This window comes from Variovorax sp. GW821-FHT10C12 (assembly GCF_059415405.1).
On record NZ_JBWKNE010000011.1, the window covers coordinates 110,515 to 152,011 of the forward strand.

Consider the following 41,497-nt stretch of genomic DNA (forward strand, 5'->3'; position numbering starts at 1 on the left):
GTGCTTTGCTCGCTGACGACCACGATGTCGCCGATGCGGTCGGGCGGCAGCTCGAAGCGCTGCGCGGCCTCCTTGCGCGAGAGCACGAGCTGCATGCCGGGGATGCGCTGGATGCGGTCGATCCAGCCGGGCACCTCGTCCTCGCTGGGCACGTACACGGTGGCGAACGAGCCGAGCGCGCCGTGGTGCACCACGTACGGATCGGTGATCGGCAGGATCACGCGCGCGCGGTCCGGGCCGTACCAGCCGTCGAGCACGTCCTGCAGGTAGATCACGTTGGGCGAACCGTCCGCGCCGTGCTTGTCGTTCATGCCGTGGTCGGCCGTGAGCACGATGGTGGCGCCCAGCGCATCGAGCTGCGCGAGGTAGCCGTCCATCATCTGGTAGAAGGCATTCGCTGCGGGGCTGCCCGGCGCGGCCTTGTGCTGCACGTAGTCGGTGGTCGACAGGTACATCAGGTCGGGGCGCTGCGACTCCATCAGCTTCACACCGGCCGCGAACACGAACTCCGAGAGTTCGGCGCTGTACACCGAAGGCACCGGCATGCCGACCATGTCGAGCACGTTGTCGATGCCGTTCTCTTCCATCGTCACCTGGTCCGACTTTTCGGACGAGAAGCAGATGCCCTTCATCTTGTGGCCCAGCAGCTTGCGCAGCTTGTCCTTGGCCGTGACCACCGCGAGCTTGGCGCCCGCGTCGGCAAAGGCCGCGAGCACGGTGCCGGCGCGCAGGTACTTGGGGTCGTTCATCATCACTTCCTGGCCCAGCTCGCGGTCGAAGAAGTAGTTGCCGCAGATACCGTGCACCGCGGGCGGCGCGCCGGTCACGATCGACAGGTTGTTGGGGTTGGTGAACGAGGGCACGACGCAATCGGCGAGCAGGTCGGCGCCGCCCTTGCGCATGGTGTCGAGGTAGGGCGCGACGCCGGCTTCGATGGCCGCGTCGAGGTACGCAGGCTCGCAGCCGTCGACGCAGACGACGACGACCGGGCGGACCATCCAGCGGTAGCTGCGGCCGTTCACTTCGAGTCGATCGGATTTCATGAAGAGGTGCTCCTTGGAAAGTTGGGGCTTCAGCGGCGGATGAACACCGCGATGCAGGCGCTGATGAGGCAGCTGGCCGCGACGATGGGGAACACCATCGAGGTGTTGCCCGAGTGGTCCAGCATCCGGCCGATCAGCGGTTCACCGAGGCCGGCCAGCAGGTACGAGAAGAAGTTCATGACACCGGTGGCGGTGCCGGCGCGTTTGGCGCCCACGAGGTCGGGGCACAGGGCCCAGAACGACGAGGCCGGGCCGTAGACGAAGAAGCCCGCGAGGAACAGCAGCCCCAGGCCGAGGATGCTGGTGGGCAGCAGGTACATGCCCATCGAGGCGACGCAGCCCAGCAGCATGTACAGCACGATGGCCTTGTAGCGCTTGGAGCCGAACACCTTGTCGGAGATCCAGCCGTTGGTGAGCGCGCCGAAGGCCATGCCCACGGGCAGCGCCACCGAGATCCAGGCCGGGTCGATCATGCCGTCGGCGGCCTTGGCCCAGTCCTTGCCCAGGAAGTGCACCGGCACCCAGACGATGAGGCCATAGCGTGCCGCGTTCTGGAAGCCGATGGCCAGCGCGGCGATCATCAGCTTGGGGTTGCTGAGCACGGCCTTGTAGCGCGACCACGAGCTTTCTTGCGGTTCGCCATCGGCCACGCCGGCCTGCGCCTCTTGCGGGTTGTTGTTGGCCACGCCGGTGTCGGGCGACTTGAAGCCCATGTCTTCGGGCCGTTCACGGGCGATCAGGTAGAAGGCGATGCCGCCCACCAGCATCAGCAGCACGGGGAGCCGGAAGATCCAGCGCCAATCGAGGTGCAGCACGTTAACGACGATGATCGACGTGACGAACGACAGCACCGAGGCGCAGCCGGCGGCGAACACGTAGAAGCCGTAGACCTTGCCGCGCTCGCCCGCGCCCCACCAGTTCGACAGCAGCCGGCTGCCCGGTGCCCAGCCCAGGGCTTGGAAGTAGCCGTTGATGCCCCAGGGAATCGCCAGGCTCTTGAAGCCGACCGCGAAGCTCACGACCCAGTTGGCGGCGCACGAGAGGATGGCGCCGGCGGTCATCACGCGGCGTCCGCCGAACTTGTCGCCCAGGTTGCCGTTGATCGCCTGCCCGACGGCATAGCACCACAGCAGCGAAGTCGAGGCCCAGCCGAGCACTTCTTTGGAAAGACCGAACTCCTTCTGGATGCCGGGGATGGCGAAGCCGAAGGTCTGGCGCCCCGTGTAGAAGAAGAAGTAGCAGAACATGGCCGCCAGCAGCATCCGCCACTGCGCCTTGCGGAACGAATTGTCGAGGGGGCGTGCGTAGGTGCCCGCCTGCAGGATGGGATTGGCCGCTTGCATGGTATGTCTCCTTGTCTTGACGGGCGTGGGGCCCGTGGGGCCGGCTCGATGGCCGGCATGCTGTCTGTCTGGTTGTCTTGTCTCGCTGCGCAGTCCCTGCCTGTCAGGCCAACGCCGCCGCGCCGATGAAGTTCTTGCCGCGCGCCCCGTCCATGGCACGCGCGATCATGGCCGCCGCTTCGCTGTCCGCCACGCCATAGTCGGCAAACTCGGTCTTCACGCCAAGCCCCTGCAGGAAAGCCCTGAGGCGCTGCGTGGCGGTCGCCAGGTCGGAGCCGAACAGCAGCTGCAGCGTCTGGTCGCGGTCGGGCGAGCGGGCCCAGGCTTTCTCCAGCACCAGGGGCAGCGTGAACGAGCAGGCGATGCCGTGGGCCAGGCCGTGGCGCAGCGTCATCTCGTAGGAAATGGAGTGCGCCAGCGCCGTCTTGGTGTTGGAAAACGCCATGCCGGCCTTCAGCGCGGCCAGCGCCATGCGCTCGCGCAGGTCGAGGTTGCCCAGGTCTTTGAGCAGCGCCGGCAGGCAGTCGAAGATGTCGCGCACGGCCGAGACGGCGAAGGTGTCGGAGACCGGGTTGGCGTTGACGTTCCAGATCGCTTCGAGTGCGTGCGAGAGCGCATCGAGCCCCGTCGACACCGTGGTGCCCGCCGGCACCGAGAGCATGAGCTCGGGGTCGACGATGGCGGCCTCGGGCCAGGTGGCGTCCAGGTGCAGCGAGTATTTCTTCTGGTTGCCGGCGTCCCAGATGGTGGCCCACGGCGTCACCTCGCTGCCGGTGCCGGCGGTGGTCGGCACGGCGATCAGCGGCTTGACGCTGGCGGGCACGAAGGGCTTGCCGGTGGCCAGCAGCGCAACGAGCTCGTCGAACTGGCCGTTGGCCGTGCCCACCATCAGGGCCTTGGCCGTGTCGATGGCGCTGCCGCCGCCGACCGCCACGATGGCGTCGCACGGCGCGTCCGATTGCCAGAAGGTGTTGTACAGCTCGCGCAGGTGGGCGACGTCGGGGTTGGGGCGCACGTCGTCGATGACGGTGACAAGCGCGTCGCCCAGCAGCGCCTGCAGGCGATCGGCCAGGCCCAGGCCGCGGGCCTCGGGGAAGGTGACGAGCGCGACGCGGCGCCCCGCCAGGAGCGAGGGCAGCCGTGCGAGGCTGCCTCGCCCGGAATGAATGGACACGGGATTGCGGTAGGCGTGGGGCATGTTTTTTGTCTCTGGTTTCTGTCTGGGCCGCAGTGTCGAAGCGGCGCACCGGGGCGTCCAATCGCATTTCGCGCGTGCGACCCGTCCAAAACCGATGGATGCCTTCGGGAAAGCCTGCATAGGCGCAGGCGCTGCATCTGAGGGAGGCTCGGCGCACGCCCCTCACGATCGCCCCATGTTTCACCAGTACTACAAGTGGATCCGCTGCTTCCACGCCGTCGCCAAGACCGGCGGCTTCACCACGGCCGCGCGCTACCTGCACATCGGCCAGCCCACCGTGACCGACCAGGTCAAGGCGCTCGAGGAGCGCTTCAACGTCGAGCTGTTCCTGCGCAGCGGACGTGCCGTGCGGCTCACGGCCGCAGGCGAGCAGCTGTATGCGATCACGCAGGGCCTGTTCGGGCAGGAGGAAGAGGCGATGCAGTTCCTGCAGCGCGCCCACACGCTGCGCACGGGGCTGGTGCGCGTGGGCGCGGTGTCGCCGCCCATCGCGCTGGAGCTGGCACGCAGTTTCAAGCGCCGCCACGCCGGGCTCGACCTGACGGTGTCGATCGGCTCCGAGGCCTCCACGCTCAGCGGGCTGCAAGACTTCGACATCGACGTCGGCATCCTCGTCGAGCCGCCCGAGATCGAAGGCCTGTACCAGGTGCCGTACCGCGTGGAGCGCATCGTGGCCGTGGTGCCAGCGAAGCATCCGTGGGCCAAGAAACGCACCATCGCCACGCGCGACATCGCGGGCGAGCCCGTGATCCTGCGCGAGCCCGGCTCCAAGACGCGCCACCGCGTCGAGCGCGCCTGCGCGCAGCAGGGCGTGCAGATGCACTGCGTGATGGAGATCAACAGCCGCGAGGCCATCCTGCATGCCGTGGCCAACGGCATGGGCGTGGGCTTCGTGACGCAGATCGAGTGCATTCCGCTGCCCGGCCTGAAGATGGTGGAGATCGACGACGACGAGCTCTCGATCAGCTACTCGCTGTGCTGCCTGGCGGTGCGCAAGGACCGGCCGCTGATCCGCGCGCTGTTCGAGGTGGCGCAGCAGGGCGACGACACGGCCGGCTGATCGGGTTTCGTCGCGGGCGGCACACCCTGCGGCGGGCTTCTTCGCTATCCTGCCGTCTGGCCTCAGACGAAGGATCGACCTTGAACTTGCACCCCGCCCTCCAGGACGCCGCCGCGCGCGACTTCGGCACCCTTGCCGACCTGGTCCGCCTCCACGCCCAGCACACCCCCGAGCGCCCCGCGCTGGCCGATGCCCAGCAGACGCTGGACTACCGCGCGCTCGACGCGCTCATGGACCGCATCGCCGCCGCCCTGCAGCGCGACGGCCTGCGCGCGGGCGACGCCATCGCCGTCTGCGCCGCCTCGTCGGTGCCCTACGCCGCCGTGTTCCTGGGCGCGCTGCGCGCCGGCGTGGCGGTGGCCCCGCTGGCCCCCGGCTCGGCGCCCGCCAGCCTGGCGCGCATGATCACCGACGCCGACGCGCGCCTGCTGTTCACCGACGCTTCGGCCGCCGAGGTGGTGGGCGCCGCGCAGGCCACGGGCCTGCCGCACATCGCGCTCGACGGCTCCAATGTCGGCCGCGCGCTCGACGACTGGCTCGCGGCGCCCGGCGCGAAGCCGGAGCCGGTCGACGTGCAGCCCGACTGGGCCTTCAACATCATCTATTCGTCGGGCACCACCGGCGAGCCCAAGGGCATCGTGCAGGGCCACGGCATGCGCTGGTCGCACATCCAGCGCGGCGCCAAGTACGAGTACGGGCCCGAGACGGTCACGCTGCTGTCGACGCCGCTGTACTCCAACACCACGCTGGTGGTGTTCTTCCCCACCCTCGCCTTCGGCGGCTGCGTGGTGCTGATGCCCAAGTTCGACGCGCTGGGCTACCTCCAGCTGGCCGTGCAGCACCGCGTGACGCACACCATGCTCGTGCCGGTGCAGTACCAGCGCCTGATGGCGCACCCGCGCTTCGACGCGCACGACCTGTCGACCTTCCGCCACAAGTTCAGCACCAGCGCGCCCTTCAACGCGGCGCTCAAGGCCGACGTGCTCCAGCGCTGGCCCGGCGGGCTGGTCGAGTTCTACGGCATGACCGAAGGCGGTGGCACCTGCATCCTGGAGGCGCACCTGAACCCGACCAAGCTGCACACCGTGGGCCAGCCCGCGCCGGGCAGCGACATCCGCCTGATCGACGAGGAAGGCAACGAGCTGCCGCGCGGCGACACCGAGGTGGCCGGCGAGGTGGTGGGCCATTCGGCCGGCATGATGACCGGCTACCACCGCCAGCCCGCGAAGACGCGCGAGGCCGAGTGGTTCGACGCCACCGGCAAGCGCTTCATCCGCACCGGCGACGTGGGCCGCTTCGACGCCGACGGCTTCCTCACGCTGTTCGACCGCAAGAAGGACATGATCATCAGCGGCGGCTTCAACATCTACCCGAGCGACCTCGAAGGCGTGCTGCGCGGCCATGCGGCGGTGGCCGACGTGGCGGTGGTCGGCGTGCCGTCCGAGCAGTGGGGCGAGACGCCCGTGGCCTTCGTGGTGCGCCGCGAGGGCGATGCCACCACCGAAGACACGCTGCTCCAGTGGGCCAACGCCCAGGTCGGCAAGACCCAGCGGCTGGCGCGCCTGCGCTTCATCGACGAGCTGCCGCGCAGCGCGATCGGCAAGGTGCTCAAGCGCGAGCTGCGCGACCTGAGCGCCTGAGTGAGCGCCGCAAGCACCGACACCGCCCCGCCCGAACACGGCGGCGGCAACGGCCTGCTGTGGGTGCTCGTGGCCGTCGCGGTCGTGTTCGCCTTCGTGCGCCCGCGCGCGCCGATGGACTGGCTGCGGCTGGTCGATTGGCAGACCGTGGGCGCGCTGGCGGGCCTGCTCGCCATCACCCAGGGCGTAGAGAAGAGCGGCATGCTGCAGGCCGCCGCGCGGCGCCTGCTGGCGCACACGCACAGCCAGCGCGGCCTGGCGATGGCGCTCACGGCCACGGCCGCGCTGCTGTCGGCGCTGGTGACCAACGACGTGAGCCTGTTCCTGCTGGTGCCGCTCACGCGCGTGCTGGCCGTGCAGGCGCACCTGCCGCTGGCGCGGCTGGTGGTGCTGCAGGCGCTGGCCGTGAACGCGGGCTCGGCGCTCACGCCCATCGGCAACCCGCAGAACCTGTACCTGTGGCACCGCTCGGGCGAGAGCTTCTTCGGCTTCATGGCCATGATGGGCCCGACCGTGGCGGTCATGCTGTTCTGGCTCTTCGTCGCTGTGTGGTGGCTGGTGCCGCGCACGCCGATCGCGCTGCGCGAGGAGGCCGAGGCCGCGCCCGTGCAACCGCGCCTGCTGGCGCTGGCCGGCGTGCTGTTCGTCGGCTTCGTGGTCGCGCTCGACCGCCACTGGTTATTGCCCGGCCTGGGCGCGGTGTTCGGCGTGCTGCTGCTCACCTACCCGCGCGTGCTGCGCGGCATCGACTGGGCCTTGCTGGCCATCATCGCACTGATGTTCGTCGACCTGCGCCAGGCCGCCGAGCTGCCCGCCGTGGCAGCGCTGCTGGGCCACTGGCCCATCGGCGAAGGCTGGCGCGCCTACCTGGCGGCCATTGCCGCCTCGCAGGTCATCAGCAACGTGCCGGCGGCGATCCTGCTCGACCGCTACGTGCACGACCTGCCCGCGCTCGCGGCCGGCGTGAGCGTGGGCGGCTTCGGCTGCGTGCTGGGCTCGCTGGCCAACCTGATCGCGCTGCGGCTGGCCAAGCTGCCGCACGGGCTGCGCGAGTTCCACCGCATCAGCATTCCGTTCCTGCTGGTGTGCGCGGCCTCGGCGCTGCTGCTGCGGCTGGGGTGATGACAGGCGGCGGGGCGGCGCGGACAATCGCTCCCGCCATGCACACGCCCGCCCCCGTCCTCTCGCTGCGCGACTACACGCAATCTCGCGGCAGCCATGCGCACGACCACTTCCAGGTGCTGCTCGGGCTCGACGGCGTGCTCGAGATCGAAGTCGAAGGCCGCGGCTCGGGCATCGGTACGGGCCAGGCCCAGGTGGTCGCGCCCGGCGACCGCCACGATTTCGAGGCCCGGCGCGGCGGCAGCGTCTGCCTCGTGCTCGACACGCCGCATGCCCCGTGGGCACGCTGCGTCGAACAGCCGCCGGCCGATGCGCCCCGGCTGCACGCGCTGGCCCGCTACCTCGCGCACTGCCTGCAGCAGCCGCAGCACGCGGCGCTCGCCCTGCAGCACGGCCCGGCGCTGCTGCTCGAGGCCTGGGGCGCCGCCCCGTCGGTCGCAGACACGCGCCGCCGCCGCATCGACTGGCCGGCCCTCGCAGCCTGGGCGCAGGCGAACTGGCACCGGCCGCTGGGCGTGGCCGACCTGGCCGAGGTCGCCTGCCTGAGCCCCAGCCAGTTCGCGCAGCGCTGCCGCGAGGAACAGGGCCGCAGCGCCATGCTCTGGCTGCGCACGCTGCGGCTGGCCCATGCGCGCGAACTGCGGCTCGAAGGCCTGAGCGTGGCCGAGACGGCGCGCCGCACGGGCTACCGGTCGCCGTCGGCGCTCACGGCCGCGCTGCGCCGCTGACACCGTCGTTGCGCGACGACACACCGTCGGGCCGCGACGAACGCCGCGCGTAGCCTCGGCATCCATGCCCGCCACCGTCTACGCCCTGCTCGCCATCGCGCTGTGGGCCACCCTCGCCACCTTCGGCACCGCGCTGTCGCACCTGCCGCCCTTCCTCCTGACCGGGCTGGCGCTGATCGTCGGCAGCGTGCCGAGCTGGCCGCTGGTGCTGCGCGACCGCCGCGCCTGGCGCGTGCCGCCGCGCACGCTGGCGCTCGGGGTGTACGGGCTCTTCGGCTTTCACTTTTTGCTGTTCATCGCGCTGCGGCATGCACCGCCGGTGGAGGCCAACCTCGTGAACTACCTCTGGCCGCTGCTGATGGTGGTGCTGGCGCCGGTGCTGCTGCCGGGCGTGTCGCTGCGCCCGCTGCATGTGGTGGCGGCGCTGCTGGGCTTTGCGGGCGCGGCCATCGCGATCCTCGGCGCGCGCGGCGGCAGCGCGGCGCTTCCCGGCGCGCCCGCCACCTACTGGGGCTTCCTGCCCGCGGCCGGCTCGGCCTTCATCTGGGCCAGCTACTCGCTGTGGACCCAGCGCGTCACGCCCTTCCCGACCTCGGCCATTGGTCTCTTCGGGCTGGTGTCGGGCGCGCTCTCGCTGGCCTGCCATGCGCTGCTGGAGCCTGCCGTTGCGCTGTCGGCGAAAGACGGGCTGCTGGTCGCGCTGTGCGGCCTGGGCCCGCTGGGCGCGGCCTTCTTCGTGTGGGACATGGCGCTCAAGCGCGGCGACGCGCGGCAGATCGGCATCCTGAGCTACCTCACGCCGCTGGCCTCCACCGCGCTGCTGCTGGCCGTGACCGGCCGGGCGCTCACGGCCAGCATCGCGCTGGCGGCGGCGCTGGTCATCTCGGCCGCCGTGATGGGCACGCGTGCGAAATGAGACAAATCAGGGCGATGCCCGACAGAGCTTGTCGTTTTTTGTGGCTAGAGTGGAGGCTCAGGAAAAAGGAGTCACCCCAATGGATCAGAAGAACAACAAGACCGAGGATTTCGAGATCACGCCCAAGCTGGTGTTCGACATGAACCTGGCGCTGTACCTCGACCTGGTGGCCGCGCTGGAGGGCGCGGGCGCCGTCACCTACCGGCAGATGGCGGCGCGGGTCCTGAACATCAGCATGGACGCCCGCACCGACGGCGACACCAACCTGTCGACCGTGCTCGAAGGCATCGCCCAGGGCTTCGCAGGCCACGGCGACGGCCTCTCGATCGAACTGCTGAAAGCCGCGCGCGGCCTGCGGGAGGACGATGCGATGGGCGACATTCCGATGCGGCCCAACCTGGACGATTGAGGTCCGGGGCGCCGAGGCGCCCCTTCTCTTGTTACTCCTCGGCGACCTGGAGCACCAGCTTGCCGAAGTTCTCCCCCGCGAACAGCTTGTTCAGCGACTCGGGGAAGGTGTCGAGGCCCTTCACGACGTCTTCCTTGCTCTTCATGCGGCCGTCTTTCAGGTAACCGGCCATCTCGGCGATCGCGATCGGGTAACGGTCGGCGTAGTCGAACACCACGATGCCTTCCATGCGCGCGCGGTTCACGAGCAGGCTCAGGTAGTTCTTCGGGCCTGCCGCCGGCATGCTGTTGGCGTTGTTGTACTGGCTGATGGCGCCGCAGATGATCACGCGGGCCTTGCGTGCCAGGCGTGCCAGCACGGCGTCCAGAATCTCTCCGCCGACGTTGTCGAAGTAGATGTCCACGCCCTTGGGGCAGTGGGTTTTCAGGCCTTCGCGCACGGCGCCCGCGCCGGCCTTGTAGTCGATGCAGGCGTCGAAGCCCAGCTCCTTGACCACCCAGTCGCACTTGGCGGCGCCGCCGGCGATGCCGACCACGCGGCAGCCCTTGATCTTGGCCAGCTGGCCCACGGTCTGGCCCACGGCGCCGGCCGCGCCCGAGACGACGACGGTTTCGCCGGCCTGGGGCATGCCCACGTCCATCAGGCCGAAGTAGCCGGTCATGCCGGGCATGCCCAGCACGTTGAGCCACTGGGTGATGGTGCCCACGCGCAGGTCGACCTTCACGAGGCCGTTGCGCTTGATCTGGTCCTGCGGGATCAGCATGTATTCCTGCACGCCGAGCGTGCCGTACACGGTGTCGCCCACGGCGAACTGCGGGTTCTTGGAGGCCACCACGCGGCCGATGCCGCCGGCGCGCATCACCTCGTCGATGGCCACGGGCGGGATGTAGCTCTTGGCGTCGTTGAGCCAGCCGCGCATGGCGGGGTCGAGCGACAGCGACAGCGTCTTGACCAGCACGCCGCCCTCGTCGGGCTGGGCCACGGGCTCGGTGCTGAAGCGCCAGTGCTCGCGCGTGGCCGTGCCCTCGGGGCGCTTGGCAAGACGGACCTGGTGGTTGGTGAGGGCGCTGCTCATGGTGTCTCCTTGATGGGTGAATGTGCCGGGCATCGGCGACGCAGCCGCATCGTAGTCGCGGGCCAAGACCCCGCGCGTAGCGCAGGCGACAGCCCGCGCGCGCCCTCCGGGCACCCTGCTATGGAAGCAGGAGCAGCCCGTACGCCGCCGCCGTGGCGACGCCCAGCACCGAGGCCACGGCGCCGACGCGCCGCGCCCAGCCGGGCCGGTAGCTCACGAGGCCGACCACCACGAGCGCGGCGGCCGTGAGCGCGCCCAGCCACAGCACCCAGCCCATGGCCGGCCCGCGCAGCCGGAGTGCCGCGACCAGCGACAGCCCCAGCAGCGCCGCGCCGCCCAGCTGCTGCCAGGGCCGCGACGGGCCCGGCGTGCGGCCGCGCCCGTGGGCGTCTTCGTAATGCCGGTCCATCGCCAGGCTCAGCGTGACGAAGCCGCCGAGCGCCGACGCGAACAGGGCGCACACCAGCGCGAAGGTGCTCATCAAAAGCACCCCCGCGCCGGAAGCCCCGCCCTCACCGGACGACGAAGCTCAGCGTGGCGACGTGGCGCGTCTGCGTGTAGGGCTTGCCATCCCAGCTGCCCTTGCCGTCCTTGTCGGTGTGGTTCACCTCGACCACGTACTGGCCGGGCCAGGGCGTCTGCAGCGTGACCTGGCCGGCGTCGTCGGTGGTGAACTTCTTCTCCCACTTGGGCGGGCCGAACACGACCACCTCGGCCTTGGGCAGCGGCTTGCCCGCGAGCAGCAGCGTGAAGCTGTTGCTGTGGGCGGCCTGCGGCACGAGCTCGAGCGTGTGGCGCGCGACGGTCTCGGTGCGGCCGGTGCGCGCCTGGTAGAGGCTCGCCACGCCCTTGTCGCTGACGTAGGCGCCCACGAGGCGCGCGTCGCCGCTGGCGTCGGCCTTGACCACGAAGTGGTCGGCATGGCGCGTGGCGGGCGTCTGCTTGCCGTCGGCGGCGATGCCGCGCGGCGCGCTGACCAGCTTCAGGTGGCCGGACTCGGTCTCGCGCAGGTCGTCGGCCCATTCGCCGAAGTAGGCCTTGGCCTCGCCGCCCGCGGCGGGTTCGAGCCAGACGAAGTGGGCGTGCGCGGCGCCCGAGAAAACGAACGCGGCCGCCGCGAGGGTGGCAAGGGAGAACAGGGGTTTCTTCATGGTCGATGCTCCAGGTTGATTGATGGTTGAGACGGAATGGAAGGCTGCTTGTTCAGAACTTGGCGCGCAGGGTCAGGCTCACGTTGCGCGGCTCGCCCCAGAACACGCTGTCGTAGAAGCCCACGTTGCGGTAGTACTTCTTGTCGAAGACGTTGCGGATGTTCAGTTGCGCCGTGACGTTCTTGTTGATCTCGTAGCTGGCCATGAGGCTGAAGACCGCGTACGCCTTCTGCGAGATGCGCGGCAGCGGGTCCTTCATGCTGAACAGCGGCGGCTGCCCGTACCACGACTCGCCGTAGATGCCGCTTTGCGCCGTCATGTCGCCGCCGACCTTCAGGCCGCGCCAGGCGCCACTGAAGCGGTAGGCGGTCGACAGGCGCAGCAGGTGCCTGGGCTGGTTGGGCACGGCACGCGCGCCCTTGGCGGTCTTGGCATCCAGGTAGGTGTAGCCGGCGGCCACGTTCCAATCGGGCGTGATCTGGCCCGACACGTCGAACTCGAGGCCGCGCGCCGTCACGCCGTCGCCGCTGGCCACGTAGGCCTGGCCGCCGTCGGGCAGGCGAAAGCCCGCGGGCACGCTGCGGTCGAGCTCGGCCAGGTTCTTCTTCTTGACCTGGAACACGGCCGCCGACGCATTGAGCGCGCCGCCGAAGTACTCGCCCTTCACACCGAGCTCGGCGCTGGTGCCGGTCTCGGGCGTGAGGTACTGGTCGTTGCGGTCCTTCGAGGTCTGCGGACGGAACAGCGTGGTGTAGCTGGCATACAGCGAGTGGCGTTTGTCCAGGTCGTAGACCACGCCGACATACGGCGTGACCTCGTCCTTCGACTCCGACTTGCCCGTGGTACGCGTGTACTGCAGCGCCGTGTTGTAGGCGTGGGTGTAGCTGCGGTAGTTGCTCACGCGCGCGCCGACGATCACGCTCAGCGGGTCGGTGAGGCTGAAGCGGCCCGCCACGTAGCCGCCGTTGAGCTGCGTGAAGCCCACGGTCTTGGAGCCGTCCGCCAGGAAGATCGGGCGCGGGATGTTGCCGGTCCACGTGCGGTAGTCGGGAATGGCCTCGGCGTACGGGATCACCGGCGTGCCGCCCTGCGAGGTGTAGGTCTGGTTGCCGCCGTTCCATCCGGCGATGAAGGTGTGGCGCCGCCCGAACAGGCTGAAGGGGCCGGTGGCGTACAGGTCGAAGTTGTCGTTGACGTACTCGCCCTCGCCCCACACGCCGCTCCACAGCTTCATGCCCTGGCCGGTGAAGCGGTTGGGGTAGCCCGCGCCGCCGTTGGCCACGGTGGTGTTGTTGGTGCTGGTGGTGCGCGCATAGCCCAGGTGCACCTTCCAGTCGTTGTCGAAGCGGTGCTGCAGCGAGACGAAGGCCGTGTGCTGCTTGTTGGCCCAGGTGCTCCACGGCGCGCTCAGGCTGGTGTGGCGCGGCAGGTTGGCCAGCGTGCCGTCGTGGTTCCAGTACGGAACGGCGCCCCAGGTCGCGCCCGTGGGCTTGTTGTCCTGGAAGTCGATGCCGGCGGTGAGCAGCGTGGAGCGCGTGAGGTCGGCCTCGACGATCACCATGCCCACGGTCTTGCGCTCGTGGTACAGGTCCATGTACGAATCGCGGTCCTGCCAGGCCAGCGCGGTGCGCGCGCGGATGCGGCCGTCGGCGGTGAGCGGTACCGACAGGTCGACCTCGGCGCGCTTGTGGTTCCAGCGCCCGTAGCTGAGCGAGGCGCTGCCCTGGAACTCGCGCGTGGGGCGCTTGCGCACCGAGTTGATGGTGGCTGACGGATCGCCCGTGCCGCCCATGAGACCGGTGGCGCCGCGGATGACCTCGATGCGGTCGTACAGCACGGTGTCGGACAGCGGCGAATTCGGGCCGCGCGGCATGCCGTCGATCTGGAAGTTGTTGATCGAGAAGCCGCGCGCCGAGTAGTTCACGCGCTCGCTGTCGGCCTGCCCGACCATGATGCCGGTGGTCTGGCCCAGCACGTCGTCGATGCGGGCGCTGCCCAGGTCGTCCATGCGCTCGCGCGTGATCACGGTCACCGACTGCGGCGTCTCGCGGATCGACAGGTCCATGCGGGTCGCGGTGGAGGCCTGCTCGGCGGTGTAGGAGCGGCTGCCCTCGGTGCGGCCGCTGCGGTCGCCCGAGACGGTGACCTCGGACAGCGCCGCGCCGCTGGCGGCGGGCTGTTGCTGCTGCTGCGCGCTGACGACGCCGCAGCAAAGCAGGGCGACGAGGGCCACGGGAGACCGCCGGAAGCGGGCGCGTGAAAACGAATGCTGGTTCATGGCATGAAGAAAGGGGGCGGCCCGACCCGGGAGGTCGGCAACGCCCGTTGGCAGGAGATGGCTAGCGACGCACCCGGCCGCGAAGGGGCCGGCAGCGACCTGGCTGCGGAGAAAAAACGCGGTGCGTCAGTAGGTGCCGCGCAAGGTCACGAGCAGGTGGCGCGGGGCGCCGTAGAAGCTGCTGCTGGTGCTGGTGCGGTAGCGCGTGTCGAAGACGTTGTTCAGCGCCACCGACACGGCAAGGTGCTTGTTGATCGGGTAGCGCGCCATGAGGTCGAGCGTGGTGTAGGCCTGCTGCGTGAAGCGCGCATGGCCCGAGGGACCGAGGCCCGTGCTGTAGGTGTCGCTCTGCCAGTTCAGGCCACCGCCCACCGTGAGGCCGTTGCCGATGCCGGCGATGCGGTAGCTGGTGAAGAGCTTCAGCAGGTTCTTCGGCACCTGCGTGTTCAGGCGCCGGCCGGCCGCGTCGCGGGCCACGCTGTGCGCAAAGCCGCCGCCGACCTGCCAGCCGGGCAGCAGCTCGCCGGCCACTTCGAACTCGTAGCCGCGCGTGGTCGTGCCCTTGGCGGCGCGGTAGGCGGCCGAGCCGTCGGGCGCGAACTCGTTGTCCAGGCGCACGGCGAGGTTGTCCTGCTTCACCTGGAACACGGCGGCGCTGAGGTTGAGTCGGTCGTTGTGGAAGGCGCCCTTCACGCCGGCTTCGTAGGCGTGGCCCTCGAGCGGGTCGAGGTAGGTGCCGCTGCGGTCCTTGCTGGCCTGCGGCTTGAAGATGCTGGTGTAGCTGGCGTAGGCCGACCAGTGTTTGTCGAGGTCGACCACCACGCCCGCGTACGGCGTGACGACGCCCTTCTCGCTGCGCGTGGTGAGGGTGGCGGTGCGCTGCAAGGGGACGGTGCGCGTCGCGTCCTTCCAGTCGCTCGCGCGTGCGCCGACGATCACCGAGAGCGCATCGGTGGGCCGCAGCCGCACCGTGGCATAGGCGCCCGACTGGCGCGTGGCGGTTTCCTGCCGGCCGGTCACGGGCTGGTGCGGCTGGGCGGGCAGGTCGCCGGTCCAGCTGTTGAAGTTCGCGATCCACGGATCGAAGCCCGCGACGTTCCAGCCCGCGTACAACGGCGCGTCGCTGTGCGTGCGCGAGGCGTTGTAGCCCAGCACCAGCTCATGGCGCCGGCCGAGGAGCTCGAAGGGGCCGCTCGCGTACAGATCGAATGCGTTCTGCACCGGCACCGCGTTCCAGCGGTTCGTCCACAGGCCGAGCCCCGCACCGGTCGCGCGGTCCATGTAGCCGCGCAGCGCGTAGCCGATGACGTCGTCGTAGGCGCGGCGCGAGCGGTTGAAGGCGGCGTGCACGGCCCAGCCGTTGTCGAAGCGGTGGTCGAGCGCGGCGAAATACTGGCGCTGGTCCTGGTACGAATGGGCCCAGCGCGCGGCGGCGCTGCGCGAGCGGCCGTAGTCGGCCTCGGTGCCGTCGCTGAAATGCAGCGGCAGGCCGGCGCGCGCCACGCCGTCGTTGTCGTGGCGCTGCAGTTCGAAGCCGGCGCTCAGGCGCGTGCTGCGCGCGAGGTCGGCTTCGACGATGCCGTAGAACAGGCGCTTCTTTTCGTGGTGACGTTCGATCCACGAGTCGCCGTCCTGCACGGCCGCGACCACGCGCGCGCGCACGCGGCCGTCGGCGGTGACGGGGCCGCCGATGTCGAGCTCGGCGCGCTGCCGATTCCATGTGCCTGCGCTGAACGAGGCGCTGGCCTGCAGTGCGCTGCCCGGTCGCTTGCGCACGAGGTTGACGGTGGCCGCCGGCGTGCCCACGCCGTTGAGCAAACCGGTGGCGCCGCGCACCACCTCGACGCGGTCGTAGAAGGCCAGGTCACCGGTCTGCATCAGCCAGGTGCCGGCCTGCGGGATGCCGTCGACCTGGTAGTTCTCGACCTCGAAGCCGCGCGAATAGACGGCGTTGGCGTCGGTGCCGGCGTTGCCGCTCTGCACGAAGCTCAGGCCGGGCGCCTGGCGCAGCACGTCGCTGATCTGGCTCAGGCCCTGGTCGTCGAGGCGGTCGCGCGTGAGCACGCTGACCGACTGCGGCGTCTCGCGCAACGAGAGTTCGAGCCGCGTCGCGGTGCCGATCGCGCCGTCGGTGGTGTAGGAGCCCGTGCCCTCGGTGACGGTGCCGGTGTCGCGACCGCCGGTGACCGTGACTTCGCTGAGCGCACCGCCCGCGGGCGCTTCGGCCTGCGGCTTGGGGCCCGGTGCGCGCTGCGCCGCGACGCGCAGCGCGTAGCCGCCCGACGCACCGCGCACCGCTTCGAGGCCGCTGCCTTCGAGCAGCTGCAGCAGCGCCTCGCGCGCCGTGTAGCGGCCCTGCAGCGCGGGCGCGCGCTTGCCGCGCACGACCTCGGCATCGACACCGAGCAGCAGCCCCGTGCGCACGGCGAGCGCGGTCAGCGCGCTGCTCAGCGGCTGCGCGGGCTGGTGCCACTCGAAGGCCGCATCGGCGGCGGGCGCTTGCGCGGCAGCCGGCACGGCGAGCAGCACCAGGCTCGCGAGCGCGAAGGCACGGCGCAGGCGATGCCAGCGCTGCGCGGTCTCGGTCGGGTCTGCGGGTCCTGTCATGGTGTGGTGAATCTCTTTTCACCACCTATGACAAGCGGGCACGGGAAACGGGTAGCGGTGTGCGCGAAAAAGTTCGACCGCCCGGTCACGGCGGCGCCGTGGTGGTCACCCGCACCAGCCACGGCGACAGCGTCGACACGCGCAAGCTCGGCAGTGCGCTGGCAAGCAGCGCGAGCGCGGCGTCGCTCTGCTGGATCGGCAGCACGCCGGTGAAGCGCAGCGCGCCCAAGGCCTCGTCGTCGGCCAGCAGCAGGCCGGGCCGGTGCCGGCCGAGCTGGCGCAGCACCTCGGCCACGGGCGCGTCGTCGAACACCAGCCGGCCCTGCGGCCAGGCCAGGCCGCCGGGCGCGGCGGGCACGGTGTCGGTGGTGACGCCGCGGCGGTCGAAGCGCACCTGCTGCCCCGCCTGCACGTCGACCCAGCGGTCGTCGCCGCCCTCCAGCGGCTGCACGCGCACGCGCGATTCGGTGACGGTGACGAGCGTGTCGCTCGCCTCGCGCCGCACGGCGTAGCGCGTGCCGAGTGCCTGCGCGCTGCCGTCGCGGTCGACCACGGCGAAGGGCTTGTCGCCGTGCGCGACCTCGACGAAGACCTCGCCGCGCAGCAGCTGCACGCGGCGCACGCTGCCCGAGAAATCGATGTCGATGGCCGAGTCGCTGTTCAGCGCGACGCGGCTGCCGTCCTCGAGCCGCAGGTGGCGGATCTCGCCGACGCCGGTGCGTTCATCCGCCAGCCAGGCCTGCCACGGCATCGCGGCGCCCGCCACGAGCAGGCAGGGCAGCAGCACGAGCGCGCCCAGCGCCTGGCGCGAGAGGCCACGGCGCGCGGGCTGCGGCGCGGGGGTGTCGGGCGTGACCGACTCCCACATGCGGCGCATCTCGGCCAGGAGCCGCGCATGGCGTTCGTCGAGCGCGCACCACGCCGCGCAGGCGGCGCGCGTGGCGTCGTCCACGCTGTCGTCGGCGAGGGTCACGGCCCACAGCGCCGCCTCCTCGCGCAGGCGCTCGGCGGCCGCGTCAGGCATGGGCCGGGACGTCGGCGCTTTCCGTCTCGGGCACGGCCGCGGCCATGCGGCCGTGGCAATGCGCCAGCACCTTCGCGAGGTACTGCTTCACGCGCGTCTCGGACACGCCCAGTTCGGCCGCGATCTCACGGTACGAGCGGCCTTCGACGCGCGCCATCAGGAAGGCGGTGCGGCTCTTCACGTCGAGCTCGGTCGCCAGGAGCGCGAGCACCTGGCCCAGCAGCTCGCGCGCGCAGGCCCTGTCCTCGGCGCTCGGCGCGCAGGCGTCCTCGGCCATCAGCGCCACGGTGCGCAGCACCTCGGCCTCGACCTGCATGCGGCGAAAGCGGTTGATCATCAAACGGCTCGCCACCACCTGCAGGAAGGCGCGCGGCTGGCGCAGCACCGGCTGCTGGGGCAGCTCGATGAGGTTGAGAAAGGTGTCGTGCGTGAGATCGGCCGCGGTGAAGCCGCAGCGCAGGCGGCCCAGCAACCAGCTGCGCAGCCAGCCCTGGTGGTCGACGTACAGCTGCCGGACTTCCGGATGGGACATGGTGTGAAGGGGCATCGCGGGATACGATGCAATTGAGAGTTATTCTCAATTATATAGATTTGTAAAGATTTCCTGTCCCCCGAAACGCCTCATTCCACACAGGGCGCGTGGCGCGCGCTACCCGTTTCGGCGCCTCGCACGTCTTAGCAGCATGACCCTCGCTTTCTTCCGCAAGGGCGCCCGGTGACGGCGCCCGCTTCCCGTTCGCGCGCCGGCCGGCGCCTGCGCATCGCCGCCTTCGCGGCCCTGGCCCTGGCCGCCGCCGCGGTGGCCTACGTTTGGGCAAGTCCGCGCGACCCCGGCTGGGACACCGCCGTGCTGCGCCGCGGCGACATCGAAAGCAGCGTGACCGCCATCGGCACGCTGCAGCCGCGCCGTTATGTGGACGTGGGCGCGCAGGTGTCGGGCCAGATCCTGCGGTTGCACGTGCAGCCCGGCGACGCGGTGAAGAAGGGCCAGCTGATGGTGGAGATCGACCCCAGCGTGCAGCAGGCCACGGTGGACGCCGGCCGCGCCTCGCTCGCGGGCCTGCGCGCGCAACTGGCCGACCAGCACGCGCAGCACCGGCTGGCGCGCCAGCAGTTCGCCCGCCAGCAGCAGATGGCCGCCGAGGGCGCCACGCGCGCCGAAGACGTGCAGACCGCCGAAGCCACGCTGGCCTCGGCCGCCGCGAAGATCGCGCACCTCGAAGCCCAGATCGCCCAGACCCAGGCCACGCTGAAGGCCGACGAGGCCCGCCTGGGCTACACGCGCATCTACGCGCCGATGGCCGGCAGCGTGGTCTCGGTGCAGGCGCGCGAGGGCCAGACGCTCAACGCCACCTACCAGACGCCCGACATCCTGCGCGTGGCCGACCTGTCGAGCATGACGGTGTGGACCGAGGTCTCGGAAGCCGACGTGCGCCGCGTGAAGCGCGACATGGCCGTGTACTTCACCACGCTCGGCGCCGACCGCCGCCGCTGGGAAGGCACCGTGCGCCAGGTGCTGCCCTCGCCGCCCGTGCCGGCCGGCAAGAGCAGCGGCGACGCGCCGCAGGCGCCGGCCGCCAGCAAGGTCGTGCTCTACACCGTGCTGTTCGACGTGGACAACGCCGACGGCGAGCTCATGCCGCAGATGACCGCGCAGGTGAGCTTCGTCGCCGCCTCGGCGCGCGACGTGGTGGTGGCGCCGCTGCCCGCGCTCACGGCCGTGAAGGGCCAGAGCGGACGCTTCACCGCGCGCGTGCTCGGCCCCGACGGCCAGCCCGCGCCGCGCGAGGTGCGCATCGGCGTGCGCGACCGCCTCTCGGGCGAGGTGCTCGAAGGCCTGGCCGAAGGCGAGCGCCTGATCACCGGCGAGCGCGCGGCCGGTGGCGGCACGCGGAAGTTCCAGCTGTGAGTGCGGCCGAGACGAAGACGACCCCGCTGATCGCGCTGCACGACCTGCGCAAGTCCTACGGCGGCCACGACGGCGCGCCGGCCGTCGAGGTGCTGCGCGGCATCACGCTGGAGCTGCATGCGGGCGAGTTCGTCGCCATCGTCGGCAGTTCGGGCTCGGGCAAGTCGACGCTGATGCACCTGCTCGGCTGCCTCGACCGCCCGACCGGCGGGCGCTACCTGTTCGCCGGCCAGGACGTGGCCGGCATGGACGCCGACGCGCTCGCGCGGCTGCGGCGCGAGGCCTTCGGCTTCGTGTTCCAGGGCTACCACCTGATCTCCACCGAGTCGGCGCAGGAGAACGTCGAGATGCCCGCCATCTACGCCGGCGCGGCGCCCGCCGAGCGCGCGTCGCGCGCTCGCGGGCTGCTCACACGCCTGGGCCTGGGCGAGCGGCTGGGCCACCGGCCGCACCAGCTCTCGGGCGGCCAGCAGCAGCGCGTGTCGATCGCGCGCGCGCTCATGAACGGCGGGCGCATCGTGCTGGCCGACGAGCCCACCGGCGCGCTCGACTCGCGCAGCGGCGAAGAGGTGATGGCGCTGCTCGACGAGATGGCCGCCGCCGGCCACACCGTGATCCTCATCACGCACGACCGCGAGGTGGCGCAGCGCGCGCGCCGCGTGATCGAGATCCGCGACGGCTGCATCGTGTCGGACAGCGGGCGCGCGCCCGCCGACGCGCTGCCAGAGCCGCTTCCCTTGCCCTCCCCTGCGAACACAGCCGACGCAGCCGACACGCCGCGCGCCCTGCTCTCCGAGCTGCACGAGGCGCTGCGCGCGGCCTGGCGCGTGATGTGGATCCACCGCTTTCGCACCGGCCTCACGCTGCTGGGCATCGTGATCGGCGTGGCCTCGGTCATCGTGATGCTCGCGGTCGGCACCGGCTCGCAGGAGGCGGTGATGAAGCAGATCTCGCTGTTCGGCGCCGACAAGATGTACGTGGCCGCCATTCCCGACAGCGCGCGCGGGCGCGGCGGCAAGCTCACGCTGGCCGACGTCGACACCATCCGCCGCCTGCCCAACGTGCGCGTGGCCATGCCCTACATCGAGGGCTTCGTGGTCGCGCGGCGCGGCAACGTGGACCACCGCACCGAGGGCGGCGGGGCCACCACCGACTTCGAGCAGGCACTGAAGTGGCCGACCGCGCGCGGCATCTTCTTCGACGAGAGCGACGAGCAGGGCCTGGCCAAGGTCGCGGTGATCGGCGAGCGCGTGCAGGCCGCGCTGTTCGCCGACGGCACCGACCCGGTGGGCCAGCGCATCCTGCTGGACAACGTGCCCTTCGACGTGCTGGGCGTGCTCGCCGCCAAGGGCGCGGGCGGCGGCCAGGCCAGCGAGGACGAGCGCGTGATCGTGCCCTTCTCCACCGCCGCCGCGCGGCTGTACGGCAGCAACCATCCGACCTGGGTGGCGGTGGCCGTGCACGACGTCGACAAGGCCTCCGAGACGGCCGCCGAGATCGTCGAGGTGCTGGCCACGCAGCGCCACGTGCGCGACGTGCAGGTGTTCAACCAGACCGAGTCGATCAAGGCGCGCGCGCAGACCCAGCGCACCATGACCGTGATGCTCGGGCTGATCGCGGCGGTGTCGCTGGTGGTCGGCGGCATCGGCGTGATGAACGTGATGCTCATGACCGTGCGCGAACGCACGCGCGAGATCGGCATCCGCATGGCCACCGGCGCACGGCAGCGCGACATCCTGCGGCAGTTCCTGGTCGAGGCGGTGCTGGTCACGGTGACCGGCGGCGTCGCGGGCGTGGCGGGCGGGCTGCTGTTCGGCGCTGCGCTCATGGTGGCGGACGTGCCGGTGATCTTTTCCCTCACGGCCATCGCGGGCGCCTTCGGCTGCGCCGTGCTCACCGGCCTGGTGTTCGGCTTCATGCCGGCCCGCAAGGCCGCCGCACTCGATCCGGTCGCAGCCCTGTCTTCCGAATGACGAATGCCATGACGCGCCTTTTCTTCTCTCCCGCCGCGCTGGCCCTGGCGGCGTTGCTGCTCACGGGCTGCGCGACACCTTCCACCGATGCGCCTGCGCGCACACCGACCGTCGCCGATCCGTGGTGGACGGGCTTCGGCAGCACCGAGCTGCCGGCCTTTGTCGCCGCGGTCGATGCCGGCAACCCCGATGGCGATGCCGCCGAAGCGCGCCTGCGCCAGGCCGAGGCGCAAGAGCGCATCACCGGCGCCTCGGCCTGGCCCGCGCTGTCGGCGACCGCCGATGTGCAGCGCCAGGGCCGGCTCGGCGGCGATGCGAACGTGAGCGGCAACCGGCGTGCGCTCGGGCTCGATGCGCGCTACGAGGTCGACCTGTGGGGCCGCCTGCGCGCGCAGCGCGACAGCGCCGGCGCCTCGCGACAAGCCAGCGCCTTCGACCGCGACGCGGTGCGGCTTGCGCTGCGTGCGGGCGCGGGTGCCGCGTGGCTCGAAGCGCTGGGCGGGCGCGAGCGCACGGCCATCGCGCGGCGCAGCCTGGACGACGCCGAACGGCTGCTGCAGCTGGTCGAGGCCCGTGCGCGCGCAGGCGCGGCCTCGCCGCTCGAGCTTGCGCAGCAGCGCGGCATCGTCGCGTCGCAGCGGCGCACGGCCGCCACGCTGCACCAGCAGTCGCGCGCGGCGGACATCCGCATGGCGCGCTGGCTCGGCCAGGCCGGCAGCGAGGTGCGGATCACGGCCACCAGCCTGCAGCAGCTCGCGCTGCCCGCGGTGGACGCCGGCCTGCCGGCTGACCTGCTCGCGCGTCGGCCCGACATCGCACGCGCCGAGGCCGCATTGGCTTCAGCCGATGCTGACGTAGCGGCGGCGCGCGCGGCGATGTTCCCCACGCTCACGCTGAGCGCCGGCCTTTCGGCCGCGGGGCCGCGCTTCGGCACGCTGCTCGATCACCCGGTGTACAGCCTGGCGGCGGTGCTCGCGGCACCGGTCTTCGACGGCGGCCGGCGCGCAGCGGCGCGTGACCTGTCGGCCGCGCGGCGCGAGGAACTGCTCGCGAACTACCGTGCCGCCACGGTGGCCGCCTTCACCGACGCACTGACCGCGCTCGAGGCCGTGGCCGCGCTCGACACGCAGCGCGTGGCACAAGACGAAGAACTGGCGCAGGCCGAGCGCGCGCGCACGCTCGCCGAGTCGCGCTACCGCGCAGGTGCCGAGACGCTGCTCACACTGCTCGACGCGCAACGCACGCTGTTCGCTGCGCAGGATGCGCGCGCGCAGTTGCTGCAGGCACGGTTGCAGGCTGGCGTGGCGCTGTACCACGCGCTCGGCGGCGGATGGTCCGCCGAAGCCACCACGCGCCTCAGCCGAACCGCACGCTGATCTGCAGGCCGGGGTGCGCGTTGCGCACCGTGAGCCGGCCGCCGTGGGCTTCGGCGATGAGCCGGCACAGGTACATGCCGAGGCCGACACCGCCGGTGGCGCGCGCCCGCGCGCCGTCGGTGCGATAGAAGGGCTCGGTCAGGCGTTCGAGCTGCGCGTCGTCCACGCCGGGACCGAAGTCGCGCACCTCCAGCTCGGCACCGCCGTCGGCCGGCGCGCGCAAGCTCACGGTCGGCGGCTGCGGCGCGCCGGCGCTGTAGCGCAGCGCGTTGTCCAGCAGGTTGCGCACCATCAAACGCACGCGCATGCGGTCGACGGGCTGCGGCGCCAGGCCGTCCGCGAGGTCGAGCTGCACCGCTTGCGCGCCGGGCATCTCGGCCACGATCTCGCGCACCAGCGCGGCCAGGTCGACCGGCTCGCGCTGCAACGCGGCATGCGGGCTCGCGAGGCGTTCGCTCTCGAGCAGGTCGCTGATCAGGTCGCGCATCTCGTTGAGGTCGCGCAGCAGCGCCTCGCGCTCGGCCTGGCCTTCGGGCGTGGCGGGCAGCAGCTCGGCGTTGAGGCGGGCGCGCGTGAGCGGCGAGCGCAGCTCGTGGCTCAGCGCCAGCAGCAGGCCGCGCTTGGCATCGAGCATGGCCTGGATGTCGCTGGCCATGGTGTTGACGCGCTGCGCGAGGTCGCCCAGGTCGTCGTTGCGGCGGATCGGAATGGGCTGCGTGAACTCGCCGCGGCCGAAGCGCTGCGCGCCCTCGCGGATGTCGATGAGCGGACGCAGCAGCCGGCTCACCAGCGCGTAGGCCACCACCACGAGCAGCAGCAGCACGCACAGCGTGGTCCAGCCCGCCGCACGCGGCGCGAGCTGCCACAGCCGGGGCGCCCAGCCGAAGATGACCTTGTGCCCGTCGGCCGTGGGGCGCACGAACCAGCGCTCGGTGGAGAACATCGACTCCTCGCGGTCGCGGTCGTAGAACCAGCCGCCGCGCGCGTGCATGTCGTTGCCGGGGTTCGACTCCCAATTCACGCTGGGCCCGGTGATGCGGATGGTGATCGGCAGCCGGTCGACCAACGCCTGCGCGCGCACCGTGTCGGGCGGCGTGCCGAGTTCGGCAACGAGGCGGTCGGCGTAGTCCATGAGCATCGGCTGCGCGGCCTCGGCCCAGGTGCTGGAGAACGAACGCTTCATGCCGCCCACGAACACCGCCGCCATCACGAGCGCGAGCACCACGAACATCATCACGATCCGCACGCGCACCGAGCTGCGCCAGCGCTGCTGCATGTGCGCGTGCATGCGCGCATGCCAGTGCCGGCGGCGCTCCTTGCCGGGGCACAGGCCTTCGTTGTCGGCGGGCACGGCGCCTGCGCGCCTGCGGGGAAATCTCATGAAGACGGCTCGCCCGGCGCCACGGCCAGCGCGTAGCCGGCGTTGCGCAGCGTCTTGATGCAATCGAGCGGCTCGAGCTTCTTGCGCAGCCGGCTCACCACGATGTCGACCGCGCGCGTGAAGAGTTCGGCCTCGTGGCCGCGCAGCCGGTTGAGGATGTCGTCGCGGCTGAACACCTTGCCGGGCTCGCCGGCCAGCAGCGCGAGCAGGTCGAACTCGGTGCCGGTGAGTTCCACGCGCTCGCCGTGGCGCGTGACCTGGCGCCGGTCGAGGTCGATCGAGAGGCCGTCGAACACGCGCAGCTGGGCATTGGCGGCGGCTGTCGCCGGCGCGCTGCGCTGGCGACGCAGGATGGTCTGCACGCGCGCCACCAGTTCGCGCGGCTCGAAGGGCTTGGGCACGTAGTCGTCGGCGCCGAGTTCGAGGCCGACCACGCGGTCCATCACCTCGCCGCGCGCAGTGAGCATCACGATGGGGATGTCGCTTTCCTTGCGGATCTCGCGGCACAGTTCGAAGCCGTCCATCTCGGGCAGCATGACGTCGAGGATGGCCGCGTCGTAGTGCCCCGCGCGCAGCTTGGCGATGCCTTCGCTCGGGCGCTTGGCGCTGTCGAGCGTGCAGCCGAAGCGTGCGAAGTAGGTGGTCAGCGGCGCGGCGAGGTGTTCGTCGTCGTCGATCAGCAGGATGCGCGGCATGGCGGGATTGTGCCTCCTGGCAAAGAGAGCGCGAATGGCAAGGCTTGCAATCAATCCGGCCGGCATCGCACCGTCCAGACCAGGCCGGCGGTGAGGCCGGCGAGCAAGAGCACGTGGTAGACCACGTCGGGCACCGTGCGCGGGCCGATGCCCGCGACGATGGTGCCCAGGCCGACCAGCGTGCCCAGCAGGGCAAAGCCCTGTCCGGCGATCGCCGCCGTGCGGGCATGCGCGGGGCGGCGCCAGGTTTCGAGCGCCGCGAGCACCAGCACGGTGGCGATCACGGCCTCGGCGGTGCGGGCCTGCGGATGCGCGTGGCCGGCCACGAGCCAGCCGCCGTGCACCGCCGACGCGGCGGCGAGCGTGAACGCCTCGCCCAGCATCACGGTGCGCGCGAGCGCGGGGCGCATCAAGGGACGCGAACGGGCCACGGCACTCACCACGGATCGGCGCGGCCGATGCGGCCGAGGTGGGTGGACGCAAAGCCCGTCGCGTACTTCAGGCCGAAGCCCAGCGCATGGTCGAGCCCGACGCGGGCCAGCCAGATCAGCCCGCCGGCCACCGCCCACGGCTGCGCCGCGAACACGCCCAGCGCCAGCAACAGCACCGGCCCGATCAGCGCATGCGCGGCGTTGTACAGCGCCGCGCCGACGCGCGGCCCCGCGAGGTAGCCGAGCAGCGAGAGGTCGGGCGCGAACAGCCAGAGCGCGAACACGCCCCAGCCCATGCCGAACTGCGCATAGCCGACCAGCGCCACCGCGAGAACCACCGCGCCTTCGAAGCGCAGCACGGTGCGCACGCCGTCCATGGCTGGCACCGCGGGGTCGCGGGACACCGCGAAACCCACGTGCTGCTGCGGCTCTTGCAGAGCGGGCCGATGCAGCGACACGAAGCGCGCCCAGCCCGGGGGCGAGCCGATTTCAGCCATGACGCGACCAGCGGCGGCCGCCGCGCTCCATGAAGTCACGCACCTTCTGTTGCTGGGCGGGGTTCAGGTGGTCGAAGAAGTCTGCTGCTGCGGCGATGACCTCGGGGCTGCCGGTGCGCACCACGGCGGTCTTCTCTTCGATCAGGCGCGCGGCGCCGGTCTGGTCGAGCGTGTTGCCCGCGAACAGCGCCTTGAACTGCGAGCGCGGATCGCCCGATCCGCCCGCACCGCGCATGGCCTGGCGCTGCGCCTGCAGCTTCTCGGCGAGCACAGTGAGCTTCTGCTTCTGCGCGGCGTCGAGCTCGAGCTTGCTGCCGACACGCTCGACCATCTTGGCGCGGAACTCGGCGCTGTCGCCGCCCCAGCCGTGGCGGTTGCCGGCACAGCCGGCGATGCTGCCGGCCACGACGGCCAGGCCGGCGAATCCGAACAGGGTTCGTTTGATCCAGTGCTTCATAGGGGTGCTCCTTCATGCGCCCCTGCGCGGGGCTGCTTCAGTGATGGACGAGGCGACGGCGGCGACGCCCGGGGCGCCGCATCGTCGGCTCAGAGACGGTTGCCGCTGTCGCGTGCGGCGGCGGCACGCGCGTCGACGGGGTTCTGCATCGTCGAGATGACCTTGCTGTTCACGCGCGAACCGGAGGTCACGTTCTGATCGGGTGCGGCGGCGGTGCGCACGGCTTCGGCGATGACGCGGGCGCGGTCGGTCGACACGGCCACGGTCTCGGGGCCGCGCGAACCGCGCACGACGTTCTGGTCGGGGGCGGCGGCAGTGCGCACGGCTTCGGCATTGACGTCGGCGCGGCTCATGGCCGACACGGGGGCGTGAACGCCTTGATAGGTTTCAGCCTTGGCGCCAGCGGCGGCGAGCATGGCGAAGGAACCGACAGCGATGAGCTGGGCGACGGAAAAAGACGACTTGACGATCATGATGCAGGCCTTTCTTTCAGGGGTTGGAAGAGGAGACCTGATGGTGCGCGTCGATGCCCGGCGAGTCCTTTCGCCCCCGTATCGCCGTATTTCGGTTTGTTTCACCAGACGTGGCTCGCCCCAGGCTGCGCGCTCTTCGTGTCGCGCGCGCCTTCCCCCTGCCGGGGGCAACACCGACGGCCCGGCAAAGCCGGTTCCGTGGTGTTCCTGGTGCTTGCGTCCCGCCGCGAAGGGCGGGGTTGCGGGCTCAGCCCGCGAGTGCGGCGGCGGGATCGTCCGCGTCGAGCACGCTCCGCGCCCAGGGCTCGAGCTTGCCGGTGTCGGCACGCAGCACTTCCTGCTTCACGGCGAGGATGCGCGACGGGTGCATCGAGAAGCTGCGCAGGCCCAGGCCCAGCAGCAGGCGTGTGAAGGCGACATCGCCCGCCATCTCGCCGCACACCGACACGCCCTTGCCCTGGCGACGGCACTCGGTGATGGTGTCGGCCACGAGCTTGAGCACCGCGGGGTGCGCGGGGTCGTAGAGGTGGGCGACGGCTTCGTCGGCGCGGTCGATGGCCAGCGTGTACTGGATCAGGTCGTTGGTGCCGATCGACAGGAAGTCGAAGTGCTTCAGGAAGGTCTTGAGCGTGAGCGCGGCGGCCGGGATCTCGATCATGGCGCCGAGCTTGACCGGGCCGTACACCGCGCCGCGGTTGTCGAGTTCGGCGCGCGCAAAGTCGATGAGCGAGAGCGTCTGGCGGATCTCGCTGGCGTGCGCGAGCATCGGAATGAGCAGGTGGATCTCGCCGTGCGCCGCCGCGCGCAGGATGGCGCGCAGCTGCGTGAGGAACATCGCCGGATCGGCCAGGCTCCAGCGGATGGCGCGCAGGCCGAGCGCGGGGTTCAGGTGCTCCTGCTTGCTGGCCGACTTGCCGTCCAGCGGCTTGTCGGCGCCCACGTCGATGGTGCGGATGGTGACGGGCATGCCCTGCATGCCCTCGACCGCGCGCTTGTAGGCCTGGTACTGCTCTTCTTCATCGGGCAGGCGCGTCTGGCGCGCCGAGTTCTCGCGGCCCATGAAGAGGAATTCGCTGCGAAACAGGCCCACGCCCACGGCGCCGGCCTTGACGGCGCCCAGGGTGTCTTCGGGCATCTCGATGTTGGCCAGCAGCTCGACGCGCTGGCCGTCGAGCGTGACGGCGGGCTTGTGGCGCAGCCGCGCGAGCCGGCCGCGTTCGAGGTCGCCCTGGCGCTGCTTGAAGCCGTACTCGGCCAGGATGATCGGCGACGGGTCGACGATCATCACGCCGGCTTCGCCGTCGATGATGACCCAGTCGTCCTGGCGCACCAACTGGCTCGCGGAGCGCGCGCCGACGATGGCCGGGATGTCCATGCTGCGCGCCACGATGGCGGTGTGCGAGGTGCGCCCGCCCACGTCGGTCACGAAGCCCGCGAACACGCTCTTCTTGAACTGCAGCATGTCGGCCGGCGAGAGGTCGTGCGCAATGAGCACCAGCGGCACGTCGAAGCCGTCGCCCGCGGTGGGGTCGTCGTCTTCGTCGTCGTGGTCGTGATGGGCGGCGGCGCGCTTGCGCCGCGGCGGGCTCGGCGCGAGCACCGCGGCCGTGCCCTTCATGCGATGCAGCATGCGCTCGACCACCTGTTCGAGGTCGGCCTTGCGCTCGCGCAGGTACGGGTCCTCCATCTCGTCGAACTGGCGCGCGATGATTTCGAGCTGCGTGGTCAGCGCCCATTCGGCGTTGTACAGCCGCTCGCTGATCCAGTGCTTCACGCCGCCGCTGAGCACGTCGTCCTGCAGCAGCATCTGGTGCACCTCGAGCAGCGCCGCGAGTTCGTGCGGCGCGTCGTTGGGGCCCATCTGCGCCACGCTGGCCTGCAGCTTGGTGAGTTCGTCGGCCACGGCGTTGCGCGCGGTGCGCACGCGGTCGATCTCGCTCTCGATCTCGTCGGGCTTGATGAAGTAGTGCGCCACATCGATGCGGCTGGACACCACCAGCACCGCGCGGCCGATGGCAATGCCACGGGCGACTGGGAGACCGTGGACTGCGAAGGTCATTCGAGGGTCCTTATTCGCCTTCGCCGAACTTGTCGTCCATGAGCTGGACTATCGCGTTCATGGCTTCGTCTTCCTGCGGGCCGTTGGTCTCGAGCTCGACGGTCACGCCGAGGCCGGCGGCCAGCATCATGACGCCCATGATGCTCTTGGCATTGATGCGGCGGTCGCCGCGCGACAGCCACACCTCGCAGGGGAAGCTGCCCGCGAGCTTGGTCAGCTTGGCCGACGCACGTGCGTGCAGGCCCAGCTTATTGCTGATGGTCACGGATTTCTTGATCACTGTGCTTTCTTTTCGCCTGGTTCTGGGGAGCCGCCACCGCCACCTGCATCACGCCGGCGGTGCCGCCCGCGAGGGCGCGCTGCACCAGGGTGTCGAGCGGTTCGTGGCGGTAGGTGACGGCGCGCAGCAGCATCGGCAGGTTGACACCGGCCACGAGCCGCGAGCGCACGCCGTCCACCAGCTTCTGCGCGACGTTGCAGGGCGTGGCACCGAACACGTCGGCCAGCACCAGCACCTGCGAACGCGGCGCATGCAACTGCTGCGCGAGCGTGATGCGCGCGGCGGCCAGCGTTTCTTCGGGCGACACGTTGGGCAGCACGTCGAGCGCCACGACCGCCTGTTCGCAGTCGGGGAACACATGCAACGCGCACTGCCGCAGCGCCTGTGCGAACGGAGAGTGGGCAATGATGAGGATGCTGTTCATGCGGCTCGGAGGACGACGCGTCGATTATGCGGGGGCGCCCAGAGGAAGTAGAGACATGGATGGAGGACACAACGCGCCAGCCGGGGAAGGCGGCCATTGGCGCCACGGCAACAGCTACAAAAACGATAGCTGCGCCTCACGGCCCGGGCTCAGGGCAGGCGCAGGCCCTCGAAGAAGGTCTTGGTCGCCTCGGGCGAGGACGGGCGGCCGAGCACGGTGGCCTGGTAGAGCGACACAGTGCCGTCTTTCTGCGACTGCGCGAACCAGAGCACCTGGACCGGCGCCACGCCCTGCTGCGCCGATTGCCCGTCGAGCCGCACCGGCGCGGGCACGGCCGTGGCACGCGGCAAGGTGGCCGGTGCCTCGATCACCTGCGCCACGCCGAGCTGGCCCCGCGTGGCCGTGCGCCAGGCCGTGAGCCAGGCCTCGGCCTGCGCCGGGCTGGTGGCGGCGGCATGGGCCACGGCGAAGGTCGCGCCGCCGGCTTCGCAACCGGTCATGTCGACCTGCACCGACTCGGCCCCCAGCGGCAGCGCGCGCTGGGCGCGGTCGGCCTTGCAGGGCAACAGCGCGACCAGGCCGGCGTCGGCGATCGGCACTTCGCGCCAGTTGAAGGTGGGGCTGCAGGCGCCCAGCGCGGCGGCCAGGGCGAGCACGGGCCAGGAGGGGGAAGGAAGCGAGGGCATCGGAGGACGATTATCGAGCGGCCTTCGGGAGGATGAAGGGCCTGCGCCCACGCGATCCTGCACGCGGAACTAAAATCGCCCCGCCTTTCTCTTTCAGGTGCCCATGAAAAAATACATCGCTGCCGCCGCCGTCGTGATCGCCCTGGCCGCCGGCGTGGGCGTGTACCTCGGTTCGGGCAGCACCACCGCCCCGGCCTCGACCTTCGTGCTGCTCGACGGCACCACCAAGAGCACCGCCGACCTGAAGGGCAAGGTCACACTGGTCAACTTCTGGGCCACGAGTTGCGTGACCTGCGTCGCCGAGATGCCCAAGGTGATCTCGACCTACGACAAGTACAAGGCCCAGGGCTACGACACGCTGGCGGTGGCCATGAGCTACGACCCGCCGAGCTACGTCGTCAACTTCGCCGAAACCCGCAAGCTGCCGTTCAAGGTGGCGATCGACAACACCGGCAGCGTGGCGCAGGCCTGGGGCGACGTGAAGCTCACGCCGACCACCTTCATCGTCAACAAGAAAGGCGAGATCGTGAAGCGCTATGTGGGCGAGCCCGACTTTGCCGAGCTGCACAAGCTGATCGAGAAACTGCTAGCCGAGGCCTGATCTCCCGGCCCTCCAAAGCAAAAGGCGCTCCGAGGAGCGCCTTTTTCATTGCGGAAGCCCGCGGCTTACTGGTTGCGGAAGCTGTCGTGGCAGGCCTTGCAGCTCGCGCCGGTCGGGCCGAACTGGGCCTTGAGCGCGTCGATGTTGCCGGCCTTGGCGGCGATGACGAGCTTGCCGGTCTCGGCGATCACCTTGTCCTGGTGTTCCTTGAACTTCGCGGCTTCCTTCCAGACTTCGGGCTTGGCCTTGCCGCCCTCGGTGCCGGCACCGAAGCCGGCCCAAGGCAGCTTGGCCATGTCGGCGACGATCTCGGCGTTGGCGGCAGCGGCGGCGGCGTCGTAGGGCGCCCGGCCGTTGGCCATGGCGCCGAGGCGGCCGAAGTGCTGAGCCATCACGAACAGCGCGCTCTGGCGGTACTTGATGGCATCTTCGGGCTTGGCGAACTGTGCCGCGGCGGGCAGGGACATCGCAGCGCAGGCGGCTGCAAGGGCGAACGAAGCAAAACGGGTCATCGTGGGTCCTTGTGTGGGGTTTCGGCACCGTCGAACGCGGTGCTGCAGGCAGTGTAGGGGCTGCCCGTGTCGGGCGCATAGCAACAACCCGGTGGAAGGACCGGGCCGGACTTTGCTAATCTGCGCCTTCCGCAGCCTCGCGCCCCGGCGCCTTTTTCGATGACCGACACCCTCTCGGTGGCCCGCACACGCGTCTGGGACCTGCCGACCCGCCTCTTTCACTGGGCGCTCGCCTTCGCCGTGATCGGCCTGATCGTGACGGGCCTGAACGGCATCATGGAATGGCATTTCCGCCTCGGCTACACCGTGCTGGCGCTGCTGCTGTTCCGGCTGGTCTGGGGGGTCGTGGGCGGGCGCTGGTCGCGCTTCGCGGCCTTCATCTATGCGCCGGGCTCGGTCATCGCCTACCTGCGCGGCAAGTCGCACCCCGACCACCTGATCGGCCACACGCCGCTGGGCGCGCTGTCGGTGTTCGCGGTGCTGGCGCTGTTGATCCTGCAGGTCGCCACCGGGCTGATGGCCGACGACGAGATTTCGGCCTCCGGGCCGCTGACCCGCTTCGTGTCGGGCGCGATGGTGAGCCTGGCGACGGGCTGGCACAAGGCGCAGGGCAAGTGGATCGTGATCGCCCTGGTGAGCCTGCATGTGCTGGCGGTGCTGTTCTATGTGCTGGTGAAGCGGCACCGGCTGGTCGGGCCGATGCTGTCGGGCGACAAGCTGGTGATTGCGGGTGCGGCCTCCAACGGGAACGGCAATGGCAATGGCAACGGCGTGGCCCCGAGCCGCGACGATGCGGTATCGCGCACGCTGGCACTGGTGCTGTTCGCGCTGTGCGCTGGCGTGGCGTTCTGGGTGGCGTCGTTGCGCGTATGAGCGGCTTTTCCGTCTCCCGCCCGCTGCCGCTGTCGGACATGCCGGCCGTGGTGCTCCTCGTGCCCGACGAACCGCATGAAGTCGACGCCGTGCGCGCCATCTTCCGCGACTACGCGGGCTCGCTGACCATCGACCTCGCGTTCCAGGACTTCGACAGCGAGCTGGCCGACCTGCCCGGCGAGTACGCCGAGCCGCGCGGCACCTTGCTGCTGGCGCTGGTCGATCCCGCCCATGTGAACGAAGACGCCGGCCGCGCCGCGCCCACGCTGAAGCGCGCCGACGGCACGCTCGCCCACGTGGCGGGCTGCTGCGCGCTGCGCCCGCTCGACACCACGGACTACGCGAACGCGGCGGAAATGAAACGTCTGTATGTGCGCCCCGGGTTCCGGGGGCTTGGGCTTGGCCGACAGCTGGCCGAAGCCATCCTGGATGCCGCGCGCAGCGCAGGCTATGCCTGCGTGCTGCTCGACACCCTCGACGACATGGAGTCGGCGCGCGCCCTCTACGAAGACCTGGGCTTCGCAGAGGTGCCGCCCTACTATCACAACCCCGTCGCCGGGGCTCACTACCTCAAGGTAGATCTCTAGGCTCGCCCCCAGGCTGCGCGCACTTCGTGTCGCTTCGCCAACCCCCTACCGGGGGCGGGCCGGCCGCTTCGGGCGGCCGTGCGCGGCGGCCCCCACGAAAGATCCGAGTTCAGCCGCGGGCTTGTGCGAGAAGCGTGTCGGCGTCGCTCACTTCGAACTTGCCCGGGCCTTCGACGTTCAGCGTCGCGACCTTGCCGTCTTTCACGAGCATCGAGTAACGGTTGCTGCGCAGGCCCATGCCGCGGCCAGTCAGGTCGAGCGTGAGGCCGGTGGCTTTGGCGAAGTCGGCGCTGCCGTCGGCCAGCATGCGCACCTTGGCGCCGGTCTTCTGGTCGCGCGCCCAGGCGCCCATCACGAACGCGTCGTTCACGCTCACGCACCAGATCTCGTCCACGCCGGCGGCCTTGAAGTCGTCGAAGTGCTGCACGTAGCCCGGCACATGCTTGGCCGAGCAGGTGGGCGTGAAGGCGCCCGGCAGTGCGAACAGCGCGATGGTCTTGCCTGCCGTGGCCTTGGTCACGTCGACCGCGTTCGGGCCGATGCTGCAGCCCTCGCCCTCGACTTCGGAATATTCCTGCAGGGTGGCCGAAGGAAGGGTGTCGCCGACTCTGATCATGTAATTTGCTCCTGAAAAAGAAAAACGGCCCACATTGTGGGCCGTTTTCGGATGGGTTGCCTCGAGGGCGACCGGGTGCTTGATCAGACCAGGGCGGCCTTCTCGACCAGACGGGTCACAACCCAGTTCTTGGTCTTCGAGATCGGACGGCTTTCCGTGATCTCGATGGTGTCGCCCAGCTTGTACTCGCCCTTTTCGTCATGGGCGTGGTACTTGCTCGTCTTGGCCACGATCTTGCCGTAGAGCTCGTGCTTCACACGGCGCTCGACCAGCACGGTCACGGTCTTGGCACGCTTGTCGCTGACCACCTTGCCGATCAAGGTGCGCTTGAGGGATTTTTTAGCTTCCGTCATGTTCACTCCTTACTTGGCGGCTTGGGTCTCTTGCTCTTTCTGAGCAAGAATGGTCTTGGCGCGAGCGATGTCGCGACGCGTCACGCGCAGCGTCGTGGTGTTCGACAGCTGTTGCGTGGCTTTCTGCATGCGCAGGCCGAAGTGGGCCTTCTGCAGATCCTTGATTTCGGCTTGCAGGCCTGCGACGTCCTTCGTGCGCAGGGTTGCGGCCTTCGTCACCTTGGCCGAAGCCGCGGTTTCTTTCTTCTTACGTGTTGCCATGGGTGTTCTCCTCTCAGGCGCCGAGCTGGCGAGCGACGAACGTCGTACGCAGCGGAAGCTTGGCGGCGGCCAGGCGGAACGCTTCGCGGGCGAGTTCTTCGGGCACGCCGACGATCTCGAACACGATCTTGCCAGGCTGAATTTCAGCGACGTAGTACTCGGGGTTGCCCTTACCGTTACCCATCCGCACTTCAGCGGGCTTGGTAGAGATCGGCTTGTCCGGGAACACGCGGATCCAGATACGGCCACCGCGCTTCACGTGACGCGAGATCGCGCGACGAGCGGCTTCGATCTGGCGCGCCGTGAGGCGACCGCGGTCGGTGCATTTGAGACCGAAATCACCGAACGCAACCGAGTTACCCGTGGTTGCGATGCCGGTGTTGCGGCCCTTTTGTTCCTTGCGGAACTTTCTGCGTGCAGGTTGCAGCATGTTTTGTTACTCCGTGAGGGCCCCAGGCACTTGCGTGCCCGGGAGCGACCGATTACTCGGTCTTGGCACCGTCCGCTGCTGCAGCGGGCGCGGCTTTGCGGACGCGCTTAACGGCGGGTTTCGAGTCTGCACCGGCACCGCCGGTTGCTTCTGCGGGCTTGTCGCTGCCATCGGCCGGAGCGGTGTTGCCACCGATCGGACCACGGGCACCGGCACGGGGGCCGGGACCACGACGGTCGCCACCCGGACGGTCGCCAGGGCGACCATCACGGCGGGGACCACGCGGGCGGCGCTCTTCGTCCGGACGCGGCGTTTCGACAGCCGGCAGGTCGTTACGACCCAGCGTGTCGCCCTTGTAGACCCAGACCTTGACGCCGATGACGCCGTACGTGGTCTTGGCTTCCGAGGTGCCGTAGTCGATGTCGGCGCGCAGCGTGTGGAGGGGCACGCGACCTTCGCGGTACCACTCGCAACGAGCGATTTCGATGCCGTTCAGGCGGCCCGACGACATGATCTTGATGCCCAGGGCACCCAGACGCATGGCGTTTTGCATGGCGCGCTTCATGGCACGGCGGAACATGATCCGCTTTTCGAGCTGCTGCGTGATGCTGTCGGCAATCAGCTGCGCATCGATTTCAGGCTTGCGCACTTCTTCGATGTTGACTGCAACCGGCACGCCGAGCTGCTTGCCCAGTTCGCGCTTGAGGTTCTCGATGTCTTCGCCCTTCTTGCCGATCACGACGCCCGGACGAGCCGAGTAGATCGTGATGCGTGCGTTCTTGGCGGGACGCTCGATCATGACGCGCGACACCGAAGCGTTCTTCAGCTTCTTCTTCAGGTATTCGCGAACCTTGATGTCTTCGGCCAGCATGCCCGCGAAATCGCGGTCGCTTGCGTACCAACGGCTGGACCAGTTACGGGTGACCGCAAGGCGGAACCCGGTTGGGTGGATTTTCTGTCCCATATTTCTTCCAGGCCTTCTTAGTTGCCAACCGTCACGTACACATGGCACGTGGGCTTGCTGATGCGATTGCCGCGACCCTTGGCGCGCGCCGTGAAGCGCTTGAGCGTTGCACCTTGCTCGACGTAGATGGTCTTGACCTTCAGCTCGTCGATGTCGGCACCGTCGTTGTGCTCGGCGTTGGCAATTGCCGACTCGAGCACCTTCTTGATGATCACAGCGGCCTTCTTCTGCGTGAATTGCAGAACGTTGAGCGCTTGATCGACCTTCTTGCCGCGGATCAGGTCCGCGACCAGACGGCCCTTGTCGACCGACAGGCGGACACCGCGGAGGACTGCACGTGTTTCAGACATGGTCGTTCCTTACTTCTTCTGGACTTTTTTGTCCGCGGGGTGCCCCTTGAACGTGCGCGTGAGCGCAAATTCGCCGAGCTTGTGGCCGACCATCTGGTCGGTGATGTACACGGGCACGTGTTGCTTGCCGTTGTGCACAGCGATGGTCAGACCGATGAACTCGGGCAGAACCATCGAGCGGCGCGACCAGGTCTTGATCGGCTTCTTGTCCTTGTTCGTCACGGCCTTGTCGGCCTTGGCCACCAGGTGGTGGTCGACGAAAGGACCCTTTTTGAGAGAGCGAGTCATTGGCTATCCCTTACTTCTTGCGACGCGACACGATGAAGACCTGCGTGCGCTTGTTGTTACGGGTGCGATAGCCCTTGGTCAGGTTGCCCCACGGGTCGACAGGATGGCGGCCTTCGCCAGTCTTGCCTTCGCCACCACCGTGCGGGTGGTCGACCGGGTTCATCACCACGCCGCGAACGGTCGGGCGGATACCCATGTGACGCTTCACACCGGCCTTGCCGAGCTGGCGCAGGCTGTGTTCTTCGTTCGCCACTTCACCGATGGTCGCGCGGCATTCGATGTGAATGCGGCGGACTTCGCCCGAACGCATGCGGACCTGGGCGTAGACGCCTTCGCGGGCCAGCAGCGTGGCCGAGGTACCGGCCGAACGAGCGATCTGCGCACCCTTGCCGGGTTGCAGCTCGATGCAGTGGATCGTCGAACCCACGGGGATGTTGCGGATCGGCAGGGTGTTGCCGGCGCGGATCGGGGCTTCTGCGCCCGACATCAGGGTTGCACCAGCTTCCAGACCACGCGGGGCGATGATGTAGCGGCGCTCGCCGTCGGCGTAGCAGACCAGAGCGATGTGGGCGGTGCGGTTCGGGTCGTACTCGATGCGTTCGACCTTGGCCGGGATGCCGTCCTTGTTGCGCACGAAGTCGACAATGCGGTAGTGGTGCTTGGCACCACCGCCACGATGGCGGATCGTGATGTGACCGTTGTTGTTACGGCCGGCCTTCTGGAACTGGGGTTCCAGCAGGGCTGCGTGAGGCGCACCCTTGTGCAGGTGGTCACGCGAAATCTTCACCGCGCCGCGTTGGCCCGGCGAAGTGGGTTTCATCTTGATGACGGCCATGATTAAGCGCCTTCCCCGACGAGGTTGAGCTCTTGACCGGCCTTCAGCGTCACATAAGCCTTGCGAACGTTGTCGCGGCGGCCGATGGACTTGCCAAAGCGCTTGGTCTTGCCCTTGGTGTTGAGCACCGACACGCCCTGGACTTCGACCTTGAACATCAGTTCAACAGCGGCCTTGATCTCGGGCTTGGTGGCGTCTTGCAGCACCTTGAAAGTGACAGCGTTCGACTTCTCGCCGACCATCGTGGCCTTTTCGGACACGATCGGTGCGACCAGCACGTTCATGAGACGGCCTTCGTCGAACTTACGTTGTGCAGGGGTGGGGTTCACGCGGCTCATGCGAACATCTCCTTGAGCTTGTCGACGGCACCCTTGGTGACCAGCACCTTCTTGTAGTGAACCAGCGACACCGGATCGGCGTAACGGGGTTCGACCACGAGGATGTTGACCAGATTGCGCGAGGCAAGGTACAGGTTTTCGTCGACTTCTTCGGCGATCACGAGCACGGACTCGAGATTCATTGCCTTGAAACGGGCTGCCAGCGGCTTCGTCTTGGGCGAATCCACGGTCAGCGAATCGACCACGGCCAGACGGCCTTCGCGAGCGAGCTGCGAGAAGATGGCGGCCATGCCGGCGCGGTACATCTTCTTGTTGATCTTCTGCGAGAAGTTTTCGTCAGGCATGTTCGGGAAAATACGACCGCCTCCGCGCCACAGGGGCGAGGACGTCATACCGGCACGGGCGCGGCCCGTTCCCTTTTGCTTGAAAGGCTTCTTGGTCGAGTGCTTGACCTGTTCGCGGTCCTTCTGGGCGCGCGTGCCTTGACGGGCGTTGGCCTGGAATGCAACGACGATCTGGTGAACCAGGTCTTCGTTGTAGTCACGGCCGAACACGGTCTCGGGGGCGTCGTACTTCGACGCGGCCTGGCCTTGTTCGTTCAGGAGTTCGAGTTGCATTACTTCGCTCCTTCAGCCGCTTGCGGCTTGGCCTTGATGGCGGGACGCACGGTGACGAAGCCACCCTTCGAACCCGGGATCGCGCCCTTGATGAGCAGCAGCTGACGTGCTTCGTCGATGCGGAACACGTCGAGGTTTTGCGTCGTGCGGGTGACGTCGCCGAGGTGGCCCGTCATGCGCTTGCCGGGGAACACGCGACCGGGGTCTTGTGCCATGCCGATCGAGCCGGGCACGTTGTGCGAACGGCTGTTACCGTGCGACGCGCGCTGCGAGCTCATGTTGTGACGCTTGATCGTGCCGGCGTAGCCCTTGCCGATGGTCGTGCCTTGCACGTCCACCTTCTGGCCCACGGAGAACACGCTGCTTGCCGCGATCACGCCGCCAGCCTTGTGCTGACCTGCGGTATCGGCGGTGACGCGGAATTCCTGGCTGATTTCACCAGCTTCGACACCTGCCTTGGCGAGGTGGCCGGCTTGGGGCTTGGTCACGCGCGATGCTTTGCGCGAACCGAACGTCACCTGCAGGGCGACGTAGCCATCGGTCTCTTGGGACTTGATCTGGGTCACACGGTTGTTGGACACATCCACCACCGTGACAGGAACTGCGTCCCCGTCATCGGTGAAGAGACGCATCATCCCCACCTTGCGGCCCAGCAACCCGAGGGAGTTGCTCAGACTCATTTGTTTTCTCCAAAAATGGAAGACTTCCTTCGCCGCTGCCACTTCAATTGGCGACAGCGTTTGGCTGGTTTCCCGGCCTGCGAGAGAAGGTTGATAAATCTCTGCCAAAAGGGGCGCCCGAACGGACGCAACAAGGGCAGAGCCAGAGATTATAGCCCGCAGTCGAACCGGGGCGCAAGTAGCCCTGTTCGGGCCGGATTCAGGGGCTTCCGGCCCTGCTTGGGCGGCTTTTCAGCCTATTTCGCAGGCTGCGAAATGATGTTGTCGCCGTCCGGAAGCGACTTGACGTCGCCGTTGGCCTTCATGGCGGGGGCCGCCGCGCCGGTCTGGATCGGGATGGAAACGGCGCTGGTCCGTCCACCTTGCTTGATGAACACATTCAGGTAGGCCAGGCCGTCGCCCTGGCTGACCACGGTGACGGAAGCGTCGGAACGCGGCCCCGGTGGCAGGCTCAGCGACGCGCTGCCGGACAGCGTCAGGCCCGCATCGACCGTCAGCGCCACGCTGGCGCCGGCGGGGTCGGTGACACCGTCGAACTGCAGGACGACCACAGTCGGCTTGCCGGCCTGCGGCGCGCCGCCCAGCCTGTATTGCAGCTTGACGCCGGAGTCGTTGGGTTTTCTCGACGCGGTCACCCAGGGCGTGGCAGAACCCTTCAGGCCTGCAGGCGACAACTTCGCGGTGGTGCGCGCCGGCGGCATCCCGTCAGCCAGGGCGCAGGCCGCGAGCGCGGACAGTGCAAGCCCCGCCGTCAGTGCGGCGGCCAGAGAGAGGCGAGTGTTCAGGATCATCGCGAGCCTTCCCTTCCTTATTGAACGAGCACGTTGAGGCACAGCGGTGAAGCAGAGGAGCTCGTCATTGCCGCATCCCGCACCGCCAGAACGTACTCACCCACGCTCAGGCTGACCCGGTTGCCCGACCGGGCGATTTCTCCGCCCCGGAAGACGTCGAAGTCCGGCGCCGTGGCACCCCCGACCGTGACCTGGTAGTCCCGGTTCGCCGGCGCGGTGAAGCGCAGGTAGGCGATGTTGCCGAGCTTGTTGCCCGTGCCCGCCACGTTGGAGACACAGACGTTGTTGAGCATCGCACCGACCGTCAGGGCCTTGTACATCGGCAGTACGCCGGGCACGCTGGGCACCCCGCCATCGTTCGTTTCGCCCGCGCCGAATGCATCGTTGGAGATGATGTTCTGCGCGCTCAACAGGCTGTTCAGTGCCGAGGCGTTGCCAGGCGACGTCGCATTGAACGCCGCGGCGAAGGCGTGGATCGATGTGACCGCCGCGCCGCTTCGGAACTGGAAGCCGGTCAAGGTGTCGTGGATGGGCTTGAAGCCGGCCTGTCGGTTGAGGTTCCACAGGATGGCCTGGACCGACAGTTCGCGGAACCAGCCCGGGTTGCCGGTCGGGGGCCCGGCGGACAGATCCAGGCGCCCACCGTCGCCCTGCTGCGCACCCGTCGAATCCACGTAGTTGCTTCGGTTCAGGGCGATGCCAGACCATGCATTGCCCCAGCCCTCGGAAAATGCGAGCCGCCGGTCGAGACGATCCGTTCCGTCATGCTCGCCCCCCATCGAGTCGTCGCGGCTGAAGGCCGACTGGTAGTAGTGGCCCCACTCGTGCGCGATCACCGGCGCATCGAACTCGTCGGTGTCGACGCCTTCCTTGCCAAGCACGTAGATCTGCCGGCCGCTGCTTCCGTTGTTGAAGAAAAAAGTCGTGCCGATCTGGCCCGCTGCCAAGCTGCCGGCCGAGGGCGTGTTGTTGATGCTCCAGAAGACCTTCAGCGAAGGGAACGCCGAAGCCGGCGCCACCGACAGCACCTTCTGCATGGAGGTGTAGACCGTGTCGAGCACGGCGAACGGCGCCGCGACCCGCGTCCCGCTGTATCGCGAGCCGTCCCAGCCACTGTCCGCCCGCAGGTCGCGCGTCAACGCCGCGCTCCCCGATGAGAAGCTCGGCGACTGCATGGAATACATGGCGTCGCTGCGGGTGTTGTCGCGCACCGTGACGTCCCAGGTGGCACCCGAGCCGGTCCGGGTCAACTGGGCTCGCACGCGCACGGCGATGTTCGTGTTGGCCGGCACCGAAACCGCGTAGTTGCCACCGTCATCCGTGGTGGTCAGCGCGAGCTGCGCCGACGTGTTGGCATCGAGCACTTCCACCGTGGCGCCGCGCACGGGCTTGGCCGTGGTGTCCGCGTACACAAGGGGGCCGCTGTTGTTCGGCACCGAGTCGTAGGTGGCTTTCCCGCTCAGGGCGACCGGGTTCAGCACGATCGGCAGGCCGATGGGGAACCCACCGCCGCCTCCGCCGCCACCGCCTCCCCCACCGCAACCTGCCAGCAATGCCGCGGCAATACACGCCGCACCGAATGCAAAAGAGAACTTCTGGCTCATCACGTGTGCTGCCCTCATTTCAGCCCCGGCGCACTGCGTCCCGCAGGCCGGTGCGCGAGGATGCCACAGTTGAGAAACAAACGTGAAGCACAAAAAAGCCCGCCGGCATTTCTGCGGGCGGGCTGTGCTCGGAATGCGACGCGAGGTCGAATTACTGCAGCTTGATCTCGACGTCGACGCCGGCCGGCAGGTCGAGCTTCATCAGCGCGTCCACGGTCTTGTCGGTGGGATCAACGATGTCCATCAGGCGCTGGTGCGTGCGGATTTCCAGCTGGTCGCGCGACGTCTTGTTGACGTGCGGCGAACGCAGGATGTCGAAACGCTTCATGCGGGTCGGCAGGGGCACGGGGCCCTTGACGATCGCGCCGGTGCGCTTGGCGGTGTCCACGATTTCAGCGGCCGACTGGTCGATCAGCTTGTAGTCGAATGCCTTCAGGCGGATGCGGATCTTTTGCTTGGTAGCCATGGTGATTCCTTTGCTTCCAGCTTAGATGTCGAGGATCTTGGCCACGACGCCCGAACCCACGGTACGGCCGCCTTCACGGATGGCGAAGCGCAGGCC

The 41,497-nt window shown here is 69.2% G+C and carries 48 protein-coding genes (1 of these 48 cut by a window edge); 12 read left to right on the forward strand and 36 right to left on the reverse strand.

What is annotated here, in order from left to right:
• The 3 genes from phnA to psrA form a co-directional block, all read right to left on the reverse strand.
• Nucleotides 1–1,043: the 5' portion of a phosphonoacetate hydrolase gene (phnA, locus tag AC07OH_RS29655; RefSeq protein WP_495303074.1), read on the reverse strand. 205 nt of this gene lie to the left of the window's left edge; only the first 1,043 of its 1,248 coding nucleotides appear in the window; its start codon is at nucleotides 1,041–1,043; its stop codon lies beyond the left edge, outside the window.
• A 29-nt stretch (nucleotides 1,044–1,072) separates the two neighbouring features.
• A complete protein-coding gene (locus tag AC07OH_RS29660; protein ID WP_492683059.1) occupies nucleotides 1,073–2,386 on the reverse strand; it encodes an MFS transporter in 1,314 nt (437 codons plus the stop codon).
• Nucleotides 2,387–2,489: 103 nt separating this feature from the next.
• A complete protein-coding gene (gene psrA, locus AC07OH_RS29665; protein ID WP_495303075.1) occupies nucleotides 2,490–3,584 on the reverse strand; it encodes an iron-containing alcohol dehydrogenase PsrA in 1,095 nt (364 codons plus the stop codon).
• A 175-nt stretch (nucleotides 3,585–3,759) separates the two neighbouring features.
• Between psrA and AC07OH_RS29670 the strand changes: the two genes are divergently transcribed.
• The 6 genes from AC07OH_RS29670 to AC07OH_RS29695 all read left to right on the forward strand — a co-directional run bounded on the left by AC07OH_RS29670 (nucleotide 3,760) and on the right by AC07OH_RS29695 (nucleotide 9,459).
• Nucleotides 3,760–4,644: a LysR substrate-binding domain-containing protein gene (locus tag AC07OH_RS29670; RefSeq protein WP_495303076.1), complete on the forward strand. Its 885-nt coding sequence runs from the start codon at nucleotides 3,760–3,762 to the stop codon at nucleotides 4,642–4,644.
• An 86-nt stretch (nucleotides 4,645–4,730) separates the two neighbouring features.
• Nucleotides 4,731–6,284, forward strand: coding sequence for a class I adenylate-forming enzyme family protein (locus AC07OH_RS29675; protein ID WP_495303104.1), 1,554 nt, complete (start codon nucleotides 4,731–4,733; stop codon nucleotides 6,282–6,284).
• On the forward strand, nucleotides 6,285–7,406 hold the full coding sequence (locus tag AC07OH_RS29680) for an SLC13 family permease (protein ID WP_495303077.1): 1,122 nt from the start codon (nucleotides 6,285–6,287) through the stop codon (nucleotides 7,404–7,406).
• A gap of 38 nt (nucleotides 7,407–7,444) precedes the next feature.
• Nucleotides 7,445–8,134 (forward strand): helix-turn-helix domain-containing protein, encoded by a 690-nt coding sequence (locus AC07OH_RS29685; RefSeq protein ID WP_495303078.1) that lies wholly within the window; start codon nucleotides 7,445–7,447, stop codon nucleotides 8,132–8,134.
• 64 nt (nucleotides 8,135–8,198) lie between these two features.
• Nucleotides 8,199–9,050, forward strand: a complete 852-nt coding sequence (locus AC07OH_RS29690) for a DMT family transporter (protein WP_495303079.1) — start codon at nucleotides 8,199–8,201, stop codon at nucleotides 9,048–9,050.
• A 79-nt stretch (nucleotides 9,051–9,129) separates the two neighbouring features.
• Nucleotides 9,130–9,459 carry a hypothetical protein gene (locus AC07OH_RS29695; RefSeq protein ID WP_095747028.1) on the forward strand — a complete coding sequence of 110 codons (330 nt, stop codon included), beginning with the start codon at nucleotides 9,130–9,132 and terminating at the stop codon, nucleotides 9,457–9,459.
• A gap of 31 nt (nucleotides 9,460–9,490) precedes the next feature.
• Here the strand turns inward: AC07OH_RS29695 and AC07OH_RS29700 are convergent, their stop codons facing one another.
• The 7 genes from AC07OH_RS29700 to AC07OH_RS29730 all read right to left on the reverse strand — a co-directional run bounded on the left by AC07OH_RS29700 (nucleotide 9,491) and on the right by AC07OH_RS29730 (nucleotide 18,126).
• Nucleotides 9,491–10,534 (reverse strand): NADP-dependent oxidoreductase, encoded by a 1,044-nt coding sequence (locus tag AC07OH_RS29700; protein ID WP_307696685.1) that lies wholly within the window; start codon nucleotides 10,532–10,534, stop codon nucleotides 9,491–9,493.
• A 118-nt stretch (nucleotides 10,535–10,652) separates the two neighbouring features.
• On the reverse strand, nucleotides 10,653–11,015 hold the full coding sequence (locus AC07OH_RS29705; protein WP_447747628.1) for a DUF3325 domain-containing protein: 363 nt from the start codon (nucleotides 11,013–11,015) through the stop codon (nucleotides 10,653–10,655).
• A gap of 31 nt (nucleotides 11,016–11,046) precedes the next feature.
• A complete protein-coding gene (locus tag AC07OH_RS29710) occupies nucleotides 11,047–11,685 on the reverse strand; it encodes a DUF4198 domain-containing protein (RefSeq protein WP_495303080.1) in 639 nt (212 codons plus the stop codon).
• A 52-nt stretch (nucleotides 11,686–11,737) separates the two neighbouring features.
• Entirely contained in the window at nucleotides 11,738–13,918 is a 2,181-nt protein-coding gene (locus tag AC07OH_RS29715) for a TonB-dependent siderophore receptor (RefSeq protein ID WP_495303081.1), read from the reverse strand.
• A 171-nt stretch (nucleotides 13,919–14,089) separates the two neighbouring features.
• The gene (locus AC07OH_RS29720; RefSeq protein ID WP_495303082.1) at nucleotides 14,090–16,570 is read right to left on the reverse strand and encodes a TonB-dependent siderophore receptor; all 2,481 of its coding nucleotides are present in this window, start codon (nucleotides 16,568–16,570) and stop codon (nucleotides 14,090–14,092) included.
• A gap of 85 nt (nucleotides 16,571–16,655) precedes the next feature.
• Entirely contained in the window at nucleotides 16,656–17,594 is a 939-nt protein-coding gene (locus AC07OH_RS29725) for a FecR family protein (RefSeq protein ID WP_495303083.1), read from the reverse strand.
• Complete coding sequence (locus AC07OH_RS29730) at nucleotides 17,587–18,126, reverse strand: sigma-70 family RNA polymerase sigma factor (RefSeq protein WP_495303084.1); 540 nt, start codon at nucleotides 18,124–18,126, stop codon at nucleotides 17,587–17,589. The genes AC07OH_RS29725 and AC07OH_RS29730 overlap by 8 nt, the downstream gene beginning before the upstream one ends.
• Before the next feature lie 183 nt (nucleotides 18,127–18,309).
• Between AC07OH_RS29730 and AC07OH_RS29735 the strand changes: the two genes are divergently transcribed.
• From AC07OH_RS29735 to AC07OH_RS29745, 3 genes are read left to right on the forward strand one after another with little or no spacing between them, the layout of a single operon-like run.
• Nucleotides 18,310–19,503: an efflux RND transporter periplasmic adaptor subunit gene (locus AC07OH_RS29735; RefSeq protein WP_495303085.1), complete on the forward strand. Its 1,194-nt coding sequence runs from the start codon at nucleotides 18,310–18,312 to the stop codon at nucleotides 19,501–19,503.
• Nucleotides 19,500–21,476, forward strand: coding sequence for a MacB family efflux pump subunit (locus AC07OH_RS29740; RefSeq protein WP_495303086.1), 1,977 nt, complete (start codon nucleotides 19,500–19,502; stop codon nucleotides 21,474–21,476). The genes AC07OH_RS29735 and AC07OH_RS29740 overlap by 4 nt, the downstream gene beginning before the upstream one ends.
• 8 nt (nucleotides 21,477–21,484) lie before the next feature.
• A complete protein-coding gene (locus AC07OH_RS29745) occupies nucleotides 21,485–22,852 on the forward strand; it encodes an efflux transporter outer membrane subunit (protein WP_495303087.1) in 1,368 nt (455 codons plus the stop codon).
• Here the strand turns inward: AC07OH_RS29745 and AC07OH_RS29750 are convergent.
• From AC07OH_RS29750 to AC07OH_RS29795, 10 genes are all read right to left on the reverse strand, one after another.
• A complete protein-coding gene (locus AC07OH_RS29750) occupies nucleotides 22,833–24,233 on the reverse strand; it encodes a sensor histidine kinase (protein ID WP_495303088.1) in 1,401 nt (466 codons plus the stop codon). The genes AC07OH_RS29745 and AC07OH_RS29750 overlap by 20 nt on opposite strands.
• The gene (locus AC07OH_RS29755; protein ID WP_489062007.1) at nucleotides 24,230–24,928 is read right to left on the reverse strand and encodes a response regulator transcription factor; all 699 of its coding nucleotides are present in this window, start codon (nucleotides 24,926–24,928) and stop codon (nucleotides 24,230–24,232) included. The genes AC07OH_RS29750 and AC07OH_RS29755 overlap by 4 nt, the downstream gene beginning before the upstream one ends.
• Before the next feature lie 50 nt (nucleotides 24,929–24,978).
• Nucleotides 24,979–25,359, reverse strand: coding sequence for a hypothetical protein (locus AC07OH_RS29760; protein WP_235944284.1), 381 nt, complete (start codon nucleotides 25,357–25,359; stop codon nucleotides 24,979–24,981).
• Nucleotides 25,360–25,364: 5 nt separating this feature from the next.
• The gene (locus AC07OH_RS29765) at nucleotides 25,365–25,856 is read right to left on the reverse strand and encodes a DUF4260 domain-containing protein (protein ID WP_495303089.1); all 492 of its coding nucleotides are present in this window, start codon (nucleotides 25,854–25,856) and stop codon (nucleotides 25,365–25,367) included.
• The gene (locus AC07OH_RS29770; RefSeq protein WP_495303090.1) at nucleotides 25,849–26,313 is read right to left on the reverse strand and encodes a Spy/CpxP family protein refolding chaperone; all 465 of its coding nucleotides are present in this window, start codon (nucleotides 26,311–26,313) and stop codon (nucleotides 25,849–25,851) included. The genes AC07OH_RS29765 and AC07OH_RS29770 overlap by 8 nt, the downstream gene beginning before the upstream one ends.
• 89 nt (nucleotides 26,314–26,402) lie before the next feature.
• The gene (locus AC07OH_RS29775) at nucleotides 26,403–26,786 is read right to left on the reverse strand and encodes a DUF4148 domain-containing protein (RefSeq protein WP_495303091.1); all 384 of its coding nucleotides are present in this window, start codon (nucleotides 26,784–26,786) and stop codon (nucleotides 26,403–26,405) included.
• Nucleotides 26,787–27,033: 247 nt separating this feature from the next.
• A complete protein-coding gene (ptsP, locus tag AC07OH_RS29780; RefSeq protein ID WP_495303092.1) occupies nucleotides 27,034–28,845 on the reverse strand; it encodes a phosphoenolpyruvate--protein phosphotransferase in 1,812 nt (603 codons plus the stop codon).
• Between the two features lie 10 nt (nucleotides 28,846–28,855).
• A complete protein-coding gene (locus AC07OH_RS29785) occupies nucleotides 28,856–29,125 on the reverse strand; it encodes an HPr family phosphocarrier protein (RefSeq protein ID WP_062478901.1) in 270 nt (89 codons plus the stop codon).
• Nucleotides 29,094–29,549: a PTS sugar transporter subunit IIA gene (locus AC07OH_RS29790; protein WP_062478898.1), complete on the reverse strand. Its 456-nt coding sequence runs from the start codon at nucleotides 29,547–29,549 to the stop codon at nucleotides 29,094–29,096. The genes AC07OH_RS29785 and AC07OH_RS29790 overlap by 32 nt, the downstream gene beginning before the upstream one ends.
• A 149-nt stretch (nucleotides 29,550–29,698) precedes the next feature.
• A complete protein-coding gene (locus tag AC07OH_RS29795; RefSeq protein WP_495303093.1) occupies nucleotides 29,699–30,235 on the reverse strand; it encodes a hypothetical protein in 537 nt (178 codons plus the stop codon).
• 103 nt (nucleotides 30,236–30,338) lie between these two features.
• Between AC07OH_RS29795 and AC07OH_RS29800 the strand changes: the two genes are divergently transcribed.
• Nucleotides 30,339–30,836 (forward strand): TlpA disulfide reductase family protein, encoded by a 498-nt coding sequence (locus AC07OH_RS29800; protein WP_369645454.1) that lies wholly within the window; start codon nucleotides 30,339–30,341, stop codon nucleotides 30,834–30,836.
• 65 nt (nucleotides 30,837–30,901) lie between these two features.
• Here AC07OH_RS29800 and AC07OH_RS29805 read toward each other — a convergent pair whose 3' ends face one another.
• Entirely contained in the window at nucleotides 30,902–31,348 is a 447-nt protein-coding gene (locus AC07OH_RS29805; protein WP_489061996.1) for a c-type cytochrome, read from the reverse strand.
• Nucleotides 31,349–31,507: 159 nt separating this feature from the next.
• Between AC07OH_RS29805 and AC07OH_RS29810 the strand changes: the two genes are divergently transcribed.
• Complete coding sequence (locus AC07OH_RS29810; protein WP_495303094.1) at nucleotides 31,508–32,221, forward strand: cytochrome b/b6 domain-containing protein; 714 nt, start codon at nucleotides 31,508–31,510, stop codon at nucleotides 32,219–32,221.
• Complete coding sequence (locus AC07OH_RS29815) at nucleotides 32,218–32,808, forward strand: GNAT family N-acetyltransferase (protein WP_495303095.1); 591 nt, start codon at nucleotides 32,218–32,220, stop codon at nucleotides 32,806–32,808. The genes AC07OH_RS29810 and AC07OH_RS29815 overlap by 4 nt, the downstream gene beginning before the upstream one ends.
• A 109-nt stretch (nucleotides 32,809–32,917) precedes the next feature.
• Here AC07OH_RS29815 and AC07OH_RS29820 read toward each other — a convergent pair whose 3' ends face one another.
• The 15 genes from AC07OH_RS29820 to AC07OH_RS29890 all read right to left on the reverse strand — a co-directional run.
• The gene (locus tag AC07OH_RS29820; protein WP_495303096.1) at nucleotides 32,918–33,424 is read right to left on the reverse strand and encodes a peroxiredoxin; all 507 of its coding nucleotides are present in this window, start codon (nucleotides 33,422–33,424) and stop codon (nucleotides 32,918–32,920) included.
• A gap of 83 nt (nucleotides 33,425–33,507) precedes the next feature.
• Nucleotides 33,508–33,777 carry a 30S ribosomal protein S17 gene (gene rpsQ, locus AC07OH_RS29825; RefSeq protein ID WP_056576548.1) on the reverse strand — a complete coding sequence of 90 codons (270 nt, stop codon included), beginning with the start codon at nucleotides 33,775–33,777 and terminating at the stop codon, nucleotides 33,508–33,510.
• Between the two features lie 9 nt (nucleotides 33,778–33,786).
• Nucleotides 33,787–33,996: a 50S ribosomal protein L29 gene (gene rpmC / locus AC07OH_RS29830; RefSeq protein WP_056577224.1), complete on the reverse strand. Its 210-nt coding sequence runs from the start codon at nucleotides 33,994–33,996 to the stop codon at nucleotides 33,787–33,789.
• Between the two features lie 55 nt (nucleotides 33,997–34,051).
• A complete protein-coding gene (rplP, locus tag AC07OH_RS29835; protein ID WP_007838137.1) occupies nucleotides 34,052–34,468 on the reverse strand; it encodes a 50S ribosomal protein L16 in 417 nt (138 codons plus the stop codon).
• A gap of 52 nt (nucleotides 34,469–34,520) precedes the next feature.
• Nucleotides 34,521–35,432: a 30S ribosomal protein S3 gene (gene rpsC / locus AC07OH_RS29840; RefSeq protein WP_056576551.1), complete on the reverse strand. Its 912-nt coding sequence runs from the start codon at nucleotides 35,430–35,432 to the stop codon at nucleotides 34,521–34,523.
• 17 nt (nucleotides 35,433–35,449) lie between these two features.
• Nucleotides 35,450–35,782, reverse strand: coding sequence for a 50S ribosomal protein L22 (gene rplV / locus AC07OH_RS29845; protein ID WP_007838134.1), 333 nt, complete (start codon nucleotides 35,780–35,782; stop codon nucleotides 35,450–35,452).
• Nucleotides 35,783–35,791: 9 nt separating this feature from the next.
• Nucleotides 35,792–36,070, reverse strand: a complete 279-nt coding sequence (gene rpsS / locus AC07OH_RS29850; protein WP_062478874.1) for a 30S ribosomal protein S19 — start codon at nucleotides 36,068–36,070, stop codon at nucleotides 35,792–35,794.
• 10 nt (nucleotides 36,071–36,080) lie between these two features.
• Nucleotides 36,081–36,905 carry a 50S ribosomal protein L2 gene (gene rplB / locus AC07OH_RS29855; protein WP_056576555.1) on the reverse strand — a complete coding sequence of 275 codons (825 nt, stop codon included), beginning with the start codon at nucleotides 36,903–36,905 and terminating at the stop codon, nucleotides 36,081–36,083.
• Nucleotides 36,906–36,907: 2 nt separating this feature from the next.
• Nucleotides 36,908–37,243 carry a 50S ribosomal protein L23 gene (gene rplW / locus AC07OH_RS29860; RefSeq protein ID WP_056576559.1) on the reverse strand — a complete coding sequence of 112 codons (336 nt, stop codon included), beginning with the start codon at nucleotides 37,241–37,243 and terminating at the stop codon, nucleotides 36,908–36,910.
• On the reverse strand, nucleotides 37,240–37,860 hold the full coding sequence (rplD, locus tag AC07OH_RS29865; RefSeq protein WP_013543942.1) for a 50S ribosomal protein L4: 621 nt from the start codon (nucleotides 37,858–37,860) through the stop codon (nucleotides 37,240–37,242). Before rplD ends, rplW begins: the two co-directional genes overlap by 4 nt.
• Nucleotides 37,860–38,540: a 50S ribosomal protein L3 gene (rplC, locus tag AC07OH_RS29870; RefSeq protein ID WP_489061989.1), complete on the reverse strand. Its 681-nt coding sequence runs from the start codon at nucleotides 38,538–38,540 to the stop codon at nucleotides 37,860–37,862. Before rplC ends, rplD begins: the two co-directional genes overlap by 1 nt.
• 236 nt (nucleotides 38,541–38,776) lie before the next feature.
• Nucleotides 38,777–39,331: a hypothetical protein gene (locus AC07OH_RS29875; RefSeq protein WP_495303097.1), complete on the reverse strand. Its 555-nt coding sequence runs from the start codon at nucleotides 39,329–39,331 to the stop codon at nucleotides 38,777–38,779.
• 17 nt (nucleotides 39,332–39,348) lie between these two features.
• Entirely contained in the window at nucleotides 39,349–40,935 is a 1,587-nt protein-coding gene (locus AC07OH_RS29880) for a hypothetical protein (protein WP_495303098.1), read from the reverse strand.
• A gap of 151 nt (nucleotides 40,936–41,086) precedes the next feature.
• Complete coding sequence (gene rpsJ, locus AC07OH_RS29885; RefSeq protein WP_007838118.1) at nucleotides 41,087–41,401, reverse strand: 30S ribosomal protein S10; 315 nt, start codon at nucleotides 41,399–41,401, stop codon at nucleotides 41,087–41,089.
• Nucleotides 41,402–41,422: 21 nt separating this feature from the next.
• Nucleotides 41,423–41,497, reverse strand: a 75-nt coding sequence (locus AC07OH_RS29890) for an EF-Tu C-terminal domain-related protein (protein WP_492679784.1), incomplete at its 5' end; no start/stop codon positions are given.

Bases quoted from the DNA above. Each gene is read 5' to 3' on its own strand.
- AC07OH_RS29660 (WP_492683059.1), bottom strand. From the start codon at position 2,386: ATGCAAGCGGCCAATCCCATCCTGCAGGCGGGCACCTACGCACGCCCC.
- psrA (WP_495303075.1), bottom strand. From the start codon at position 3,584: ATGCCCCACGCCTACCGCAATCCCGTGTCCATTCATTCCGGGCGAGGC.
- AC07OH_RS29670 (WP_495303076.1), top strand. From the start codon at position 3,760: ATGTTTCACCAGTACTACAAGTGGATCCGCTGCTTCCACGCCGTCGCC.
- AC07OH_RS29685 (WP_495303078.1), top strand. From the start codon at position 7,445: ATGCACACGCCCGCCCCCGTCCTCTCGCTGCGCGACTACACGCAATCT.
- AC07OH_RS29690 (WP_495303079.1), top strand. From the start codon at position 8,199: ATGCCCGCCACCGTCTACGCCCTGCTCGCCATCGCGCTGTGGGCCACC.
- AC07OH_RS29695 (WP_095747028.1), top strand. From the start codon at position 9,130: ATGGATCAGAAGAACAACAAGACCGAGGATTTCGAGATCACGCCCAAG.
- AC07OH_RS29700 (WP_307696685.1), bottom strand. From the start codon at position 10,534: ATGAGCAGCGCCCTCACCAACCACCAGGTCCGTCTTGCCAAGCGCCCC.
- AC07OH_RS29705 (WP_447747628.1), bottom strand. From the start codon at position 11,015: ATGAGCACCTTCGCGCTGGTGTGCGCCCTGTTCGCGTCGGCGCTCGGC.
- AC07OH_RS29710 (WP_495303080.1), bottom strand. From the start codon at position 11,685: ATGAAGAAACCCCTGTTCTCCCTTGCCACCCTCGCGGCGGCCGCGTTC.
- AC07OH_RS29720 (WP_495303082.1), bottom strand. From the start codon at position 16,570: ATGACAGGACCCGCAGACCCGACCGAGACCGCGCAGCGCTGGCATCGC.
- AC07OH_RS29725 (WP_495303083.1), bottom strand. From the start codon at position 17,594: ATGCCTGACGCGGCCGCCGAGCGCCTGCGCGAGGAGGCGGCGCTGTGG.
- AC07OH_RS29730 (WP_495303084.1), bottom strand. From the start codon at position 18,126: ATGTCCCATCCGGAAGTCCGGCAGCTGTACGTCGACCACCAGGGCTGG.
- AC07OH_RS29745 (WP_495303087.1), top strand. From the start codon at position 21,485: ATGACGCGCCTTTTCTTCTCTCCCGCCGCGCTGGCCCTGGCGGCGTTG.
- AC07OH_RS29750 (WP_495303088.1), bottom strand. From the start codon at position 24,233: ATGAGATTTCCCCGCAGGCGCGCAGGCGCCGTGCCCGCCGACAACGAA.
- AC07OH_RS29755 (WP_489062007.1), bottom strand. From the start codon at position 24,928: ATGCCGCGCATCCTGCTGATCGACGACGACGAACACCTCGCCGCGCCG.
- AC07OH_RS29765 (WP_495303089.1), bottom strand. From the start codon at position 25,856: ATGGCTGAAATCGGCTCGCCCCCGGGCTGGGCGCGCTTCGTGTCGCTG.
- AC07OH_RS29770 (WP_495303090.1), bottom strand. From the start codon at position 26,313: ATGAAGCACTGGATCAAACGAACCCTGTTCGGATTCGCCGGCCTGGCC.
- AC07OH_RS29775 (WP_495303091.1), bottom strand. From the start codon at position 26,786: ATGATCGTCAAGTCGTCTTTTTCCGTCGCCCAGCTCATCGCTGTCGGT.
- ptsP (WP_495303092.1), bottom strand. From the start codon at position 28,845: ATGACCTTCGCAGTCCACGGTCTCCCAGTCGCCCGTGGCATTGCCATC.
- AC07OH_RS29790 (WP_062478898.1), bottom strand. From the start codon at position 29,549: ATGAACAGCATCCTCATCATTGCCCACTCTCCGTTCGCACAGGCGCTG.
- AC07OH_RS29795 (WP_495303093.1), bottom strand. From the start codon at position 30,235: ATGCCCTCGCTTCCTTCCCCCTCCTGGCCCGTGCTCGCCCTGGCCGCC.
- AC07OH_RS29800 (WP_369645454.1), top strand. From the start codon at position 30,339: ATGAAAAAATACATCGCTGCCGCCGCCGTCGTGATCGCCCTGGCCGCC.
- AC07OH_RS29805 (WP_489061996.1), bottom strand. From the start codon at position 31,348: ATGACCCGTTTTGCTTCGTTCGCCCTTGCAGCCGCCTGCGCTGCGATG.
- AC07OH_RS29810 (WP_495303094.1), top strand. From the start codon at position 31,508: ATGACCGACACCCTCTCGGTGGCCCGCACACGCGTCTGGGACCTGCCG.
- AC07OH_RS29815 (WP_495303095.1), top strand. From the start codon at position 32,218: ATGAGCGGCTTTTCCGTCTCCCGCCCGCTGCCGCTGTCGGACATGCCG.
- AC07OH_RS29820 (WP_495303096.1), bottom strand. From the start codon at position 33,424: ATGATCAGAGTCGGCGACACCCTTCCTTCGGCCACCCTGCAGGAATAT.
- rpsQ (WP_056576548.1), bottom strand. From the start codon at position 33,777: ATGACGGAAGCTAAAAAATCCCTCAAGCGCACCTTGATCGGCAAGGTG.
- rplP (WP_007838137.1), bottom strand. From the start codon at position 34,468: ATGCTGCAACCTGCACGCAGAAAGTTCCGCAAGGAACAAAAGGGCCGC.
- rpsC (WP_056576551.1), bottom strand. From the start codon at position 35,432: ATGGGACAGAAAATCCACCCAACCGGGTTCCGCCTTGCGGTCACCCGT.
- rplV (WP_007838134.1), bottom strand. From the start codon at position 35,782: ATGTCTGAAACACGTGCAGTCCTCCGCGGTGTCCGCCTGTCGGTCGAC.
- rpsS (WP_062478874.1), bottom strand. From the start codon at position 36,070: ATGACTCGCTCTCTCAAAAAGGGTCCTTTCGTCGACCACCACCTGGTG.
- rplB (WP_056576555.1), bottom strand. From the start codon at position 36,905: ATGGCCGTCATCAAGATGAAACCCACTTCGCCGGGCCAACGCGGCGCG.
- rplW (WP_056576559.1), bottom strand. From the start codon at position 37,243: ATGAGCCGCGTGAACCCCACCCCTGCACAACGTAAGTTCGACGAAGGC.
- rplD (WP_013543942.1), bottom strand. From the start codon at position 37,860: ATGCAACTCGAACTCCTGAACGAACAAGGCCAGGCCGCGTCGAAGTAC.
- rplC (WP_489061989.1), bottom strand. From the start codon at position 38,540: ATGAGTCTGAGCAACTCCCTCGGGTTGCTGGGCCGCAAGGTGGGGATG.
- AC07OH_RS29875 (WP_495303097.1), bottom strand. From the start codon at position 39,331: ATGATCCTGAACACTCGCCTCTCTCTGGCCGCCGCACTGACGGCGGGG.
- AC07OH_RS29880 (WP_495303098.1), bottom strand. From the start codon at position 40,935: ATGAGCCAGAAGTTCTCTTTTGCATTCGGTGCGGCGTGTATTGCCGCG.
- rpsJ (WP_007838118.1), bottom strand. From the start codon at position 41,401: ATGGCTACCAAGCAAAAGATCCGCATCCGCCTGAAGGCATTCGACTAC.